Here is a 41,937-nt window from a genome sequence, read left to right as displayed (position 1 = left end):
GAGCTGATTGTTTCAAATTGGGTATCCGTCAATTCCATTTAACAAAGATACCTATTTTGTGTTAACACGCCCTAGTACATATCGGTTCATAAAAGCTTGTTTGCCTTAGGTTTGGTGCAGTGTCCGTGCAAACCTTCTTCGTGTCAGATGGTGCGTGTGTTTAAAAGCGCGCCACAAGTAAGGTTTTCAAACGAATATTTTCAAAATGGCGATACCTTTGATAATCAAAATGCCTTCCAAAGATAAAATATTATATTTTCGTTGCCGTGTTGATGCTTAGAAAAATACTGTATCCCTTTTCACTGTTGTATGCGCTAGTGGTACGACTGCGAAACCTCGCTTATGATAAGGGCTGGTTTTCTTCAAAAACATACGATACACCCACAATTTGCGTGGGGAACCTAAGCGTGGGCGGTACGGGGAAAACGCCGATGATCGAGTTCTTGATCCGAATGTTCTCAAGTGGTTTTAAGTCTCAAAAAATAGCGGTACTGAGCCGCGGATACAAACGAAGTTCAAAAGGGTACCAACTTGCGGAAAATACCAGCTCGGTATTGGAAATAGGGGATGAGCCCTACCAAATATATCAAAAGTTCCCCGAGGTAGCCGTAGCGGTGGACGCTGATCGCCGGAACGGAATAAGCACTTTGGAGCGCACCATCGCACCGGACCTGATTTTGTTGGACGATGCCTTCCAGCATCGAAAGGTAAAGGCGACCCTTTACATCCTTTTGACCGCTTATGGAAAGTTGTATGTTGATGACCTTTATCTACCTGCCGGAAACCTTAGGGATCATAAGGTGTCGGCAAAAAGGGCCGATATTATTGTGGTCACTAAGTGTCCGCCACACCTTTCCAAAAATGAAAAACAAAGGGTTATCGAACGACTAAAACCACGCGCGTACCAACGTTTGGTTTTTTCGTATTTGGAGTACGGCAAGGCCATCTATGGCGAAAACGGGCCTCAAGAACTTGCGGTATTGGGCACCGATATCACATTGGTGACCGGTATTGCCGATCCTGCTCCGCTGGTGGCTTATCTTAAAGGGTTGGGGTTGAACGTTACCCATTTGAAGTTCCCGGACCATCATAGCTTTTCTGCTGCCGATCTGGAACGGATAAATACCAAATCGCAGGTACTGACCACCGAGAAGGACTATGTACGTTTAAAGGGTAACGTTTCTGAATTGTATTATCTGCCCATTGCCCATCGTTTTTTCAAGCCGGATGATGAGGTATTCGAAAAATGGGTTATGGAAACGGTCGCCTAAGGACTTAAGAGGCGTCCTTAATTCTTTTGTTATGGAAAATATTCTCCCCGATTTTTTGGTAAAACACTTCCGGTTTGAATGGTTTGGTCACTACATCGTCACAACCTGCCGCATAAAAACTCTCCAAACTATCGTCCAGGGAAATGGCCGTTAGGGCGATAATCGGGATTTGCTTGTCAAATTTTCGGATTTCTATCGTGGCTTCCTCACCACTGATACCGGGCATATGGATGTCCATCAAAATAGCGTCGTACCGATTGTTTTTCGCCATCTCTACCGCTTCCATACCGTTGTTGGCGATGTCGCTGGTCACTTCTTTTTTGGTCAGCATTTTTTTGGTAATGACCTGGTTGATCTTATTGTCCTCCACAATCAGAATATGGAGTCCTTTAAATTCATAGGTCCGCTCACTGTTTTCAAAAGGGATATCTTCCGTCACGCCGTCTTTACTTTTTAGTTTTAATTCAAAGAAGAATGAACTGCCTTTGCCCAGTTCGCTCTGTAGTTGTATTTTACTTCCGAAAAGCCCCAGTAAGCTTTTTACGATGGTGAGTCCGAGCCCCGTACCGCCATATTCCCTATTGATCTGTATAGACCCTTGTTCAAAACCTTCGAAAATGGTTTCCTGTTGTTCCCTTGAAATTCCGATGCCGGTATCGGCTACCTCGAAGTAGAGCGTTACGTCTTCCTCGAACTTCTTCATCAGTCTGGCAATTACGGTTACCTCCCCATTTTTGGTGAACTTCAGGCCATTGCCAACGAGGTTCATGAAAACTTGGGAAAGTTTTACGGGGTCGCTCATCAAGTGGGACGGAATTTCCTCGTCGTAGTCGAGCACAATTTTCGTCTTGTTTTCCTTGGCGCTCTGCTGTAGGGAATCGATGACCTCCTGTAGCATTTTTTTAAGGTGGAACTCCACCATTAGCGGCTCTAATTTGTCGGCGTCTATCTTATTGATATGTAGTATATCATTGATAAAGTTCAATAGGTAATCACCCGAAAATTTTAGTGCTTTCAAATGTTCTTTTTGGTTTTTACTGGGGTTCTCCTCCAAAAGAAGATGCGTCAGTCCGGTTACAGCGTACAAAGGTGTACGCAGCTCATGGCTTACCGTGGAAAGGAAATTGGTTTTTGCTTCCATGGCCTGGACGGCAGCATCCCGGGCAGACTGAAGTTCGTTGTTCTTGGTCTGCAGGAGATCGTTGGTTTTTAATTTGATCTGGTTGTTTCGATATAGCGATACCGCCAATAACGAAATAATGGTAAGGAAGGCCGAGGTCAAAATCGTGGTCAGTTCCGAACTACGTGCTTTCTGGCTCAAGGCTTCGTTTTTTTCTTCCAAACGGGCAATTTCGTTGGTAAAAAAGTCGAATTGTATTTTTTCGGCAGCCTTTGTTTCGTTCTTCAGTTTATCCACTGTAAACAACGAATCCTTTATGGTAAGCAGGTTTCTGACGTTTACGAGCGATTTGTCGTAGCGTTTCATCCGTTCATAAATGCCCGCCAACAACTCATTGGAAGCAACGATCTGAACAAAAAATTGGTTTTTATTGGCGAGCTGCAGAGCATTTTCGGCATGGATCGCACTGGCCTCCAAATTGTTAAGCGCCAAATTTAATTTGGCCAGACCGAGCCGAGCCTTTGCCGACAGGTATTGCTGTTCAAAAGGGTCGGTATTGATAATTAACGAATTGAAGTTTTTGGTGGCGGTGTCATATTTTTCCCGGGCCAAGTAAATATTGCCTTCCGCCAGCACGATGTTATTGACCAAGTTACGATCGTTGCTCAGCTGTTTGGCCTCGTTGAGTTCCGCGATCGCCTGAAAATTATTGCCCTCGCGATACTTGTACAGGGCGCCGATATATTTTTGTACGGCATTTCCATAGGGGTACTCCATTTTTTTAAGCTGGGCGTTCGCCCGATCCCAATAGACTTCGGAATTGCTTTTCTTCCCCAGTTCCAGGTAGATGATCGAAAACTTGTGCAACGCATCGATAACCGCCTTAATGTTATCGTTCTTCTCGGCTACCTTAGCGGCATTTTCCAATGCTTCCAAGGCCAGGTCCAGTTTGTTCTGATGCCGAAAGGCCATGGCCTCTTGAAAATAGACATCATAGGTTTTTGGGGGGATGGAATCTTGGGAATACAGTTTGCCCGACCCCAATAACAGGAGTACTGCCAGGAAGTTAAGAAAGCGACGGATATGTAGCGGTATTCGTGTCAAATAAATTTTTTGTCGACCAATAACTGGATCAAATCGATAATACGGCTGCTATATCCGGTTTCATTGTCGTACCAACCGATTATTTTTACCATGCTGCCGATTACCGAAGTCATCTGAGAATCAAACGTGCAAGAATAACAACTATTGTTTATATCCACGGAAACTATTGGGTCCTCGGTATATAAAAGTATGTTTTTCAATTTTTTATGCGAAATACTTTTGAAAGTTTCGTTGATTTCCTGGATCGAAGTCTGTTTTTTTACATTGAAAGTGATGTCGGTAAGGGAGCCGTTCGGGACCGGCACGCGTATACCGCAGCCCCCGATTACCTCCGATAGCTCCGGAAAAATATGGGTCAATGCCTTTGCCGCTCCAGTGGTGGTGGGTACTATGGACTGTCCGGCCGCACGGGCCCGTCTAAGGTCGTGGTGCGGCCGATCGTGTAAACTTTGGTCGGAAGTATAGGAATGGATGGTGGTAATATAGGCCTGGTTTATGCCGCAAAGGTCGTTGATCACCTTGATCATGGGTGCCGCGTTATTCGTGGTGCACGAGGCGTTCGAAATAATAGTATCCCCAGCGGTCAATGTTTCCTCATTGATGCCGTATACGATCATTTTAATGTCCTCCGATTGTGGAGGTACCGACAGAATAACTTTTTTGGCACCGTTTTTCAGATGCTGTTCCAGTGTAGGCCTGTCCTTGAATTTGCCGCTCGCTTCCACCACAACATCTACATTTTCGGAAGCCCAATCGATTTCATTGGGGTGCTTTGCATTGGTCAATGCTATAGATCTGCCGTTTACGATGATCTCCCCTTCATCAAAAGTGACCGTCTCCTTGAACGGACCATGGATGCTATCGTATTTTAAGAGATGGGATAGGGTCCGGGCATCCGAGAGATCGTTGATCATGCGAACCTCCAAATGAGGGTAGTCCGACAATAGGCGAAACAAGGTGCGCCCAATTCTTCCGAAACCGTTAATGCCTATGGTAGTTTTTTTCAATACTGGTTTTTTATGCCTTAAAAGAAACGATTTATACCAATTCATCCTTAAAATGCGTCACAAACTACCAAGTTGTTTTTTCATTTACCAAAGCCTTTGAACGAAAAGGAAGTGGATAATGAACGGCTTGGGTCGGCTCATTTTAAAGGTAAATTGGTGTTACAAAGGAAAGGACCGGTTTTCAAACATTATTCAGTGCAGATTGAACTCTAGGTTCATTTTTTAACAACGACATTTTTAATACCGCTCAACGAAAATCCCCTAGGTCTTTGCTACTATCCTTAATGAATATGTTTGTGGGCCTTATAGGAAGAGCGCACCAAAGCGCCACTTTCCACATGCCGGAAACCCATTTCGAGTCCGATTTCCTCATATTTTTTAAATTGGTCGGGAACAATGAATTCTTTAACGGGCAAGTGCTTTTTGGAAGGTTGTAAATATTGTCCTAGGGTGACCACATCAACGTTCGCTTCCCTTAGGTCCTTCAACGTGGCGATCACTTCTTCCTCACGCTCGCCCAGGCCCAACATGATACCCGATTTGGTCCGATTGATACCGTTGGCCCTCAAATAGCGCAGTACTTCCAAACTTCGTTCGTACCGTGCTTGAATACGTACTTCGCGGGTCAGTCGTTTTACGGTTTCCATATTATGGGAGACGACCTCCGGTGCTACGGCGATAATACGGTCCAAATGTCTTTCGATTCCCTGAAAATCCGGAATCAAGGTTTCTAGGGTGGTTTCAGGATTCATACGGCGAATAGCCTGTACGGTTTCGGCCCATATGATGGAACCCATATCCTTTAAGTCGTCCCGATCTACAGAGGTGATCACGGCGTGCTTGATGCCCATGATTTTTATGGATCGTGCCACTTTTTCCGGTTCGGCCCAGTCCACCTGATCGGGCCTGCCCGTTTTTACGCCACAAAACCCGCAAGATCGCGTACATACATTCCCGAGAATCATAAATGTTGCCGTACCCTCTCCCCAACATTCTCCCATGTTCGGGCAACTTCCGGAGGTGCATATCGTATGCAGGTCGTACTTTTCTACCAGTCCGCGAAGTTGGGTGTATTTTTTTCCTGTAGGGAGTTTAACACGTAGCCATTTCGGTTTTCCCTTAGGGGGTGCCACACTAGTATTTGTTTCCGTACTCATAGCTTTTTATTGAAGTACAAATATACGAACTATTTGGGTCTGGCCCGTTTGTACATTTCCCGTTCACAATCCGCCTAGGCGATTCGGCAGCAAAAGGAATTCAACCTTATTTAGGTTTTTTTCTTTGTTTTGGATGCAAGGTCAACGAATACGCTGGTGGGCCGTTAAGAGCCCTTGATGGACTGGGAAAGCAGTTTTTTGGCACGCAGTAATTTTACCTTTACGTTGTTCATAGGCTCGTTCAATTGCTCCGCAATAGCGGCGTACGACAGTTCTTGAAAATACCTCAGGTTGATGATTTCCCGATAGTGGGGTTTCAATTTTTTGATATGCCCCAATAGCGTGGCAAGGTTTTGTTCGGTAATCAACCTATCTTCTACCGTGGGGGCGTCATCCAGTACCTTTTTGGCCGCGTCGGTATTTCCCGAGTGCGTGTTCAGGATGTCTTTTTTCCGTTTTCGGACAAGGTCGATGTGGATGTTTTTTGAAATGGTGATCAGCCACGTTTTGAACACGTAACTTTCGTCGAAGCTTTGAATTTTATCGAACGCTTTCGAAAATGTTTGTATGCTGATGTCTTCGGCGTCGTTTTCGTTTCTGGTGCGTTTCAATTGAAAGCCATAAACATCGTTCCAAAACCAATCGAGAAGAATGCTAAAAGCAATTTGATTGCCTTGCTTAGCCTTTTGAATGGTGTCGTTCAGGGTTTCGGGGGTGTTTTTCAACGTATAGGACATGAAACTGCTGACGGGGGTTATAAACGGTTCTTATGCAGTAAGCGTATCTTTTTTGCAGTCCTGTTCGCTCGGTAGTTTGCCGCACATGCCACAGGCTTCTCCATCTTTATTGAGAAACGGGCTTTGACTGGCACAGGTACCTGCGAATTTGCCATCTTTTTTAGACCATATTTTAATGGCGATTCCGGCAAATGCCAACGCCAAGAGCCCTATGGTCAGAAAAAACAATTTCATACGCTACTTTTTTACAAATTTACAAAAATAAAGGCCCGACATGTCTGCCGGGCCTTTAAAATGTTGTTCAAAGAAAACCTAATACGTAATGTTGGCAACAATATTGGATACCGTAGGTTTCTCGTTGCCACCTTCCGGCTCTATAGTAATATAGCCCATTGCCTTATCGGCGTAGGGTAGTGCCAATAACTTGTCCTTTTCCGTAGCCTCTTGAATGATTCCCAAGTTGATCATTTTACCATCAACTTCGGCCCACATTTGAAAACACTGGTTTTCCGGAAGATTGGGCAGCTTACTTACGTTGATGTAAGAGAGTTTCTTCACCGGGTTCACATAGGCGACCGCTTTCAACTCCTTAGCCTTGGTATTTCCCTTGATATTGAGCTTTTTGGTCTGTGGATTGTTCAACACTATAAACTGGTTTCGAACATCCTCAAGGCCTTCGCGCATATCGGCTTCCAGGCTTTCTATTTTACTGTTAACAATGGCATTCTCTTGTTGTAACATTTGATTTTCCGACCAAAAGAAATAAGACGCCCCCGCAAAGAGGAGCATGGCTACACTTGCAGCTACCGCATAACGTAAAAAGCGTCTGCTGCTGACCTTGTCCGTTTTCAAACCGTTCAAAATCTGCTCTTTCAGTCCTTCGGGAGCCGGAATGGCATACATTTTTGCATACGCTTCCAGGTTGTCCTGTAATTCATTGTATGCATCACGAACCTCTGGATATAGCGCAATATAACGCTCTACCTGTAAATTTTCTTGGTCGGTGGTCAACCCGATCAAGTACTTCTCCAAAAGATCGGAATCCAGAAAAATCTTTATTTTATCTTTCATGATTTGTTTGTTTCTTGCAACGTTTATCTGTTTTGGCCCCCAGAGTAAACCTTGCCCGTTATTGAATCAAGTGCAGTACAAACAACAAAATAACAACTGGGTCATAAATTTTCTTCAGTTCTCGAAGTCCAATTTTCAAACGAGACTTAATAGTTCCCAAGGGAATATCGAGCTCATCGCTTGCTTCTTGCTGTGTCATCCCCTGAAAAAACAATGCTTCCAAAACCACCTGATACTTCAGTTCGATTTTTTCCAAGTTTTCACGGACATCCATCAACTCCGGCTTAGTGCTGTTTATACCTAAGGTATATACGTCCGAAACATCTATTTGGATTTCCTTATCGGTTTTTGTGTTGGCACTTCTCAATTTATCAATGGCGGTATTTCTGGTAATCCTAAAAAGCCAGGTAAAAAGTTTTGCTTTTGAAGGGTCGTAAGAGTCCGACTTTTTCCAAATTTTCACAAAGCTTTCCTGAAGTACATCCTGTGCCATTTCCTCGTCCCTTACTACCTTGTTCGCCACGCCGAATAGGGTGTCCCCATAGTTTTCGTACAAAAGGGAAATGGCTTTTTCATTTCGCTCTTGAAGCAGTTCTACAATGTGCTTTTCAAGAAGTGTACTCATATAAATTGTAGGATTTTTATTTTTTTTTTGATTTGGACATCCAAAGGTGATTGTTCCACCGTATATAAGACAACGCGAATTTATAAAATTGATTGTAAAGAGCGTTATCTCAAAATTTTAATTAGATAAATGTGTAGCTGGTAACTATGCATTTAGTTTTTGGTTAGTTTGGTTTGGTATAGCCCCCGGAGATTCTTCGGGGGTTATTTTTTTGGGCCGATACGAGATTTGTAGGGCTACGGTAACGCCGTTCAGATGATATTGACCTCTGGTACTATGCTGATTTGAAATTGTTGGAAGACCGCCGCCATAATACGTTCGGCTAGTGCCAATAGTTCGCTTCCGGTGGCCGCTCCGTAGTTTACCAAAACCAAAGCCTGATTTTTATGCACCCCGGCGTCCCCGAAACGTTTTCCCTTAAAACCACATTGTTCAATGAGCCAACCGGCGGGTATTTTATACTCACTGTCCGATACTTTATAAAAAGGGGCCTTTGGATATTCGGCGTTAAAGGTTTGGAACGCCTGCTCCGAAATAATGGGATTTTTAAAAAAACTACCACTGTTGCCCAAAACGTTGGGGTCGGGCAGTTTTTGTTGACGAATGGCGATTACGGCCTCGGAAATGTCCTTTATGGTCACTTCGGTAACCTTATTGCGTTTTAACGCTTCCATTATTGCGCCATATCCCGTGCGCAAAAGGTGATTTTTTTTGGTAAGCCGCAAGTTTACCGAGGTGATGATAAATTTTCCTTTTCCTTCATTTTTAAAAAAAGAATTGCGATAACCGAACTGGCATGCCTCCTTGGAAAAGGTCTGCAGTTGCTGGTCATGGATGTTCATGGCTTCACAACTCTCAAAACTATCCTTTAGTTCCACCCCATAAGCACCGATATTTTGGATGGGTGCCGTACCGGTGTTTCCGGGAATCAACGACATGTTTTCCAATCCGCCATAATCGCGTTCCAAGGTCCACAGCACCAGGTTGTGCCAATTTTCCCCGGCCATGACTTTTAGGATGACCGAATCCTCGTTTTCCGATACAATAGCGATTCCTTTTAAATTGATATGCAAGACCAGGGTTTCAATATCTTTGGTAAGCAATATATTGCTTCCCCCGCTGATCACGAAAGGCGTGTTGAATTTTTTTAACTGCAAGGCCTCCTCCAATTCCGCTATGGAATTAATTTCCAGAAAATAGCGTGCCCTGGCCGCTATTCCAAAGGTGTTGTACGTTTTAAGTGATTTGTTTTCCTGTAACTGCATTAACCGATATAGCTTTTTAAGGCCTCCTTTAATATGTGTACGGCCCGTTTCAGTCGTTCTTGATCCAGCACGTAAGCGATACGGATCTGATTCTTGCCCAGTCCGGGAGTGGCATAGAATCCGGCGGCCGGGGCGACCATTACGGTCTCGTTGTTTACCCTAAAGTCTTCCAGGAGCCATTGCGCGAAATCATCGGCATCGGTTATGGGCAGTTCGGCTATACAGTAAAAAGCGCCTTGCGGCCGAGCTACTTTTATGCCCTCAATTTTTTCCAGTTCCGAAATAAGAAGGTCCCTTCGCGCAACATATTCCGTTTTTACCTCCTCAAAATAGCTGGCAGGTGTTTCCAAGGCCGCCTCACTGGCCAACTGGGCATAGGTAGGGGGCGATAATCGTGCTTGGGCAAATTTCATCGCCGTTTGAACAAGGTCCTTATTTTTGGATACCAAGCAACCCACCCGGGCACCGCACATGCTATATCTCTTGGAAACGGAGTCGACCACGATGGCATTTTCTTCCAGACCGGGTATTTGCAAAATGGAATAATGCTCCCGATCATCATAGGTGAACTCCCGATAGACTTCGTCGGCTACCAAAAAGATATCTTTTTTACGGACGATGTCCGCCAATTGGTCGATTTCTTCCTTACTGTACAGATATCCTGTGGGATTCCCGGGATTGCATATGAAAATGGCCCTGGTCCTAGGACCGATCAACTTTTCGAACTCCGATATGGGCGGCAATGCGAAATTTCGATCGATTTCCGACACTACCGGAACTACGGTTACATTGGCGGCACTGGCAAAACCGTTGTAATTGGCGTAAAATGGTTCCGGAATAATGATTTCGTCGCCGGCATCGGCAATACTGCCCATAACAAAGGATAGGGCCTCCGAGCCACCGGTACTGATGATAATATTGTCCGCGTTTACCGCAATGCCATGCGTGCCATAATAGTTGGCCAATTTGGTACGGTAGGTTTCGGAACCTTCCGTTCTACTATACGCCAAAACTTCTATGGTATTGTTCTTTACCGCATCAAGGGCGACCTGCGGTGTTTTGATATCGGGTTGACCGATATTGAGATGGATAACGTTGGCCCCATTTTTTTTGGCAGCTTCGGCAAAGGGCACAAGCTTCCTGATGGGGGATTCGGGCATGGAGCGCCCTTTTTGGGAGACGTTTGGCATGGCAAGTTAATTTACCGCAAAAATGGGAAATCCTTGTGGACAAAGCAAAGGGAGTCCGTTTTATTTATCGCCCTGAGTGGGTCGCTATTGGCGCAGCTTGCCAGAACGGTACCATGGTAACGCGCGGTTTAAGGTTTTCCCGCTATCCCTTCGATGAGGACCAATAAAAAAGCCCCGATACCAAAGGTAACGGGGCTTTTTTATTGAGACGGTAAAATTATTTTCCTTCCGGAGCTTTAATTTCCCCTTTTATTTTCAACACCTTTGTTGGTGTGTCGGCGTTGGAAATGACCGTAATGGCCTTTCTGATCGGTCCCACCCTATTGGTGTCATATTTTACTTGGATCTCTCCTGTTTTACCGGGCAAGATCGGCTCTTCCGGTTTTTTAGGGATGGTACAGCCACAGCTCGAGCTTACTTTGCTGATGATCAATGGCGCATCGCCCGTATTGGTGAATTCGAATACGCGAACACCGTCCGAACCTTTTTCAATGGTTCCGTAGTCCACGGTTTCCGACTGGAAGTCTATTTTAGCTGCCTTGTCCTGTGCCGTAGCACTAAGTCCCATCAGGCCTACAAATAATAGAAGTACTATTTTTTTCATGATTTTCTAGTTTTGGGTGAATTTCAAAATTAAATCTTTTAGGATGAACCTACAAAATTGTTTTGTTATCTATGAACGTTACTTATTTTTGTTTCGTATTTCCAACGAGTGGAAATTGTTAGATCGTTTGAAGATTTAACATCAAAACGGTAGCTCGATCAACGAACCACCTGCTAAGAAACAAATACCATACCAAAATATGGAGATTCCCTCAAAATATGACCCTAAACAGGTGGAACAACAGTGGTACGACTACTGGATGGAGCACCGCTTTTTTCATTCCGAACCGGATGAAAGGGAGCCCTATACCATCGTAATACCTCCGCCGAACGTAACCGGCGTCCTCCACATGGGGCATATGTTAAACAACACCATACAGGACGTTTTGATCCGTAGGGCACGTTTAATGGGTAAAAATGCCTGCTGGGTGCCCGGAATGGACCATGCTTCCATTGCTACCGAAGCCAAGGTGGTGGCAAAACTGAAGGCCGATGGGATCGAAAAATCCGATCTTTCCCGAAGCGAGTTCCTAAAGCACGCCTGGAGCTGGACCGATGAATATGGAGGAATTATTCTGGAACAGCTTAAAAAATTAGGGTGTTCCTGTGATTGGGAGCGTACCAAGTTTACCATGGATGACGATATGTACGCCTCGGTTATAAAGGTATTTGTCGACCTTTTTAACAAGGGGTTGATCTATCGCGGGCACCGTATGGTCAATTGGGATCCCGAAGCGTTGACTACCCTTTCCGATGAAGAGGTCGTTTATGAAGAAAAACAGGGACTGTTGTACTACCTATCCTATAAAATAGAGGATTCGGACGAAATGGTGACCATTGCCACTACCAGGCCGGAAACCATTTTGGGCGACACTGCCATCTGTATCAATCCCAACGACGACCGATACCGTCATTTAAAGGGACGAAAGGCCATAGTGCCCATCTGTAACAGGGCGATTCCCATTATAGCCGACGAATACGTGGATGTGGAGTTCGGGACCGGTTGTTTAAAGGTCACCCCGGCACACGATATCAACGATAAGGCCCTTGGCGAGAGGCATGATCTGGAAACAATTGATATTTTCAATCCGAACGCCACATTGAATTCTTTTGGCCTCCATTATGAAGGGAAGGACCGTTTTGAAGTGCGCAAGGCGATAGCCAAGGAACTCAAGGAGTTGGGCCTCTTGGTAAAGACCGAGACACATTTGAACAAGGTAGGCACCAGCGAACGCACAAAAGCCGTAATCGAGCCGCGTTTGAGCGATCAGTGGTTCCTTGCGATGGAAGATTTGGTGAAACCTGCCATAAAAGCGGTTATGGACACCGAAGAAGTGCGCTTTTTTCCAAAGAAATTTGAAAATACCTATCGCCATTGGATGTCCAACATCCGCGATTGGAACATTTCCCGCCAGCTTTGGTGGGGACAGCAGATACCGGCCTATTACTATGGTGATGGCCAAAACGATTTTGTAGTTGCAGAAAACAAGGAAGATGCGTTGCTAATGGCACGAAAAAAGGCCGATCGGCCCGATTTGAAAGCCGAAGACCTGCGTCAAGACCCCGATGTGTTGGATACTTGGTTTTCCTCATGGCTATGGCCCATAAGCGTTTTTGGGGGAATTTTGAACCCCAAGGGTAAGGAGGTAAGCTATTATTATCCTACGAACGATTTGGTTACCGGTCCGGACATTATTTTCTTTTGGGTCGCAAGAATGATCGTATCTGGATATGAGTACCGGGAAGAGCGCCCTTTTCAGAACGTATACTTTACCGGTCTGGTACGGGACAAACAACGCCGAAAAATGTCCAAACAACTGGGGAATTCCCCGGATGCTTTGGCCCTAATTTCAGAATATGGCGCCGATGGGGTAAGGGTGGGGCTATTATTGAGTTCTGCGGCGGGTAACGACTTAATGTTCGATGAGGATCTTTGCCAACAAGGGAAAAATTTTTCCAATAAAATATGGAATGCCCTACGGTTGATCCAAGGTTGGGAAACGGCCGAAATCGATCAGCCCCGGGCTGCGGCACTGGGTCTGGAATGGTATGCTTCGAAGTTTCATCGCACCTTGGCGGAAATAGAAGATCACTTTAGTAAATATAGGATATCCGATGCGCTAATGGCCATTTATAAGTTGGTTTGGGACGATTTCTGTTCCTGGCTTCTGGAAATCGTGAAGCCGGCCTACCAACAACCTATTGACACTGCTACCAAGGATAGGGTAATCGGTTGGTTCGAGGAAACGCTGAAATTGTTGCATCCGTTTATGCCGTTTTTAACCGAAGAGGTATGGCACCGCTTGGGGGAACGCAATCCCAATCAGGCATTGATCGTTGCAAAATGGCCTACTGTGGAAACCGCAGATGCAGCGTTGCTTCAGGGCTTTGAGTTTGCCGAAGGCGTTGTTTCGGGAATCCGGAATATTCGAAAAGAAAAACAGATCCCGATGAAAGACGCTATTGCGCTTTCCGTGTTGAACGAAGAAAATATAGGGGATGCCTGGGATACCGTTATTCGGAAGCTTACCAACGTATCCGAAATCCATTATGTAGATGCGCCATTGGAAGGTGCCCTGAGTTTTCGGGTAAAGAGCAACGAGTATTTTGTTCCGGTAAGCGGTACTATCGATGTGGGCGCCGAAATAGAAAAGATTAAGACGGAGTTGGACTATGCCCGTGGGTTTTTACGATCCGTATCCAAAAAATTGGAGAATGAACGGTTCGTAAACAACGCACCGGAACAAGTGATTGCCAAAGAGCGGCAAAAACAAGCCGATGCCGAGGCAAAAATTGAAACCCTTGAAAAGAGTCTGGCGAGTTTGTCGTAAGCCGCCAATCGATCAAATACCATTTCAAAGTTAAAATGTCACATAGTGCCGTAAAGGTGAATTGGTTTTGTTTCTAAGTTATGCCGTAGCCCGATGTGCTGCCGAACGTCTTTTTTAAGACATTCACGCGAAAAAAAGGCTAGACCGATGGTGTGATTGATTCGATTTCAAAGTTTTAGGAGCGCTGTAACCTAAATAGGTGTTACTGTCATGTACGTTGGTTAAAAATAGCTGTTTTTCACTGATGATCAGTTGGCCACGGTATCGATTTCCGAATGCACGGGAGAGGGTGGAATCGAGTCTTTTTGGTTGGTCAAATTTATGGTGTCAGCTCCGTAAAACGGGAGTAATTTGTATTTGTCCGCAAAGCGCCCGCTCAGGTCGGCATCGAACGGTGTTTTAACCAAAAGGGTATTCCATTTGCCCTCAACACCCAAGTAGTACTCGGTAATGCCCTCCATATTCTCCATTGCGGAAAGGCAATCTTCAATGATGGTAATCACCACTTTACGGTCCGCGGCGGCAATTCGCTTCATATCACGAATTCGGAGCAATACCAGTAACTTGTTCCGGTCTGTCTTGGTAAAATAGGCTATTTTATCGGTATCAATTCCCGAAACAATGTCATAGGCGACGCATGCTTTCAAGTAAGATCCAATGGAATCTTTTTGTTTATCGGGGGTTAAGGTCAATTGCTTTATATCCGTATCGAGTAGTTGTTTTCTCGGGTCTTGGTCTCTTGGCATGGTATCCTCGCCATTGGAACGTAAATACACGCCATAGAACGACATGCTCAAAAAGAATATCCCCAATACTACCAAAACCAAACAACCACATCCCTGCCAAAGCGGTCTTTTTGATGGCTTTTCCAGTTTTTGCCTTGAAAAACTTTTTTGCATATCAGCGCTGAACTCCTTTTCCGCATAAGTTTTTTTGCAATGGCTGCACTCGGCTATCGAAGTTTTGTAAAGGGGGATAATGGGTATCCAGAAAAAGTGGAAGTAGCGACTGTAGGTAGTCACATGAAACGAATCGCGGGTATTGCAATAGGAACAACTGGTATTTCGCAAGGCATACTCCTTTATTTTACTGGCACGTGTTCCATAGAAGAAAATCATATTGGTTTTTTTATGCTACCATTTGGCAGTGGTCCGATGTTCAAAAATACATCATCTTGCTATAGTGCCGCGTCCCTTGTTTCAGTGAATTACAGCTCCCTTTTTACCTGATACCATTTCTACCTTGAAATTACCCACTAAAAATTGCCCTTTTCCGCTTATACTTCAAAATAAAAAACAACCGTGGCCACTGCTATGTTTATACCATATTAACTTTGAAATAGCACTAATAAATCGTTTCTTTTTCCGGAATTCTTCGTTAAAAAAAATAACCGTAGCGACTGCTATGCTTAGGTTTTTCGCCTTGAGTACCGAAAAAATAATCCAATTTCTATACGTACCATTTCAAAGTAAATATGGTATTAATTTTTCTTTTTCGTCCAAGCAAAGAATGACCGCTTTTTATTTGGGTAATTTCAAAGCAAAAATGGTATGACTTTCCATTTTTTGAGTCGTAAGATTAAAAATGGTTTTGCGATCTGATGGAGTTTAAGGGCAAGAATACCCATGATTTTAAGGGGTTTAATTGTATCTTCAAACTCAAATTAAAGAAGGAAAAATGATTAAATTCTCATCGCTACGGACAGTTATCGTAGGAGCTATCATGCTCTTTTTTATATCGGGTACATTTTGTTTTGCACAGAAACCTGCCGTGCACTACCTGGAGGATTTGGAAGGGGGTGCGATTACAAAGGCACAGTCCGATTCTATTTTTCAAAAGGTTAAAAAACTATCCGAAGAAACGGTGATTTCCATAGGACTGATAACAAATGGTAAGACACGTTTTTATGGTGTGAAACGTTCTGGCGATACCATAAAGACCGTTTCCAACAGTGGGGCGGTTTTTGAAATAGGCTCCATTTCAAAGGTTTTTACCGCCACAATGTTGGCCCATTTGGTGGAAGAAGGGCGCATTGCACTAGATGATACCATAAATAAACATTTGGAAGTGCCCTTTCACAAAAATCAGCAAATTACTTTTCGATCGTTATCGAACCATACTTCCGGACTACCTCGATTGCCTACTAATTTGACGATGCGTTTTGAACATAGGAACAATCCCTATGCGAATTATGATGAGGTGATGTTAAAAAATTACCTGAGGGATACTATGGAGTTGGCCGAAAAGCGGGAAATGTCCTATTCCAATTTGGGTGTTGGATTTTTGGGGTATACCCTGGGCGAAATTGCCGGTAGTTCCTACCAACAGCTTGCGGACAGTCTCATATTTAAAACATACGGAATGCCGCATACCACTACGGATAGGGCAGCGATCGAGGACCGACTGGTTTTGGGGCGCAATGGCGGAGTGGTGGTGCCCAATTGGGATTTGGCCGTATTGATGGGAGCGGGAGGTATTTTATCGAACGTGGAAGACCTTAGTACATTTATAATTGCCCAATTTGATGAAGATAATGCGGTTTTGGCGCTAACCAGAACTAAAACCAAAACGCTGGAAGAGGGGAAGGGAGTCGGCCTAGGGTGGTTTTTGTTACCACAGCCTTCCGATGCCCTTTGGTATTTCCATAACGGGGGAACTGGTGGGTATCGGTCTGCGTTACTTATGGATGTGGCGCATAAAAACGGTATTGTAGTGCTCTCCAATGTTTCTGCCAATAGATCCAATTCGGATGCTATCGATGCCTTGGCCTTTGCACTTATGAAAACCTTAAAAACCGAATGAATTATAGGTAGTCTAGGACGTGAAACGATAGCAATGGGTGAGTGATGTTCCGTTAAACACTTAAGAATGGAGATTGTCCTTTTACCGAAAAGTTTTTTCAAACAAAGCGTACAGGATGCACATTGCTACGAGCACATTGGATCATATCAATATGATTTTTGAGTGGTCACAGCAAATAGTTCAACCTATGCACTTTAGTGCATTTCGCTTTAGCTTCTAAAAAAACCTACTTTTGCTATTATGTCGGAACAAAGGGTAAATGGACATACGGTCTCTCGTCTTTCGGTGCATATAGTCTGGAGTACGAAATACCGATATTCTGTCCTTGTGGGAGATGTGCAAAAGCGTTGCCGTACGGTCCTGATAGAGATCTGTGACGCGGAAGGGGTCAACATTTTGAAAGGTGTCGTAAGTAAGGACCATGTCCACATGCATTTGGAGTATCGCCCGTCCCAGGATATCAGTACGCTTGTCAAGAAGCTAAAGGGTCGAAGTTCCAGGAAACTTCAAATGGAATTCCCGATACTGAAGAAGAAATATTGGGGCCGGCATTTCTGGGCTATAGGATTCGGCTGTTGGAGCACGGGCAATATAACGGATAAAATGGTGGACGAGTATTTGGAGCATCATCGTAAGTCCGATAACGATACCGATGCTTTCATACTGGAGTAGTCTTCCGAACAGCTAACTTTAGTTGGATTTAAAAACCTATGGTACTTTAGTCCATAGTGGTTTAGTTGTATCGGGAAGCGACCGTACTCCAACGCAGCAAATTTTTAGAAAACGTATGGCCCGAGTTTTCGCGTAATACTATTTCTGGTGTTAAATTACGTAAATAAAAACCAGGGATTTTTTGTACTGGCGAAAAAGAAAATCCAAGCATAGCAGTAGCTATGGTTAGATTTTAGAAATGCAACAACTGGCATCTTCCAAAACATTGCCCGATCACTACCACGATGCAGCGGTGTACTACTTTGAACTCCCGGTCGCGGAAGGGCCATAAACATTGTTTTGATGGGTAGGTAGCCACAATAATTTGAAAATACTAAATGAAACAAGGTGTGAAGTACGCTTTTTTTAACAAGTATGGGGTAGGGGGGAAAACAAAACAGTACCCATTACGTTCGGTATTGCTGACCTGTTTTGCGTGCTTTTGCATGCAGTTCGGGATGGCACAAATTCGCGATGCAATACTTACATTACACGACAGTACCCAGTTTGAGGGCTATGCCGACCTGACGAAAAACAATAAAATAAAATTTAGGATGAACCTAGAGGATGATGCCGATTTGTGGGACCATGAAGAAGTGTATCAAATTAGGTTTAAGGGATACCCTTCCGATGCTACCTATCGTTATGGGAAAATACGTTTTAGGGACAAAATGTTGCTGCTACTGGTTTTGGAAGATGGCCCTATGGGCTATTTTGGAAAGGAGGTTACCCGAATTATTTACGAGGATGGCTTTGGTGGCGGTTTGGATTCAGAAACCGGGTTTCCGCCCGAAAATCACGGTTATAGAAGCGGCTATAAGAAGGTTCCTGTACTTTCCAGAAGATATTTAAAGCTACCGAAGGAAGAAACCCTCATTTCCCTAGGGGCGGAGGCCAACCCTTCAAAGGCACTGATGCGGGAATGGTTTGCCGGCTGCGCGGAAGTATTGGATGAGATCGAGGTGAACGAAAACTACAAAATTGCCGATCTGGTGTGGCAGTACAATCGGTATTGCGCCGCAATGGAGGAAGACTAATGCCATTTTTACCTTTAAATTTCCCATTAGAAATTGCCCTTTTCCGTTTACTTCAATAAAAAACAACCGTAGCTACTGCTATGCTTTATTTTTCTTTTTCGTCCAAGCAAAAAATGACTGATTTCCTTTGGGGAGTTTTAAAGTAAAAATGGTATAAACTACTAAGACTATTGGGTTTTATGGGGGTACGACCATAACCTGCCTTGACCGTCATCCATGAAACGACAGAAGCAAACGAAAACAGGAATACGCTTCCTGTAGTTCAACGAAAATTTGGCCATTGGTCGAAAATATTGATGTATCCCTTTGTTTTCCCCGTTGTAATAAGGCCCTTTTAATTTTGAAATGGAGGTAAAGAAATTGAGTTGTTTCAAAGTTTAAATGGTATTTAGTCCCGAAAACCCCAACTTGTATGACACGTGAAGCCCAATTACGATTTTGTAAAGTATGTACCAACGGAAAAAAAGACTTTAATAGGGGAATCGTTTGTGGCCTTACCGACCGCTTGGCCGATTTCGAAAATACTTGTGATACCTTTCAGGAAGATGAAGAACTGCAACAAAAGGTGGCATTGCAACATTCATATACCAACGCTATTTTGGCGGCAAGTGCCAATAAACGACTGGCCAATTACCTTATCGATCAAGTTTTTTTGGTGGGATGCGGCATGTTGATCGGGGTCATGCTCGGCTTGGTTTTGGTGTATTTCTATCCGGAACACCTGTATTTATTGGATGAAGAGAACCGGTTGGTAGAATATGTGTTGGGTGTGATTATTGCCATGTTGTACTATAGTTTTTTTGAGGGCTTTACGGGAAGATCGCTCGGAAAGTTTTTTACAAAAACAAAGGTGGTCACCGAAGACGGCGACCGTCCCGATTTTAAGACCGTTTTTATCCGCTCACTCTGTCGGCACATACCCTTTAACGCCTTTTCATTTTTGGGGGGCGAAGGTATCGGTTGGCACGATAAATTTTCCGGAACGCGGGTGGTAGAAATTGAGTAATACCATTTTAAGGTTAAAGTAGCATAACGGGCAATACTCTAGACTAGTCGGCTGAAGACCGTAACAGCTTTACCAGTTTTACATATTTTGTCATCGCAGCTTTGGGCTCCAAATTTTGCGCTTGTATCAACGCATTGGCCTTAAAGGCATTGATCAAAGGTGTTTTGCTGCCCGGGTGGTTCTCGTTTTCGTTGGCAATTTTATAATAGGCATATAGCTTTAACAACACATCGGCAGGTAAGGGCTCCGTATAGTTGTTTACGTAGGCGACCGCCTCATCGAAAAGTTTATGTAATTTCTCGTTCTTCATCCTTAGGCATCACCACTGCAACACAGGTTTTTGCTCCTTTTACGGTTTGGTTCAATTTTACGGTAATCGCGCAATCTAAAGGTAAGAACAAATCTACCCTGGAACCAAATTTAATGAAGCCGGCATCTTCCCCTTGTTGTGCGCTATTGCCCAATTTTGCATAGTTTACGATACGGCGCGCCAGGGCACCGGCTATCTGTCGGTAGAGGATATCCCCGAATTTTGGGGTTCTGACCACCACGGTAGTCCGTTCGTTTTCCGTGCTGGATTTGGGGTGCCAGGCCACCAAATACTTGCCCGGGTGATACTTGGAATATTTTATTTCCCCACTTGCGGGATAACGGGTTACGTGAACGTTCGTGGGCGACATGAATATGGATACCTGTTTTCGTTTGTCCTTAAAGTATTCCGTTTCCTCCACTTCCTCGATAACCACGACCTTACCATCCACGGGGGCCAATATTTCGTCAAAACTTCGCTGTACTGTTCGCTTCGGATTGCGAAAAAATTGTAAGATCAGGATCAATAGCACCAGAAAAACGGCTTGTATAGCAATTCGCAGCCAGGGTACTACCACATAATACTGAGCGGCCATCACCACAGCTACTACGACAAAAAAGGTGATCAAGATTATTTTTTGGCCCTCTTTATGGAACATAGGTAAATATTTTTAAAGTTAAATAGGCAAAAGGAGCAGCGAATACCAAGCTGTCCAAACGGTCTAGCATGCCCCCATGTCCGGGCAAAAGTGCTCCGCTATCCTTTACCCCGGCTACCCGTTTAAGTTTCGATTCTACCAGATCGCCAAGATTTCCCGCAAAAACGATTACCGCGGCAAGCGCGATCCATTGTCCCACGGAAATACTGGACTCGTACATAGCTAGGACATATGAGGCACCGAGTGCAAATATAAGCCCCCCAAGAGCCCCTTCAACGGTTTTTTTGGGAGAAACCGTTGGGAAGAGCTTAGTTCGCCCGATGCTTCTACCTACCAAGTATGCAAAGGAATCGTTTACCCAAATCAAGATAAAAATACCCATGATCAAGAATTTGGCAAACTCGTTATTTTTATAGGGTATCATGGTTAGGAAGATGCACCCCCCGCCGATATAAAAGAGCCCGGCCACAAATTTTTTAAAAGTGTTGAACGCTTTTCCCTTTTTTGAAAAAAGAAAATACAAAAGGGCGATATCCACCACAATGGTAACGAACATAAGGCTGTTGATGGGAATACGGTCGTTTTCCTTGACCAGGTAAATGAATATCCACCAGAGTGTCAGGTAAGCTAAAAAAATATAGTAGCCCCTTAGGCCTACCATACGCTTGTACTCATAAATACAGGCGAGACCAAAAATCATTAAAAGAAAGTCGAACGCGTCCGAACTCAGAAAGATGGCAGAGAGTAGAAAGATGATAAAAACAGCCCCTGTGAGTGCGCGCCTTAAAATTTCTTTCATATTACAGGTCTTCCAAAAGTAAAAGGTATAGGTTTTTGGAGCTACTGCCGTACGTCAAAAAATCATCGGAATTGTCACGATTTGCCTGAAAGTGCTTGATCGTGGTGATGTTCGCGGGGATGCTATGACCGTATTTTTTCTTTATCTTTTTCAGCCCTTCCCCGATAGACTCCACAAGCTGACTTGTAGAGGCGAATACGATTACGTTTGCGGGCAGTTCGTTCAGCTTACTTTCCATAAGCTGGTTGGAGCATACCAAAATAGAACCGTTTTGGGCGATAAGATGTTCGCAGCGGGTAAAAAACACCTTACTATCCTTACTTTTTCTTGTAAATGCTATGGCTTCTTCAGCGAACTCTTCCTCCAGCGTTGTGTCGATCACAAAAAAGGGATCATCTTCCCAGTTGTTTTCGTTTACTATATTTTTTAAGGCTTCGGAAATCTCGGTAAAGGAGTCGCAATACAGGAATTTACCTCCATTTTTTTTAAAATGAATGGTAAACTTTTCATCAACCGGAATATTTAGCTCGGGCATATGTTGCCCCCGGGCTTCCACTTTTTCTTTGGAAACCTTTTTGCCACCTCCGAACAATTTATCCAATAGCCCCATGTAAACGTATAAAGTAAGCGCGATCAGTTCTTAAAAAAACAACGAAAATTATGAAGGTTTATTTTCTTCATCACCATCTTCCGTAGCCTCGGTGTTCGAAGGTACCGTTTCTTCCGCTGTTTCGGTCAAGGATTCAAATGGGCGTTTGCCAAAGATTTTTTCCAAATCTTCCTTAAAGATAACTTCTTTTTCCAGAAGCCTTTCCGCCAGGGTAATGAGTTTGTCCTTATTGGTTTCGAGCACTTCAATGGCCCTTGTGTATTGTTCTTCGATCAATTTGGAAATTTCTTGATCTATTTTTTGTGCCGTTTCCTCGCTGTAAGGTTTTGAAAAACCATAGTCGCTCTGTCCGGAGGAATCGTAATAGGTAAGGTTTCCGATTTCATCGTTCAATCCGTATACGGTTACCATGGCCCTTGCCTGTTTGGTCACTTTCTCTAGATCGCTCAATGCACCGGTAGATATTTTGTCAAAAATGACCCGTTCTGCAGCTCTACCGCCCAAGGTGGCACACATTTCGTCCTGCATTTGTTCGGGCCTTACGATCAACCGTTCTTCGGGAAGGTACCACGCGGCGCCCAATGATTGTCCACGGGGAACAATGGTCACCTTGACCAAAGGAGCGGCATGTTCCAACATCCAACTCACGGTGGCATGTCCAGCTTCATGATAGGCAATGGTCCTTTTCTCTCCCGGGGTTATAATTTTGTTCTTCTTCTCGAGTCCGCCCACGATTCGGTCCACGGCATCCAGAAAGTCTTGTTTGCTAACGGCCTTCTTTTCTTTTCTCGCCGCGATGAGTGCGGCCTCGTTACAGACATTGGCAATATCGGCTCCCGAAAATCCGGGGGTCTGTCTTGCAAGAAAATCCAGGTCAAGCGTTTCCGATGTTTTTATAGGACGTAGGTGGACTTCAAAAATTTCCTTTCGTTCACGGATGTCCGGAAGGTCCACATAAATTTGTCTATCGAACCTACCTGCCCGCATGAGCGCCTTGTCGAGCACGTCGGCGCGGTTGGTAGCTGCAAGAACGATTACATTGGTATTGGTTCCGAAACCGTCCATTTCGGTAAGCAATTGATTCAGGGTATTTTCCCTTTCATCGTTCGAGCCGGTAAAATTGTTTTTCCCCCTGGCACGGCCAATGGCATCTATTTCATCTATAAATATAATGGATGGCGACTTGTCCTTGGCCTGTTTAAAGAGGTCGCGGACCCTAGAGGCACCTACACCGACGAACATTTCCACAAAATCAGATCCCGATAGGGAAAAGAAAGGTACTTTGGCCTCTCCTGCAACGGCTTTGGCCAATAAGGTTTTACCTGTACCCGGAGGACCTACCAAAAGGGCACCTTTTGGTATTTTACCCCCTAAGGAGGTATACTTGTCCGGATGTTTTAAAAACTGTACGATTTCTTCAATCTCTTCCTTGGCGCCTTCGAGTCCGGCCACATCCTTGAAGGACGTTCTCGTGTCCGTTTTTTCGTCGAAGAGTTTCGCCTTGGATTTTCCGATATTGAAAATTTGGCCACCGGCACCGCCTGCTCCTCCTCCGGACATACGTCGCATCAGGTAGATCCAAATACCAAAAATGAGAATGAACGGAAGTACACCGATAAGAAAATCCCCGAGGTAGTTCGATTCCTTTCCGAATTCCACAACGGTATCCAGATTGTTCTCTTTTTTACTGTCCGTAATTTCTTTTTGAAATATCTGAAGGTCTCCATAATCCAACTCGTACTGCGGCAACGTTCCGCTAGTAGGGATGATCGACTTTTCCGAAACCTCTTTGTGTACTCCTTTGGCCAAGGCTTCGTCCGTTAAAAATACTTTGGCCTGATTGGTATTGGTGATGATCAATATTTTACTAATGTCCCCGTTTCTAAGGTACTCTTGTAATTCGGAGGTGGTGGTGGTTTTGGTATTGGAAAAATTTCCACTGCTCAAAATTTGATACCCTAAAATTCCTACGATGATGAATCCATAGATCCACCACGAACTGAATTTTGGTTTTTTGGGACTTGAGTTATTCTCTTTTGCCATGCTGATTTTTTTACCCTGGTCGTTATTTGAGGGTTTGGTTTATACTACTGTCTATTACAGTGACTTTGGCGTCTCCCCATAGTCCTTCGATGTCGTAGAATTCTCGAATGTGTTTTTGGAATACATGTACGACAACATTTACATAGTCCATCAAGACCCATTCGGCGTTGTCTTCTCCTTCAACGTGCCAAGGTTTGTCTTTGATCGATTTGCTAACCGTTTTTTGGATGGACCCCACTATCGCATTTACATGCGTATTGGATGTTCCGTTACATATTATAAAGTAGTCACATACCGTATTTTCGATATCCCTAAGGTCGAGTAAATTTATCTGTTGTCCTTTTACTTCTTCTATTCCCTCTAAGATCAATGCAATTAGCTCATCTGCGCTCGCTCTTTGTTTTTGCATTCAAAAAATTTAATTTTTACAAAGTTATTATTTTTTTGTTCTTTTAGCCCTACCTTTTCGATAATTGATAAAAGATTCGCCAACCTTTGTTACTATGAAAATAGTCAAAGTTGATGCCATAGATTCTACCAACTCCTACATGAAGGAACTATTGGCGTCGAACAAGCTTGAAGATTTTACCGTGGTAGTGGCAAACGAACAGTTTGCGGGCCGGGGGCAACAGGGCGCGGTTTGGCAATCGGAACCCGGTAAAAACCTCACTGTCAGTATTTTGAAAAAGTTAAACGGTTTTCCCGTCGACCATAGTTTCCATTTGAGCATGATGGTTTCGCTAAGCGTTTTGAACCTGTTGCGTTCGTTGGAAATTCCGGAAATCACGGTCAAATGGCCAAACGACATAATGTCAGGGAATGCCAAAGTGTGTGGCGTATTGTTGCAAAATGTACTTCAGGGGGCTGTCATCAAGGAAACAATAATCGGTATCGGGCTAAATGTTAACCAAAAGTCTTTTGAAAATCTTCCAAATGCCGCGTCGTTAAAGATGCTTAGCGGACGAATTTTTGATTTAGATCTTTTGTTACGGGAATTATTGAGGGAACTTCAGGACGTTTTTACCGGCTCCGGGAAAAAAGACCGGGAAAAACTAAAGGAAACCTACGAAAACGCTCTTTTTAAAAAAAATGTGCCGGTAACCTTTGAATTGGGGGACGGGAGCTTGTTAATGGGCATCGTACAGGGAGTTATGCCCGATGGAAGATTATCGGTGCTGCACGAAAATGGGGCATTAGGCACATACGGCCTAAAGGAGATACGGATGCGGTATTGATCATGCCTCCACTCGTATGACATATCCGATTTCGCACAAAAAAATCTTCGGGGTCCAAAGCCTATTTCTAAGGTTACGTTACCCCTCAAAATTATTCTTTTCCGTGTAGGCTCCAAAACAAGATACAGCCGAAGCAATTGCTGTGTCTAAAATATTCTTTTTCGTCTACACAGAAAATACCTGTTTTTTAGTGGTGTATGATAGCATCGGAAATGGTATCAAGCGATCCGCGAGAGGTTTTCGGACAGGGTGTTGATGAAGTTGGTAATCGGGGTTTTTACCATCATTCCCATCATGGCATTGAACTCTCCGTTAAAACTCAAGGCCACTTCGCTCTGCTCTTCTCCAAAAGTATTGATATCCGTAGTAAGGGTAAAAGGCAGTTTTTCGCTCGCCGCGCCCAAAACGATCTGGTGGTCCGGCGATTGTTGTTTCCGTTCCAAAACAATTTCGGGCATTCCCGAAAGTTGGAACAAAAAACGGTCTTCGTTCAATACTTCAAATTTTGAAATGGATTCCGGCATCAACTGCTCAAAATTTTGAAGGTCGGAAAGAAATTCGAATACTTCTTTCTGACTTTTTGCAACGATTTTTTTTGATGTTTCTATGTGCATGTATTTATTTTTTCCAGTTTGCCGGATCTTTTCGCCATTGTATGAGCGTTTCCAGCTGTGTTTTACTAATGGCATCCGTTTCGGAGGCGTGCTCGATCAAGTGTTGGTAATCGCCAAGGGTGTTCAGTTCCAATGCTTCGTTTTCGAAATTTTCCGTGGCAAGGTCGAAACCGTACGAAAAAATCGCCAACATTCCTTTTACGTTCGCTCCATTTTCCTTGAGGGCCTTTACCGCGTTCAAACTACTTTTTCCGGTGCTTATGAGATCTTCGATCACGACCACGGTTTGGTTTTCCGATAGGCTGCCCTCGATCTGATTTTTTCTACCGTGCGCTTTTGGTTCGGGCCGTACATAAATGAAGGGCAATCCCAAATAATCGGCGACCAATGCGCCTATTCCGATCGCCCCGGTGGCCACTCCGGCAATACAGTCGGGCGTGCCATATCGGCCTTTCAATTGCTCGGCCATTTCTTTCCTTACAAAGTTCCGAACATCGGGATGTGAGAGGATGATCCTGTTGTCGCAATAGATCGGTGAACGCCATCCCGAAGCCCATGTAAATGGATTTTCAGGATTCAATTTTATTGCATTAATTTGCAACAGAAGCTCTGCTGTTTTTTTAGCGGTATCCTTGTCTAAAACCATAGCGCAAATGTATAAAGTTTTTGTGAACGAAAGGCCGCTGATCTTAACAAATAAACTTTCCGAAACCGCGAACAACGATTATTTTGCCTTAAACCCGGAAGCCATCCATGAGGCGATAAAGGCCTTGATGAAAGGACGGTTGGAAACAGCGTATATCTATCATCCCAACCATGCAGAAATACTAAAAAAATTCAGCAAAAACATTCCTCTGGTCACTGCCGCCGGAGGTGTTGTAGCGAACAAGGAGGGCAAGGTGCTTTTCATTTACAGGAACGATAAATGGGATCTGCCAAAAGGTAAATTGGACAAAGGGGAAACAATCGAGGCCTGTGCATTGCGTGAGGTGATGGAGGAAACGGGCGTCAAAGGATTGAAGATCGAGAATTTTTTGCGCACTACGTATCACATTTTTAAACGCAATGGCATCCATAAGTTAAAAGAAGTGCATTGGTTCGCCATGCGTACCTCGTATAGCGGAAAATTGACCGGTCAAAAAAGTGAGGGCATCGAAAAGGTAAAATGGAAAGGGCCCGATAAGATCAGAAAGGCACTCGAGAATTCTTATATCAACATCAAAATATTGTTCGAATAGCGGTATCAGGGTAGCAACAAAGGCCGTCGTTTCCTTTTTTTAGTCTTTTGGGATACGATATACCGGATATTGTAAATGTGCTTTTTCATAATGAACGGAACGATGGTATACCCATTCCAATTGCGCGTACCAATCCGACTCGAATTCCGGATCGTTGTTTTTCTTTTCCAAAAAAGCTTCCCGCAGGTTTTGGTCCGATTTTAAAAGCTTCGCGGCCACCTCTTCGAATACATAGGGTGAAAAGTCCTCTTTTTGTTGCAATATGGTATCGAAAAAATTCCAGTTGAAAAAGGAATCCATGGCAATGGGCTCCAAACTTTCCAAAACATAGCGTATGCCGGGTTGGTCGGTAAGAACCAGGTAGTCTCCCTCGGAAAACAAAACCTTTATGGTTTCCTTGCTTACTTTTGTACCGTAATGGGGATAATGCCCCTCATAGGCCTCGGTATAGGTTTTGTACTCTTTAATTTTATAGGATTCTACTACCAACGCGCTATCGTTCCGTATCTGTCGATACTCGATTTGGTTTTGTTCCAATAGGTCGATGATGTTTTCATAGCCCTTTTTAATGATATATGCCTTGGGAATAGGCACCGAGTCGGTAGGTCGCATGTGGTTCCGATAGGTGACCGGTTTTTCAAAGGGCCGCTTCCGGTCGTATTTTAATCTCGGTAAACCGGTTACCTCGCTAACAAGCGTGTCCGCCATATAGCCTTTGAAGTTGATGGTACTGCTCCGTGTGGTATCAATGGCCCATTGCAAGGGATAATATTTTTGCGCCCGGTAATCGCTAAAAGCCTTTTCTCTTAAGGTTTTTATGGTGTCGCCATCCTTTTCGGCAATGGCGATAAGTTGTTTCATTAACTCGTAGGTTCCCGCTACTCTTTGTTTATAGGGCTTTAGCATGTGCGTTTCTACCATAAGCCCCAAGGTGTTCCACAGGGTAGTGTAGCCGGTAGAGTAACGCGGGTGGTCCATAAATTGGGAAAAACCCTTTTCAGGGACAGTATTGAATACGTTTACATAAGGTGTTATGTCCCAGCTTTGATCGGCCAAAGCGTTCTCGAGCGTGGGCATGAGCTGCTTGTGCAGATACTGGCCGAGTGTTCCGCCCATTTTATTGTGCTGGGTAAAAAGATGGGTAAGCGTATATTGGTAGTCGGCCCCGTTACTCACATGGTTGTCGACAAAAATGTCGGGTTTGGTCAAATGGAAAATCTCCATGAAGGACAAAGCATTTTTCGAATCGGCCTTCATAAAATCCCGATTGAGGTCATAGTTTTTGGCATTGCCCCTAAACCCATAGGAAACAGGTCCGTTTTGGTTAACCCTTGTCTCCGAATTTCGGTTTAGCGCCCCACCGATGTTATAGACCGGAATGGAGACCAAAACGGTATTTTTAGGGGGGTCGAGTTTTCCCGTGGCAAAATCGCGATACAACATCATGGTAGCGTCGATTCCGTCACTCTCCCCGGGGTGTATGCCATTGTTGATCAGTACGATTGTTTTTTCGGTCCCGATTTTGTTAAAGTTAAAGTCACTGTCGGGGTTATAGGTGACGATGTGCAACGGTTGCCCACTATCGGTTTCGCCGATGGTCTGAAAATTGATTTCGGGAAATTCCTTGGCCAATCGGATGTAAAAGTCAATAATTTGCAAATAGGTAGCGGTTTCGGTACCCTCGCTATTTTCGAAATGGGTAGGAAAGTCGGCAACTTTTTCTTCCGTGGTGGTCTCACAACCTAAAAACAAAATTCCTAAAAACAAGGCTACAAGTACCCGCATAACAGCACAGATGTTGGTTTACTTGGTAAAATTAGACAAAGAAGTGGTTCAACCTTTTCTAATGGTCAAAAAAATAAAGTCTTTTCCCCTTTTCCTCAAGGTTTTATATCATTTCTGGTGTTACCTATTCCAACTTCGGTTACTGCAGCCAAAAAAACTGTAGCTTAAAATCACATTAGTGTATACTTGATGTAAGGAGGTCGCGACTACAATAAAACTAAAGCCACGCGCTAGGCGACCTTTGTAATCTCTGCCATTTTTTCTTTTTTGATCGGTTTGTTATTGTAGGTAATCAAGTGCTGAGAGTTGGTACGGTAATGCTCCCATCTTTTTACGTCGGCAAGATCAATGGAGGAGGTAATGATATTTACGCGGAGTTTCTGATCAATGGCAAGTTGCGTGAATTCCTCCAAAAATTGCCAACCGTCCATAATAGGCATATTGATATCCAGAAATATGATATCGGGAAGGTTTTCTTCTTTGGTGAGCGCTTCTTTTATTGCATCGATCGCCAGTTTGCCATTTCCATAACTTTTGACGTTCGAACATTCTACAACATTGTTCAGGATTTTTTTGATCCCGAAAACGGTAATGGGGTCATCGTCGACGATGCAAATGGAATTAATTTGTCTCATTAAAGTAGATTTTGAAGGTAGAGCCCTTGCCTACTTCGCTGCAGACGGTGACGCTTCCTTTCATTGCCTCTATTTGGTTTTTTGTAATATATAGGCCTATGCCCCTGGCATCCTTGTTGTTATGAAAGGTTTTGTACATGCCGAACAATTTGTCCCCATATTTTTCTAAATCGATACCGAGTCCATTATCACTGATGGACAATTCTATTTTATTGTCCTGTAGTACCGTACCCAATCGAATTAAAGGGTCTCTTTCGGGATCTTTATATTTGATCGCATTGGTGATAAAGTTCATTAGGATGCTTTCCAAATAAGCCGGTATAACCTGAAGTACAATGTCTTCTGGTATTTCGTTTACAATTTGTACCCGGTTGGTTATTATAACGCCCTGTAGGTTTTGAATAACTTTCTGTATCATGTCATTTAAAACGACCGGATTTCTATCCATGTTGGTATTGGTATTTATGGCTACAACGTCATTTAAGTTGTTCAAAGTTTCCAATAAGTTGTCCGAGGCTTCCACCAGCATAGTCGTAATGTTTTGTTGTTGTTCGGGGTCTTTTTCGTTGACCAAAAAGTCCAATAACATGGAAAAGTTAGCGGAATGTGACCTAAGGTTGTGCGACACGATATGGGCAAAATTGACCAGTTTTTTGTTTTGTAGACTGGTAACGTTGATCAGGTCGCGCAGTTCTTCCTCCTTCTGTTTTAAATTGGAGATGTCCAAGCTGATTCCCACAAGGCCGGTTGCCGTGCCGTCGATTCCGATCAACGGAATTTTTGAGGTAAGAAAAGTGGTGATGCTCCCGTCTTTCCTTTCACAAATGGTTTCCTTGCCAAGAATGGGGCGTAACGAGCTGATTACCTTTTGGTCTTCTTCATAAGAACTTTCAGCGATATGTCGGGGGTAAATGTCAAAATCGTTCTTTCCGATCAAATCGTTTGGATGATCGAACCCCAAAAAGTCTGCTTCTGACCGATTGACAAGTATTTTTTTGGAGTCCACATCCTTAATGAATACGTTCAGCGGAAGATTATCGATAAGCGTTCTCAGCAAACGTTCGTTTTCCTTGGTTTTCAGTTCGTTTATCACCTGGTCGTGAATATCTTGGAACGTTCCCAATACGCCTACTATTTTCTGATTTTTGTATAAGGGTTTCCCTGCGGCCATTACCCAACGTTCCTCACCCTTTGTGGTAATGATCTGAACTTTTTTATTCCATGAAATGCCTTGGTTAATGGCTTTGTTCAGTGCCATAGCGATCGTGTTTCTACTATGGCCGGGTTTGTAAAAATCAATGGCAATGTCCACATTCGGACGGAATTCCTGTGATACACCATGGATGGCCCGTGTCATTTCGCACCAATGCAGTTCCTGTTTTTGCAGGTCATAAGTCCAACTTCCAATTTTGGCAATTTTGGATTTTTCGTTGTACAGCATATGCTGCCGCTGCAATTTTAATTCACTTTCGACCCGTCTTGTAACATCTTCGGTCTGTAAGATAAGTCCGATAACATTTTCATTTTCGTCGTGCCAGGGAAGGTTGGTCCATTCGAACCATCGTTCTTTATTGTTGACGTCCAGAAAATACTCTGTGCCCGTATTGCTTTTCTTTTCATTCAAACAATGTTGCAATGTTTGTTTCCAACTATCCGTGGCTTTTTCAAAAAGGGTGAAAACATTCTTCCCAAAGACATTACGATCGTCAAAGTTGAAATAGTCTATCCAATAATCGGAGGCATACTCCACTTCCAAACGGGTATTTAAGAATACCGTCGCGGTCGGAAGCTGTTTGATAAGATAACTATTGGATTGTTTCTGATGAATCCTTAGCATTTGATAGAATTTTCTTACTAAAATAGAAATGATATACTAACCTATATCCATGTTTGTTGTGAATCTCGTAAAATCCGTTGTGTGGAGCGTAAAATATAGGTTTTCGTAGTAAAAAGGTAGGTAATAAATATGGTAATTCAAAAAATAAACACGGAAAGTGAAATAAAAACTTATATATTTTTAAGTTTATTCTTACATTATGTTAACATTTAAATCAATGTGATAATCGTACCGTTTCGGGTACTAGTCCAGTAAAATCGCCACCGTTTCGGATAACATCTCTAACGATGGAAGAACTGATATAGGATTTACCGGATGAGGTGAGTAAAAACACCGTTTCAATGTCCGAAAGTTTTCGGTTGGTGTGGGCGATGGCCTTTTCGAATTCGAAGTCGCCCGGATTTCGCAGGCCCCTTAAAATAAAACCGGCACCTATGGTCCTGCAAAAATCTACGGTAAGCCCTTGATAGGTCATCACTTTTATGTTGGGAAACTCCAGAAATGCCTGTTCGATAAAACGTTTACGTTCCTCTAAGGAGAACATGTACTTTTTTTCGGCATTGATGCCAATGGCTATCACCAGTTCGTCGAACAGGGTGATACCACGTTGTATAATATCAAAATGTCCTAAGGTCAAAGGGTCAAAAGAACCTGGGAATATGGCACGTTTCATAAGCTGCGGTACGTAGTGTTCGCATAAATGTAATCATTTCTGGGATAGGGCTTCCTCAATGGCGCTTCCAAAAAGTTCGGTAAGACCAATACCGGCTATTTTTGCCTGTTGCGGTAATATGCTTTCCGTTGTGAGTCCCGGAGTGGTGTTCATTTCGAGCATATAGGGCTCATCGTCGATAAAGATGAATTCACTTCGCGAATAGCCTTTCATTTTCAACAATTCATAGGCATTTTTGGCAACTTCCCTTACTCTTTCTGCCTGTAAGGGGGTTATTCGGGCCGGGGTAATCTCCTGTGATTTCCCTTCGTATTTGGCCTCATAATCAAAAAAATCGTTCTCGGTAACAATTTCGGTAATCGGAAGCACTTTGGTTTTTCCCTGGTACCGTATAACACCAACGGATACCTCAATGCCGTCCAAAAAGGCTTCTATAATGATTTCATCGTCTTCCTTGTAGGCATTTGCTATGGCGGCTTTGAGCTGGTCTTTTTCATAAACTTTGGAAATACCGAAACTACTTCCCGCCTTGTTCGCCTTAACGAAACAGGGGAGCCCCACTTTTTCCACAATTGCCCCGGTATCTATGGGGTCTCCCAAATTGAGATAGTAGGATGCGGCCGATTTGATGCCATATGCTTTTAGCACACTCAACAGATCACGCTTATTAAAGGTCAGCGCCGATTGGTACGCACTGCACGATGTCTGCGGTATGTTTAACAGCTCAAAGTAGGATTGCATAAGGCCATCTTCGCCGGGCGAACCGTGAATGGCATTAAAAACACAGTCGAAAACAATGGTTTCACCCTTAGGCGATATGCTAAATCGGTTTTTATCCACAGCGTGTTCCGCTCCTTCGGCATCGACATACACCCATTTGTCGGGCAAAATTTGGATTCCATAACTATGGTATCGGTCGCTGTCCAAATACGCTTGAACGACTTTTCCACTTTTAAGGGAAATTTCGGCCTCACTGGAATATCCTCCCATGATCACGGCAATATTTTTCTTCATCGGTTTGCTTGCTAGGTTGACTCATCGTTGCCCGAACGAAATCCGGGTTACGGTCAAAGAAAAGAAAAAGTGTGGTTTTTGCGAAAATTATCCGTGTTTTTCCAAAGGGAACAAGGCCATGATATTAAAAAGCGATCTTTCCTAAAGCATCTTTCGGCTTATGCCCTGATTATTTTCGAGCTGCTGCATCGTATTTGTTAAAGGGCATTTGCTATCTTTACCGAGCAAAAGTACCATGGATGCGAAATTTTTTTAATTTTCTAAGAAGTCGAACATTTTTGATACAACTTGGTATCGCGGTAGCCCTTGTTGTGCTATTGGTCTTTCTTTCCTTACAATGGTTGAAAAGTTCCACTAACCACGGTACGTTCGTTGATGTTCCCGATTTTTCAAAAATGTCCGTTCCGGATATGCGCGATGCGGTTTCCGATGCCGGCCTTCGTTACGAGGTGTTGGATTCGGCAAATTACAATCCCGACTATCCCCGTTTTTCCATTATCGATCAAAACCCAGCGGCAGGGAACAGGGTAAAGGAAAATAGAAAGGTATATTTTACCGTGAATCCATCCGGATACAAAACGGTGACCGTTCCCAAGATCGAACAGGTAACCAAGCGCAATGCCACATCCATGCTCCGCGCCGTCGGGCTCGATGTGCAGCGCACCACCTATATTGACGAACTTGGCAAGGATATGGTCTACTACATCAAGTTTCGCGGCAAACGCATCAAACCGGGCGACAAGTTGCCAAAAACATCAAAAATCGAATTGGTTTGCGGAAATGGAAATAGAACCGCACGTTCCGATATCAAGGCAGCTTCCGAATAGGATATGGAACCCGTACCACAGCCCCAGGAAAATTCCGAAGAGTTATACGAGCACCACAAGTTTGTGGCGTCCAAAGGACAGGAGCCACTGCGTGTCGATAAGTTTTTAATGAACTTTATCGAATATGCGACCCGCAATAAAATTCAACAAGCCGCAAAAAGTGGAAACATTTGGGTAAACGGAACAGTGGTAAAACAAAATTATAAGGTGAAGGCCGGGGACGAGGTGAAGGTGCTGTTCGCCCATCCGCCACATGAGCATCTTTTGGTACCCGAAGCCATTCCCTTAACTATTGTTTATGAGGACGAAGCCTTGTTGGTCGTGAACAAATCTGCCGGTATGGTCGTACATCCCGGGCATGGCAATTACTCGGGAACCTTGATTAACGCGCTGTTGCACCATACCAAAGACCTTCCGGAGAACAGTAACGAACGTCCGGGCCTAGTTCACCGTATCGATAAGGATACCTCCGGACTTTTGGTGGTGGCCAAAACGGAGCACGCGATGACACATTTGTCCCAACAATTTTTTGATAAAACCAGTGAGCGGGAGTATATCGCCCTAGTTTGGGGAAATGTGGAGGACGACAGCGGCACCGTTTCAGGGCATATTGCCCGAAATCCCAAGAACAGGTTGCAGATGCAGGTATTTCCCGAGGGGAACGAGGGCAAAGAGGCCGTTACCCATTATACCGTATTGGAACGTTTGGGATACGTGACCCTAATTTCATGTCGATTGGAAACGGGACGTACCCATCAAATTCGTGTGCATATGAAATACATCGGGCACACCCTCTTCAATGACGAGCGGTATGGCGGGGACAAAATTTTAAAGGGCACTACCTTTACCAAATACAAACAGTTTGTAGAAAATACCTTTAAGATATTACCACGACAGGCGCTTCATGCGAAAACTCTGGGCTTCGTCCATCCCGTTTCCGGAGATAGGATGCGTTTCGATTCGGAGATACCGACCGATTTGGGCGATTGCATCGACAAATGGCGGCGGTATTCCAAACATAGTCATTGACCAAGAGGGCTTTTTAAGTCTAGTATTCCATTGTTATCCTGAAAGTTGCCGACAGCGTTTATCAGCGAGCACTGGAAACAATCTAAGGCAAAATGATCGTTATGGTCGATGCCCCTATAAATAACAACTGTTGGTGCTTTGTGGCCGTAACGGAAATCCTTCTTATTTTTAAATCATAAAGGGAGAATCGTTCAAACCAGCGGAAAACGTTTTTGAACGGGCAAAACAGTAGTAAGCTTTAATCGGATTATCGGACAAACTTAAAAATACGTAGTTCCATGAAAATAGTAGTGTCACCGGCAAAATCATTGGATTTTGAAAAAGAGTATCCAAAATTGGGTCATACCCAACCCGATTTTTTAAATGAGTCGGTTAAATTGAACAAGGTACTCAGCAAGAAAAAGCCGAAGGAATTATCCGATTTGATGAGCATTTCGGATGCCTTGGCCCAATTGAATTGGGAGCGGAACCAGGCCTTTACGGTACCCTTTTCCACTGAAAATGCACGTCCGGCCATCTATGCTTTTAACGGGGACGTTTACCAAGGTTTGGACGCCTATACCTTGCCGACAAAAAAAATGGAGAAACTTCAAAATTCCTTGCGCATTCTCTCGGGGCTTTACGGTATTTTAAAACCTTTAGATCTGATACAGCCCTATCGGCTGGAGATGGGAACCAAGCTCAAAGTCGGACGCCATAAAAACCTTTATGAATTTTGGAAAAAAACGTTGACCGAGCACCTGAACAACGAACTGGAAGAGGGGGAACTTTTTGTCAACCTGGCCAGTAACGAATACTTCAACGCCATCGATCGAAAACAGTTGAAGGTGCCTGTTATTACACCCATATTTAAAGATTGGAAGGGCGATAACCTGAAGATAATCAGTTTTTTTGCGAAAAAGGCCCGTGGGTCCATGGTACGGTATATAACCGATACCGGTGCAAAGACCCTATCCGATATTCGAGGTTTTAATTTGGACGAATATGAATTTAGTCCCTCCCATACCGTCAACGAAAACGAACCGGTTTTTGTGCGGTGACCCAAAAGTAATGGTGGGCCGGTAGCATCTTTCAGGGGCAGTGTTATTGGTTTTTGGTTACCATTTGCGTCGCTGAAAAATGTCGCTTGTTATTGGTGTACAAGTAGCTATTGCAAAGGATACAACTATGACTGCCGAGTAAAGGAACTACTCCTATGAAGTAGGTTATTTTTTGGTTTTAATGCTAATTTTTTCCTCCACGGTCGGTCGCTTTTTAATTTTTCTTTTGCGTCTCGCCCCAAAGGTGCCGTTGTTGATTTTTCCTCTTTTTGTTTTTACATCGCCTTTACCCATGGTGTATGTTGTTTTTGAACGTATTGAAACATCGTTTTACGTCATTTTTATAAGTCGTGTGTTCTATAGAACACGCCATTCCATCAGCTTGGATAGGAGCGCTCGGAACTTCAAAATACCAAAACTAAAAACACCGATGGTGTTTTCCCAAATTAGATGAAAACACGTCACCTCCTTACCTTATGAAATGAGCCATAACAATTCTTGATACCAACCGAAATGGTTATTGGCGAATTACATCTGACCATTAAAAAACAATAAATGTTAACAGATGAAAAGGTACATGATTGCCCAATCAAAGACAACAAAAACAATGTGAAAATGCTTTTTTGGGCTGGCCATTCCTATTTTTGACATGTTCCCTATACCTGATTTTTTTAAGTTAAAATAGATTAGTATCGATTTCTATGTTCCATCATGTGCATCCTTATCCTCCTTTTCTGTTTCCGGAGACCAAAAAACTCATCGTGGGGACCTTGCCGCCGCCCCGTTTTTCGACCAAACGATTAAAAGCTGGTGATGTTGATTTCTCTTATGGCAGCAAGGATAACCTGCTTTGGCCGATACTGGATCGCATCTTCGAATTGGGATTGTATTTTGAAACGAGCGAGCATGCCATACTCCAAAGAAAAGAGTTTTTGAAAAAGCGTCACATTGGAATTTGTGACATCGTGCAAAGTGCCGAACGTTCCGATGATAACGCCTCCGATCTGGGAATGCGCTCGGTCGTTCTAAGGGATGTATTGGGCCATTTAAGGGAGTATCCCAAAATTGAGACCATTTTGTTTATGGGAGGAAATAGCAAAAACGGTCCGGAATATTTCTTCCGAAAACAGCTGAAGGTCAACGGAGCTACACTCGAGGTCGTATCGGAGAAAGTACCTCGCATACATCGTTTTAAGGTGGACGGTCGTTCCATAAACACCGTTTCGCTCACAGCTCCGTCCGGTGCTGCCAACCGGGCCATTGGTAGCATGCCCGAATACAAGGCATTAAAGTTGAAGCAACCCTATTTTAATACATTTGACTATAGGGTACGGCAATATGCTTCTTTCTTTATGCCATTTCAAAGTTAAAATGATACGAGTACCCCGTTGAACTAAAAAAGGCCCTATTCTTTCGAACAAGGCCTTCTTACGAGAACACTATATGAAAATGAAAAAAATTACTGGTTGGTAATTATGATGTAAATATATATCAGGGATGTTCGCTGCTAAAAATATTGTTGTGAAGCCTGTTGGTTTTGTGGTGTGAAGGGTGAAATTTGTTATTTACCCAAAATTCAACAAGTCTAATAGGTTATTTATGGCGATATTTAGGTCTTCAAAAAAGGGCGCTTTGGCGTTACAACATATTCAACAAGGAAGTTTATAATGCTATGCAACAATTAGAAAGGTTAAAGGAGTTTAGAAAATCGGTAAACAACAAGTTCAATGTGTACAATAGTCTGTTCCTGAATTTACCCTATCGGGATGTGGACAATGTGGGTATTTTGATTCCCCTATTGTTGGATCTCTGTCAAAAAGGACTACAAGCCGGTCAAAATCCACAAGAGATTTTGGAAGGTTTTTTTGCCAGTTATGTCGATTTGGAGGAGGAGCAGGATCAAATCGATTTTATGTTCCGGATCATCCAATACGTAGAACGGCAAGTGGTGCTGTACGATAGTGTGGAGGACGCAGCGTTCCCAAAGTTGAACGAGCATAGCAATACCCTTTCCATAAAGGACTATTTTCAGCTGGTGGACAAGAACAAGAGTTGGGACAAGGTGGCCAAAAAACTGTCCACTTTCAGTGCACGTATCGTTTTAACGGCGCATCCGACACAGTTTTATACCCCGGCGATCTTGGATATCATTACGGAGTTACGATCCCATATTCTGGACGATAAGATCGATGCTATCGATACTACGCTGCAACAATTAGGACTTACCTCTTTGATCAATGCGAAAAAGCCGACTCCCTTGGACGAGGCCAGAAATATCATTTACACCCTAAGGCACGTATATTATGATGCCGTGGGAGATCTGTATGCTTATATAAAAGACAATATTAAGGACCACGCGTTCGATAACCACAACATTATGAAGCTCGGTTTTTGGCCGGGGGGCGATCGCGATGGCAATCCGTACGTAACCGCGTCCATTACCAAGGATGTTGCGGACGAGCTGCGGATCAACCTAATGAAGTGTTATTATAACGACCTGAAAAAATTACAGAAAAGTCTGTCCTTTAAGGCGGTTCAAGAGCCGTTACAGGAACTTCGTGCAAACCTCTATAAAGCGATGTTCGATGCTAGCAAAAACGTAGGATATGCCGATATTATAGAACCCCTGCTCGCCATTCGTGAACTTTTGATAGACCGGTATTACAGCCTTCGTTTGGAAGAATTGGACCAATTGATCGATAAGGTGAAAATATTTAAGACCCATTTTGCCACGCTCGATATTCGACAGGACCATAGCATACATAAAAAGGTAGTGCAAACCATACTCCAAAAAAAGAAACTCATCAAAGGAGATATCGATACCGTAGCGGATGAAAAACTGATCGATCTGTTGCTTCATAAAAATATGAAATTGGTTCCCGAGGATTTTGAGGACGATATGGTAAAGGATACCATTTCCAACATTTTGCAACTGAAGGGAATTCAGGATAAAAATGGGGAAGAAGGTTGCAACCGTTATATCATCAGTAACTCCGAGGACGTATTTTCGGTACTGTTCGTGTTTGGGCTGTTTCGATGGTGTGGTTGGAAAGCGGACGAAATATCCTTTGACATCGTACCATTGTTTGAGACCATGAACGGTATGGCGACCTCCGAAAATACGATGGAAGCATTGTTCGCCATCCCGGAATACCGTACACATTTGGAACAGCGTGATAACAAACATACCATCATGTTAGGATTCTCCGATGGTACAAAGGACGGCGGTTATGTAAAAGCGAACTGGTCGATATTCAAGACCAAGGAAAAATTGTCCAAAATCTGTCGTAAGAACGACGTTATGGCCATTTTCTTTGATGGTAGGGGTGGCCCACCGGCACGTGGTGGTGGAAAAACCCATCGTTTTTATGCGGCGCAGACAAAGGATATTGCCAATCATGAAATTCAACTGACCATTCAAGGGCAGACCATTACCAGTACCTATGGCACCAAGGAACAGTTTATGTACAACAGCGAACAGCTGCTAACGGCCGGGCTTTCCAATAATCTTTTTGGGAAGGAAAATGTTATTTCGGCCGCGTCGCGACAGTTAATGGAGTCCCTCTCCGAACTCAGTTTCGCCAAGTACGATGCTTTAAAACATCACGATAAATTTATGCCCTACTTGGAGCATATGAGTACCCTTAAATACTACACCAAAGCCAATATAGGCAGTAGACCGGGAAAAAGAGGAAATAAAAAGAAGCTTGAACTGACCGATCTTAGGGCGATTTCCTTTGTGGGTTCTTGGAGCCAATTGAAACAGAACGTACCCGGGTATTTCGGGATCGGGACTGCGATACAGACCTTAAAAGATCAAGGAAAGCTAAAGGATATTAAAAAACTGTACAAAGAAGTGCCACTGTTTAGGGCCTTGATGCTCAATAGTATGATGTCATTGTCAAAATGTTATTTTGAATTGACCAGCTACATGAAAGAGAACGAGGAATACGGTGCCTTTTGGAACATCCTTTACGACGAATACCAACTTTCCAAAAAGATGTTATTGCTGATTTCAGGTTCTAAAATACTGATGGAAAATGAGGTGATTTCAAGAGAGTCCATCAAGATACGGGAGAACATTGTTTTGCCTTTGTTGGTAATACAGCAATATGCGTTGCAGAAGATAGGCCAGGGCGCAGGTTTCAAGGAACAATACGAGAAGATCGTTACCCGTTCGCTTTATGGTAATATCAATGCGAGTCGGAATTCGGCCTAATTTTACAGGCGTTTATATACTTTGGAGTTATTGAAAAAAACCCTGGAAAATACGTTTTCCAGGGTTTTTTATTGAAGTGGTCAAAACTTTTCTTTTTCAAAAGCTGTTGTATCCGTTTAATGCGGTTCTTTTCGGTTTACCGAAATTGAATTCGATAGATCGTAACAACCCTCCAGATTATTGGCGTTCATACCCATTTCGGCACCCTGTAGTCCGTCTTCATAACGCAGGTACCAAATAAGGCATACCCCAACTCCGGCAGCGTCAAAGTCGACACCTTCAACGGCTTCCAAGGTTGGTGGCAATCCAAGGATGGTACCATCGGCATCGGTAATCACCCAAGTACTGTTCGCGCCGGACGCATTTGGATTATCGAGGACAATACCGCTTACCATATCGGGAACGCCATCCACGTCAAACTCGAACGGTCCTCCGCTGATACTTCCGGCTTCGGGCTGGTTTCTGGTAACGGTCAACGGGTTTGAGAGGGCAAAATCCCCGGTAATATCATTGGCGTTCGATCCCATTTCCGCACCGCTGATCTCTCCTTCATAGCGGGCATACCAAATAAGGCATACTCCCGCTCCGGCTCCATCGAAATCCACACTTTTAACAGCGTCCAATGTTGGGGGCAGCCCAAGAATGGTACCATCGGCATCGGTAATCACCCAGGTACTGCTTTCGCCATAGGCATTGGAACTGTCCAAGCTGATGTCGGTAACAAAATCGGAAGTGCCGTCCACACAAAAGGTATAGGGTCCGCCAGTCAATGTTCCCGCATTGGCAACTTGATTTCGGGTAACGGTAATGGAATTGGAAAGATCGAAACATCCTTCCAGGTCATTGGCGTTCATACCCATTTCCGCACCTTGTAGCCCATCTTCGAAACGAAGGTACCAGATCAGACATACTCCTGCTCCGGCGGCGTCGAAATCGACACCTTCTACCGCATCCAATGTTGGTGGCAATCCAAGAATGGTACCATCGGCATTGGTAATGACCCAAGTGCTATTGGTGCCCGATGCATCGGGGTTTTCCAAAACGATACCACTTACCATATCCGGTTCGCCATCTACGTCGAACTCGAACGGTCCGCCGGTAATGCTTCCCGCCTCGGTTTTGTTCCTGTTAACGGTTATGGAGTTCGAAAGATCAAAAGTACCGCTTAAATCTCCGGCGTTCATTCCAACCTCGGCGCCCTGTAGGTCGTCTTCAAACCTCAGGTACCAGATCAAGCAGACACCTGCACCGGCATCATCAAAATTAACGCCTTCCAATGCCTCAAGGGTCGGGGGGAGGCCAAGAATATTCAATGCTTCGTCGGTGACCACCCAGGTACTGTTGGTGCCTTCCGAATCGTCGGTGCTCACCGAAATTCCGTCTACGGTATCGGCCGTACCGTCAACACAAAATGTGAAAGGTCCTCCGGTAATGCTACCGGCGACGGGAACTATCGGATTTTCGTTGTTATCGTCATTGCTGCAGCCCAACAGGAGCAGCGCAAATAAAAAACTTGCAAATACGTGTACTTTTTTCATTTCTAGGAGTTTTAAAATGTTTCCACAAATGAAGCGGAACGGCATAACAAGTAGGTCACAGAGAGTTCAATTTTCCGTGATAGTTTTGCAATGTCGTCTTAAAAAAATCTTAAAAAGGGTCGGGTGCTGGGTTCCGGTTCGTGTGCAGTCGAAGGGGGAAGATGGGCGATGAGTGGGGGTAATTGGTAGTGAGTAATGTGTGGTTAGTATTGAGTAATCAGTCAATAGTGTCCGGTTAATGTAATAGTAATCTTTGTAAAGACCTTAAAAATATACAAGTTACGGCCGTTCTTTGA

The 41,937-nt window shown here is 43.8% G+C and carries 39 protein-coding genes; 13 read left to right on the top strand and 26 right to left on the bottom strand.

Going from position 1 to position 41,937, the window contains the following annotated elements; genetic code table 11:
• Positions 1–272 precede the first annotated feature (272 nt).
• A complete protein-coding gene (gene lpxK, locus ACRD7P_RS19685; protein ID WP_430909469.1) occupies positions 273–1,271 on the top strand; it encodes a tetraacyldisaccharide 4'-kinase in 999 nt (332 codons plus the stop codon).
• Between the two features lie 4 nt (positions 1,272–1,275).
• Here the strand turns inward: lpxK and ACRD7P_RS19680 are convergent, their stop codons facing one another.
• The 10 genes from ACRD7P_RS19680 to ACRD7P_RS19635 all read right to left on the bottom strand — a co-directional run bounded on the left by ACRD7P_RS19680 (position 1,276) and on the right by ACRD7P_RS19635 (position 11,151).
• Positions 1,276–3,495: an ATP-binding protein gene (locus tag ACRD7P_RS19680; protein WP_430909467.1), complete on the bottom strand. Its 2,220-nt coding sequence runs from the start codon at positions 3,493–3,495 to the stop codon at positions 1,276–1,278.
• Positions 3,492–4,502 carry a type I glyceraldehyde-3-phosphate dehydrogenase gene (gap, locus tag ACRD7P_RS19675; protein WP_430909465.1) on the bottom strand — a complete coding sequence of 337 codons (1,011 nt, stop codon included), beginning with the start codon at positions 4,500–4,502 and terminating at the stop codon, positions 3,492–3,494. The genes ACRD7P_RS19680 and gap overlap by 4 nt, the downstream gene beginning before the upstream one ends.
• 281 nt (positions 4,503–4,783) lie before the next feature.
• A complete protein-coding gene (lipA, locus tag ACRD7P_RS19670; RefSeq protein WP_430909464.1) occupies positions 4,784–5,659 on the bottom strand; it encodes a lipoyl synthase in 876 nt (291 codons plus the stop codon).
• Positions 5,660–5,823: 164 nt separating this feature from the next.
• Positions 5,824–6,396, bottom strand: a complete 573-nt coding sequence (locus ACRD7P_RS19665) for an RNA polymerase sigma factor (protein WP_430909463.1) — start codon at positions 6,394–6,396, stop codon at positions 5,824–5,826.
• Positions 6,397–6,426: 30 nt separating this feature from the next.
• On the bottom strand, positions 6,427–6,630 hold the full coding sequence (locus ACRD7P_RS19660) for a membrane or secreted protein (RefSeq protein WP_430909462.1): 204 nt from the start codon (positions 6,628–6,630) through the stop codon (positions 6,427–6,429).
• A gap of 78 nt (positions 6,631–6,708) precedes the next feature.
• A complete protein-coding gene (locus tag ACRD7P_RS19655; RefSeq protein WP_430909461.1) occupies positions 6,709–7,467 on the bottom strand; it encodes an anti-sigma factor in 759 nt (252 codons plus the stop codon).
• Between the two features lie 58 nt (positions 7,468–7,525).
• Positions 7,526–8,092: an RNA polymerase sigma factor gene (locus ACRD7P_RS19650; RefSeq protein WP_430909460.1), complete on the bottom strand. Its 567-nt coding sequence runs from the start codon at positions 8,090–8,092 to the stop codon at positions 7,526–7,528.
• A 251-nt stretch (positions 8,093–8,343) separates the two neighbouring features.
• On the bottom strand, positions 8,344–9,357 hold the full coding sequence (gene murB / locus ACRD7P_RS19645; protein ID WP_430909459.1) for a UDP-N-acetylmuramate dehydrogenase: 1,014 nt from the start codon (positions 9,355–9,357) through the stop codon (positions 8,344–8,346).
• A complete protein-coding gene (locus ACRD7P_RS19640) occupies positions 9,357–10,547 on the bottom strand; it encodes a pyridoxal phosphate-dependent aminotransferase (protein WP_430909458.1) in 1,191 nt (396 codons plus the stop codon). Before ACRD7P_RS19640 ends, murB begins: the two co-directional genes overlap by 1 nt.
• Before the next feature lie 217 nt (positions 10,548–10,764).
• Positions 10,765–11,151: a DUF1573 domain-containing protein gene (locus tag ACRD7P_RS19635; RefSeq protein ID WP_430909457.1), complete on the bottom strand. Its 387-nt coding sequence runs from the start codon at positions 11,149–11,151 to the stop codon at positions 10,765–10,767.
• Positions 11,152–11,350: 199 nt separating this feature from the next.
• On the opposite strand from ACRD7P_RS19635, the gene ACRD7P_RS19630 reads away from it, so the two are divergent.
• A complete protein-coding gene (locus ACRD7P_RS19630) occupies positions 11,351–13,981 on the top strand; it encodes a valine--tRNA ligase (RefSeq protein ID WP_430909456.1) in 2,631 nt (876 codons plus the stop codon).
• 248 nt (positions 13,982–14,229) lie between these two features.
• On the opposite strand, the gene ACRD7P_RS19625 is transcribed toward ACRD7P_RS19630, so the two are convergent.
• The gene (locus ACRD7P_RS19625; protein WP_430909455.1) at positions 14,230–15,099 is read right to left on the bottom strand and encodes a zinc-ribbon domain-containing protein; all 870 of its coding nucleotides are present in this window, start codon (positions 15,097–15,099) and stop codon (positions 14,230–14,232) included.
• 559 nt (positions 15,100–15,658) lie between these two features.
• Here ACRD7P_RS19625 and ACRD7P_RS19620 point away from each other — a divergent pair.
• The 4 genes from ACRD7P_RS19620 (at position 15,659) to ACRD7P_RS19605 (ending at position 19,537) form a co-directional block, all read left to right on the top strand.
• On the top strand, positions 15,659–16,783 hold the full coding sequence (locus tag ACRD7P_RS19620; protein ID WP_430909454.1) for a serine hydrolase domain-containing protein: 1,125 nt from the start codon (positions 15,659–15,661) through the stop codon (positions 16,781–16,783).
• A gap of 240 nt (positions 16,784–17,023) precedes the next feature.
• Positions 17,024–17,455 carry an IS200/IS605 family transposase gene (gene tnpA / locus ACRD7P_RS19615; RefSeq protein WP_430909453.1) on the top strand — a complete coding sequence of 144 codons (432 nt, stop codon included), beginning with the start codon at positions 17,024–17,026 and terminating at the stop codon, positions 17,453–17,455.
• Between the two features lie 377 nt (positions 17,456–17,832).
• A complete protein-coding gene (locus ACRD7P_RS19610; protein ID WP_430909452.1) occupies positions 17,833–18,531 on the top strand; it encodes a hypothetical protein in 699 nt (232 codons plus the stop codon).
• Positions 18,532–18,943: 412 nt separating this feature from the next.
• Complete coding sequence (locus ACRD7P_RS19605; RefSeq protein WP_430909451.1) at positions 18,944–19,537, top strand: RDD family protein; 594 nt, start codon at positions 18,944–18,946, stop codon at positions 19,535–19,537.
• 43 nt (positions 19,538–19,580) lie between these two features.
• Here ACRD7P_RS19605 and ACRD7P_RS19600 read toward each other — a convergent pair whose 3' ends face one another.
• From ACRD7P_RS19600 to rsfS, 6 genes are read right to left on the bottom strand one after another with little or no spacing between them, the layout of a single operon-like run.
• A complete protein-coding gene (locus ACRD7P_RS19600) occupies positions 19,581–19,847 on the bottom strand; it encodes an acyl-CoA-binding protein (protein ID WP_430909450.1) in 267 nt (88 codons plus the stop codon).
• Positions 19,825–20,505 carry a phosphatidylserine decarboxylase family protein gene (locus ACRD7P_RS19595; RefSeq protein ID WP_430909449.1) on the bottom strand — a complete coding sequence of 227 codons (681 nt, stop codon included), beginning with the start codon at positions 20,503–20,505 and terminating at the stop codon, positions 19,825–19,827. The genes ACRD7P_RS19600 and ACRD7P_RS19595 overlap by 23 nt, the downstream gene beginning before the upstream one ends.
• The gene (locus ACRD7P_RS19590; RefSeq protein ID WP_430909448.1) at positions 20,495–21,304 is read right to left on the bottom strand and encodes a phosphatidate cytidylyltransferase; all 810 of its coding nucleotides are present in this window, start codon (positions 21,302–21,304) and stop codon (positions 20,495–20,497) included. The genes ACRD7P_RS19595 and ACRD7P_RS19590 overlap by 11 nt, the downstream gene beginning before the upstream one ends.
• A 1-nt stretch (position 21,305) precedes the next feature.
• Positions 21,306–21,914 (bottom strand): LUD domain-containing protein, encoded by a 609-nt coding sequence (locus ACRD7P_RS19585; protein ID WP_430909447.1) that lies wholly within the window; start codon positions 21,912–21,914, stop codon positions 21,306–21,308.
• A gap of 48 nt (positions 21,915–21,962) precedes the next feature.
• On the bottom strand, positions 21,963–23,957 hold the full coding sequence (gene ftsH, locus ACRD7P_RS19580) for an ATP-dependent zinc metalloprotease FtsH (protein ID WP_430909445.1): 1,995 nt from the start codon (positions 23,955–23,957) through the stop codon (positions 21,963–21,965).
• A gap of 22 nt (positions 23,958–23,979) precedes the next feature.
• On the bottom strand, positions 23,980–24,366 hold the full coding sequence (gene rsfS, locus ACRD7P_RS19575) for a ribosome silencing factor (protein ID WP_430909444.1): 387 nt from the start codon (positions 24,364–24,366) through the stop codon (positions 23,980–23,982).
• 94 nt (positions 24,367–24,460) lie between these two features.
• Here rsfS and ACRD7P_RS19570 point away from each other — a divergent pair, with 94 nt between their 5' ends.
• Entirely contained in the window at positions 24,461–25,192 is a 732-nt protein-coding gene (locus ACRD7P_RS19570; protein ID WP_430909442.1) for a biotin--[acetyl-CoA-carboxylase] ligase, read from the top strand.
• Positions 25,193–25,410: 218 nt separating this feature from the next.
• Here ACRD7P_RS19570 and ACRD7P_RS19565 read toward each other — a convergent pair whose 3' ends face one another.
• Together ACRD7P_RS19565 and pyrE are read right to left on the bottom strand one after the other, a co-directional pair.
• Entirely contained in the window at positions 25,411–25,806 is a 396-nt protein-coding gene (locus ACRD7P_RS19565) for an SRPBCC family protein (RefSeq protein WP_430909440.1), read from the bottom strand.
• Positions 25,807–25,810: 4 nt separating this feature from the next.
• Positions 25,811–26,452, bottom strand: a complete 642-nt coding sequence (gene pyrE, locus ACRD7P_RS19560) for an orotate phosphoribosyltransferase (RefSeq protein ID WP_430909439.1) — start codon at positions 26,450–26,452, stop codon at positions 25,811–25,813.
• Between the two features lie 7 nt (positions 26,453–26,459).
• Here pyrE and ACRD7P_RS19555 point away from each other — a divergent pair, with 7 nt between their 5' ends.
• Positions 26,460–27,044 carry an NUDIX hydrolase gene (locus ACRD7P_RS19555; RefSeq protein WP_430909438.1) on the top strand — a complete coding sequence of 195 codons (585 nt, stop codon included), beginning with the start codon at positions 26,460–26,462 and terminating at the stop codon, positions 27,042–27,044.
• A 39-nt stretch (positions 27,045–27,083) separates the two neighbouring features.
• Here ACRD7P_RS19555 and ACRD7P_RS19550 read toward each other — a convergent pair whose 3' ends face one another.
• From ACRD7P_RS19550 to ACRD7P_RS19530, 5 genes are all read right to left on the bottom strand, one after another.
• Positions 27,084–28,829 carry a M14 family metallopeptidase gene (locus tag ACRD7P_RS19550; RefSeq protein ID WP_430909437.1) on the bottom strand — a complete coding sequence of 582 codons (1,746 nt, stop codon included), beginning with the start codon at positions 28,827–28,829 and terminating at the stop codon, positions 27,084–27,086.
• A gap of 230 nt (positions 28,830–29,059) precedes the next feature.
• The gene (locus ACRD7P_RS19545) at positions 29,060–29,464 is read right to left on the bottom strand and encodes a response regulator (RefSeq protein WP_430909436.1); all 405 of its coding nucleotides are present in this window, start codon (positions 29,462–29,464) and stop codon (positions 29,060–29,062) included.
• Positions 29,451–31,301 carry a PAS domain-containing sensor histidine kinase gene (locus ACRD7P_RS19540; protein ID WP_430909435.1) on the bottom strand — a complete coding sequence of 617 codons (1,851 nt, stop codon included), beginning with the start codon at positions 31,299–31,301 and terminating at the stop codon, positions 29,451–29,453. Before ACRD7P_RS19540 ends, ACRD7P_RS19545 begins: the two co-directional genes overlap by 14 nt.
• Positions 31,302–31,515: 214 nt before the next feature.
• Positions 31,516–31,974, bottom strand: a complete 459-nt coding sequence (gene coaD / locus ACRD7P_RS19535; protein ID WP_430909434.1) for a pantetheine-phosphate adenylyltransferase — start codon at positions 31,972–31,974, stop codon at positions 31,516–31,518.
• A gap of 33 nt (positions 31,975–32,007) precedes the next feature.
• Positions 32,008–32,988 carry a D-alanine--D-alanine ligase gene (locus ACRD7P_RS19530; protein ID WP_430909433.1) on the bottom strand — a complete coding sequence of 327 codons (981 nt, stop codon included), beginning with the start codon at positions 32,986–32,988 and terminating at the stop codon, positions 32,008–32,010.
• 239 nt (positions 32,989–33,227) lie between these two features.
• Here ACRD7P_RS19530 and ACRD7P_RS19525 point away from each other — a divergent pair, with 239 nt between their 5' ends.
• The 3 genes from ACRD7P_RS19525 to yaaA all read left to right on the top strand — a co-directional run bounded on the left by ACRD7P_RS19525 (position 33,228) and on the right by yaaA (position 35,884).
• Positions 33,228–33,815 carry a PASTA domain-containing protein gene (locus ACRD7P_RS19525; RefSeq protein ID WP_430909432.1) on the top strand — a complete coding sequence of 196 codons (588 nt, stop codon included), beginning with the start codon at positions 33,228–33,230 and terminating at the stop codon, positions 33,813–33,815.
• A gap of 3 nt (positions 33,816–33,818) precedes the next feature.
• On the top strand, positions 33,819–34,844 hold the full coding sequence (locus tag ACRD7P_RS19520) for an RluA family pseudouridine synthase (RefSeq protein WP_430909431.1): 1,026 nt from the start codon (positions 33,819–33,821) through the stop codon (positions 34,842–34,844).
• 278 nt (positions 34,845–35,122) lie between these two features.
• Complete coding sequence (yaaA, locus tag ACRD7P_RS19515; protein ID WP_430909430.1) at positions 35,123–35,884, top strand: peroxide stress protein YaaA; 762 nt, start codon at positions 35,123–35,125, stop codon at positions 35,882–35,884.
• Between the two features lie 165 nt (positions 35,885–36,049).
• Here yaaA and ACRD7P_RS19510 read toward each other — a convergent pair whose 3' ends face one another.
• On the bottom strand, positions 36,050–36,178 hold the full coding sequence (locus ACRD7P_RS19510; RefSeq protein WP_430909429.1) for a 30S ribosomal protein THX: 129 nt from the start codon (positions 36,176–36,178) through the stop codon (positions 36,050–36,052).
• 407 nt (positions 36,179–36,585) lie between these two features.
• Between ACRD7P_RS19510 and ACRD7P_RS19505 the strand changes: the two genes are divergently transcribed.
• Both ACRD7P_RS19505 and ACRD7P_RS19500 read left to right on the top strand, forming a co-directional pair.
• Positions 36,586–37,254: a uracil-DNA glycosylase family protein gene (locus tag ACRD7P_RS19505; RefSeq protein ID WP_430909427.1), complete on the top strand. Its 669-nt coding sequence runs from the start codon at positions 36,586–36,588 to the stop codon at positions 37,252–37,254.
• Between the two features lie 302 nt (positions 37,255–37,556).
• On the top strand, positions 37,557–40,103 hold the full coding sequence (locus ACRD7P_RS19500) for a phosphoenolpyruvate carboxylase (protein ID WP_430909426.1): 2,547 nt from the start codon (positions 37,557–37,559) through the stop codon (positions 40,101–40,103).
• 116 nt (positions 40,104–40,219) lie between these two features.
• Here the strand turns inward: ACRD7P_RS19500 and ACRD7P_RS19495 are convergent, their stop codons facing one another.
• Positions 40,220–41,641: a hypothetical protein gene (locus ACRD7P_RS19495; protein ID WP_430909424.1), complete on the bottom strand. Its 1,422-nt coding sequence runs from the start codon at positions 41,639–41,641 to the stop codon at positions 40,220–40,222.
• Positions 41,642–41,937 lie beyond the last annotated feature (296 nt).

The sequence above is a fragment of the Maribacter sp. 2-571 genome (assembly GCF_050589625.1).
GTDB lineage: Bacteria > Bacteroidota > Bacteroidia > Flavobacteriales > Flavobacteriaceae > Pelagihabitans.
The sequence above is the reverse complement of the archived record's forward strand: the minus strand, read 5'-3'. Positions and strand labels throughout refer to the sequence as shown.

Coding starts and splice junctions, on each gene's coding strand:
- ACRD7P_RS19525 (WP_430909432.1), top strand. CDS start 33,228: ATGCGAAATTTTTTTAATTTTCTAAGAAGTCGAACATTTTTGATACAA.
- murB (WP_430909459.1), bottom strand. CDS start 9,357: ATGCAGTTACAGGAAAACAAATCACTTAAAACGTACAACACCTTTGGA.
- ACRD7P_RS19630 (WP_430909456.1), top strand. CDS start 11,351: ATGGAGATTCCCTCAAAATATGACCCTAAACAGGTGGAACAACAGTGG.
- ACRD7P_RS19495 (WP_430909424.1), bottom strand. CDS start 41,641: ATGAAAAAAGTACACGTATTTGCAAGTTTTTTATTTGCGCTGCTCCTG.
- ACRD7P_RS19585 (WP_430909447.1), bottom strand. CDS start 21,914: ATGGGGCTATTGGATAAATTGTTCGGAGGTGGCAAAAAGGTTTCCAAA.
- ACRD7P_RS19595 (WP_430909449.1), bottom strand. CDS start 20,505: ATGTTCCATAAAGAGGGCCAAAAAATAATCTTGATCACCTTTTTTGTC.
- ACRD7P_RS19510 (WP_430909429.1), bottom strand. CDS start 36,178: ATGGGTAAAGGCGATGTAAAAACAAAAAGAGGAAAAATCAACAACGGC.
- ACRD7P_RS19635 (WP_430909457.1), bottom strand. CDS start 11,151: ATGAAAAAAATAGTACTTCTATTATTTGTAGGCCTGATGGGACTTAGT.
- ACRD7P_RS19550 (WP_430909437.1), bottom strand. CDS start 28,829: ATGCGGGTACTTGTAGCCTTGTTTTTAGGAATTTTGTTTTTAGGTTGT.
- ACRD7P_RS19650 (WP_430909460.1), bottom strand. CDS start 8,092: ATGAGTACACTTCTTGAAAAGCACATTGTAGAACTGCTTCAAGAGCGA.
- ACRD7P_RS19520 (WP_430909431.1), top strand. CDS start 33,819: ATGGAACCCGTACCACAGCCCCAGGAAAATTCCGAAGAGTTATACGAG.
- coaD (WP_430909434.1), bottom strand. CDS start 31,974: ATGAAACGTGCCATATTCCCAGGTTCTTTTGACCCTTTGACCTTAGGA.
- ACRD7P_RS19500 (WP_430909426.1), top strand. CDS start 37,557: ATGCAACAATTAGAAAGGTTAAAGGAGTTTAGAAAATCGGTAAACAAC.
- ACRD7P_RS19530 (WP_430909433.1), bottom strand. CDS start 32,988: ATGAAGAAAAATATTGCCGTGATCATGGGAGGATATTCCAGTGAGGCC.
- yaaA (WP_430909430.1), top strand. CDS start 35,123: ATGAAAATAGTAGTGTCACCGGCAAAATCATTGGATTTTGAAAAAGAG.
- ACRD7P_RS19655 (WP_430909461.1), bottom strand. CDS start 7,467: ATGAAAGATAAAATAAAGATTTTTCTGGATTCCGATCTTTTGGAGAAG.
- ACRD7P_RS19620 (WP_430909454.1), top strand. CDS start 15,659: ATGATTAAATTCTCATCGCTACGGACAGTTATCGTAGGAGCTATCATG.
- ACRD7P_RS19570 (WP_430909442.1), top strand. CDS start 24,461: ATGAAAATAGTCAAAGTTGATGCCATAGATTCTACCAACTCCTACATG.
- lpxK (WP_430909469.1), top strand. CDS start 273: ATGCTTAGAAAAATACTGTATCCCTTTTCACTGTTGTATGCGCTAGTG.
- ACRD7P_RS19545 (WP_430909436.1), bottom strand. CDS start 29,464: ATGAGACAAATTAATTCCATTTGCATCGTCGACGATGACCCCATTACC.
- ACRD7P_RS19555 (WP_430909438.1), top strand. CDS start 26,460: ATGTATAAAGTTTTTGTGAACGAAAGGCCGCTGATCTTAACAAATAAA.
- ACRD7P_RS19590 (WP_430909448.1), bottom strand. CDS start 21,304: ATGAAAGAAATTTTAAGGCGCGCACTCACAGGGGCTGTTTTTATCATC.
- ACRD7P_RS19600 (WP_430909450.1), bottom strand. CDS start 19,847: ATGAAGAACGAGAAATTACATAAACTTTTCGATGAGGCGGTCGCCTAC.
- pyrE (WP_430909439.1), bottom strand. CDS start 26,452: ATGGTTTTAGACAAGGATACCGCTAAAAAAACAGCAGAGCTTCTGTTG.
- ACRD7P_RS19505 (WP_430909427.1), top strand. CDS start 36,586: ATGTTCCATCATGTGCATCCTTATCCTCCTTTTCTGTTTCCGGAGACC.
- lipA (WP_430909464.1), bottom strand. CDS start 5,659: ATGAGTACGGAAACAAATACTAGTGTGGCACCCCCTAAGGGAAAACCG.
- tnpA (WP_430909453.1), top strand. CDS start 17,024: ATGTCGGAACAAAGGGTAAATGGACATACGGTCTCTCGTCTTTCGGTG.
- ACRD7P_RS19565 (WP_430909440.1), bottom strand. CDS start 25,806: ATGCACATAGAAACATCAAAAAAAATCGTTGCAAAAAGTCAGAAAGAA.
- ACRD7P_RS19665 (WP_430909463.1), bottom strand. CDS start 6,396: ATGTCCTATACGTTGAAAAACACCCCCGAAACCCTGAACGACACCATT.
- ftsH (WP_430909445.1), bottom strand. CDS start 23,957: ATGGCAAAAGAGAATAACTCAAGTCCCAAAAAACCAAAATTCAGTTCG.
- ACRD7P_RS19625 (WP_430909455.1), bottom strand. CDS start 15,099: ATGATTTTCTTCTATGGAACACGTGCCAGTAAAATAAAGGAGTATGCC.
- ACRD7P_RS19660 (WP_430909462.1), bottom strand. CDS start 6,630: ATGAAATTGTTTTTTCTGACCATAGGGCTCTTGGCGTTGGCATTTGCC.
- rsfS (WP_430909444.1), bottom strand. CDS start 24,366: ATGCAAAAACAAAGAGCGAGCGCAGATGAGCTAATTGCATTGATCTTA.
- ACRD7P_RS19540 (WP_430909435.1), bottom strand. CDS start 31,301: ATGCTAAGGATTCATCAGAAACAATCCAATAGTTATCTTATCAAACAG.
- ACRD7P_RS19640 (WP_430909458.1), bottom strand. CDS start 10,547: ATGCCAAACGTCTCCCAAAAAGGGCGCTCCATGCCCGAATCCCCCATC.
- ACRD7P_RS19610 (WP_430909452.1), top strand. CDS start 17,833: ATGAAACAAGGTGTGAAGTACGCTTTTTTTAACAAGTATGGGGTAGGG.
- ACRD7P_RS19605 (WP_430909451.1), top strand. CDS start 18,944: ATGACACGTGAAGCCCAATTACGATTTTGTAAAGTATGTACCAACGGA.